The sequence below is a fragment of the Mesorhizobium sp. genome (genome assembly GCF_017306585.1).
Classification (GTDB): Bacteria; Pseudomonadota; Alphaproteobacteria; order Rhizobiales; family Rhizobiaceae; genus Mesorhizobium.
Genome location: NZ_JAFKIC010000133.1, coordinates 1 through 46895, shown reverse-complemented (window position 1 = coordinate 46895; position 46895 = coordinate 1). Strand labels below are relative to the sequence as shown.

Here is a 46895-nt window from a genome sequence, read left to right as displayed (position 1 = left end):
AGGCTGTCGAAGGCCGCCTCACCTTGCGCACGCAGATGCTCGACACCTTCAGCCGCCGCGCGGCGCGCTGTGCCGTAGCCATGTTCGCCGGTCTTGGCCAACTGCTTGGTCAGCTTGTCGATATCGGCCTTCAATTGCCTGATGTCGGCTTCGAGATCGGAATTCGCGCGCGCTTCGTTGGCGGCTTTCCCTGCGGCGGTTGCCATGGCTTAACTCCTTGTGATTGCTCGATTTCAAACGCGCCGTGCGTCTCAAGGTTCCGGCTTCGGGTCAAACTAGAGCAATTTCGGGAAAAGTGTGAAGTGGTTTTCCCCTCGGGAATTGCGCACCCCTGACCGCCTGTCTGAAAAGACGCTCAGATCAGCGGCCGCCGGCCCTCGCCAAGCCCTTCCCAGCCCGCAAGCTGCTTCAGCCCTTCGATGTCCACGACTTCGCAGCCGCCGTCGCGCCAGACGATCAGCTTGCGGTCCATCAGCTTGCGGATCGTCTTGTTGGTATGAACGAGCGACAGGCCAAGCGTGTCGGCGATGTGCTGTTGCGTGATCGGCATGCGGATGGACTGCTTGCCGTTCAGCCCGACGACCTTGGCGCGACTGGCTATGAAGGCGATCAGATAGGCGGCCCGCTCGATCGCGCTACGGCGGCCGACGCTGAGCAGGTTCTCGTCCAGCATGCGCTCCTCGCGCGACGCTATCCAGGTGATATCGTAGGCAAGGCCGGGATGGTTGCGGTAGAGTTCGTGCAGATTGTCGCGCTCGAACACGCAGAGCAGCATCGGCGACAAGGCCTCGACGGAATGCTGCATTTCCCCCATGACGCTGCCCTGCAGGCCGATGAGGTCGCCGGGCATGAGATAATTGAGGATCTGGCGCCGCCCGTCCGTCAGCAGTTTGTAGCGGAACGCCCAGCCCGACAGCACCGTATAGAGATGGGCGCTGTGGCTTCCCTCGACCAGCACCGTGGCTCCCTTGTCGACGGCAAGCTCGCCCTTCTTGAATTTGCTGATGAAGGCCAGTTCCTGCTTTTCGAAATCGCGAAAAACCGGCAATGGCCTCAGTGGACATTTTTCGCACGGATACTGGCGGCTCGCAGCGTGCCCTGTCTGGCCTGACATTTCGACCCCTCTCGAAATCCTGCCGTCCGGCAGGCAGCCTTAAACGTTCTGCGGGGATCGGAGTTCCCGGTGATGGCATGTCTTTTTTAAATGACAACGCGCCCAATAGCGATCATGACTCCGGGCGTTCAAGGAGCGTTTGCCTGTGCCCCCATTGCTTGACGGATTGCGAATCCTTGTCCTCGAGGATGAATTTCTCATCGCCATGGACGTCGAGCAACTGTGCCGCGACCACGGCGCACAGGAAGTGGTGATAGCGCGCGACCTGGTCGAGATCGATGCGCCGCAGGTTGCCGCGCAATTCGACGCGGCCATTGTCGATCTGATGCTGAGCGGCACCTCGACGCTCGACTTCGCCGCGGGTTTGCGTGAAACAGGCGTCCCCTTTGTCTTTGCCTCCGGCTATTCGGATGCGGAAGAGATCAGAACGTCCTTTCCGGGAGTGAGGCTCGTCACCAAACCCTATTCAGGCGAGGACCTCATCGAAGCGCTGGCGCAGGCTCATGGGCGCGCGTCCTCCTCCTGATGCGGTCAGGCGGCGATGCCGTCGCCCAGCCGGCATTTCAGTGGGCCGCCGTCCCCGTCACCTGGGCCGAGATTGCATCGGGACCATATTCGTCCTCGCCCGAGATTTTCAGGATTTCCTGCAGGCGCGTGCGAGCCCTGCTGACCCGGCTCTTGATCGTTCCCACCGCGCAACCGCAGATTTCGGCGGCCTCCTCATAGGAGAAGCCGGATGCTCCGATAAGGATGATGGCTTCGCGCTGGTCCTCGGGCAATTGCTCGAGCGCGCCGCGAAAGTCCTTGAGGTCGAGCTGGCCGTGCTGGGCCGGATGCACGGCGAGCCTGGCCGTCATGATGCCGTCGCTGTCCTGCACCTCGCGACCGCGCTTGCGCATCTGCGAATAGAATTCATTGCGAAGGATCGTGAAAAGCCACGCCTTGAGATTGGTGCCGGGCTGGAAGCTTTCATGCTTGTCCCAGGCCTTGACCAGCGTTTCCTGAACGAGGTCGTCGGCCTTGTCGGCATTCTGCGTCAGCGACACGGCAAAGGCCCGCAAGCTCGGGATTGCCCCAAGCAGATCGGTCTTGAAGCCTTGGGAGACCGCTGCCATGCCTCAGTCCTTCTTCTGCGCGGGTTCGGCCTGCTCCAGCTGGCTGAGCAACTGGGCGAAGCGATCCGGCACATCGTCGGAGACAAGGTCGTCGTAATATTGTTTGAGTTTGCGCCCGATCTCGGAATTCGGCCCAAGCGGGTCGCCGACACCGTTCCGGCGCCTGCCCGCGGCGCCAGCCAGAACATCTTTCGTCATGTCTTTCATTTCGCCCTTATATTCCCAGCACCCAAGCCGCTATTATCCAACTCAACACAAGGCAAGCGGCGCCCTCGTCTGGTTGCCCATCCCGACCTCAAACGCCGTTGCCGCTTATTCGTTCCATTTGCGTCGGAACTTTTTCGGAAAACCGGCGTTCTATCCTCCGGGGCTTGCAATCAGCTTGACCTGCAATCCATGCAATCACGTCATCTGAGGGAGACGTCCATATGAGTTTATCCGCCACCATCGCTCCGCATCTGCCGTTCCTGCGCCGCTTCTCGCGCGCCGTATCGGGATCGCAGGAGAGTGGCGACGCGCTGGTCGCCGCGATGCTCGAGGCCATCATCGCCGATGTCGACATCTTCCCCGAAGCATCGAGTGACCGTATCGCCCTCTACAAGGTGTTCGCCAGGCTCTTCACCTCCGTCGCTATCCGCGTCCCGCAGGAGCAGGCGCAATCGGCGTGGGAGCAGCGCGCTGCCGCCAACCTCAACGCGATCGCACCCCTGCCCCGGCAGGCCTTCCTGCTGGTTGCGGTCGAAGGTTTCAGCGAGGACGAAGCGGCCGAGATCCTCGATGTCGGCGAACAGGAGTTCTCCGAACTGCTTGCCCAGGCAAGCAATGAGATTTCCCGCCAGGTGGCGACCGATGTGCTGATCATCGAAGACGAGCCGCTGATCGCCATGGACATAGAAGAAATGGTCGAGAGCCTTGGCCATCGCGTTGTCGGCACCGCACGCACCCATGCCGAAGCCGTGACGATGTTCGGCAAGACGCGGCCCAAGATGGTGTTGGCCGACATCCAGCTCGCCGATGGCAGTTCAGGCATCGAGGCGGTCAACGAGATCCTGTCGTCGACCTCCGTGCCGGTCATCTTCATCACCGCCTTTCCCGAGCGCCTGCTGACCGGTGAACGCCCCGAGCCGGCATTCCTGGTGACCAAGCCTTTCAACCCCGACATGGTCAAGGCGCTGATCAGCCAGGCATTGTTCTTCGACCGTCAGGCGAAGGCCGCCGCATAGGCTCGCGCCTTCGGCACTGACGGGGTGCATGACAAGGGCCGCCGGATGCGATGCATCCGGCGGCCCTTTGCTGTCCTTGGTGCGCGAGGGCACGGGACCATTGCAAGCATCGTCTTTTTCGGCAAAGGGTGGAACAAACCGCACCCACTCACGTTTTGTCAGCAGCATTCGCAAGGAGATGAACCATGCTTTACTGGGCGCTCGTATTTCTCGTCGTGGCGATCATCGCCGGCGCGCTTGGTTTCGGCGGCATCGCCGGCACATCGGCCGGCATAGCGCAGATTTTGTTCTTCATCTTTCTCGCCTTTCTGGTCATCTCGCTTCTGGCCGGGCTGTTCAAGCGGGCTTGAGGCGGGCGTTTAATCCAGGCGAACACTGGAAGCCGCACCCCTCAAACGGTTTCCAGCCACCGCCGGGCGGTATCCTGAAAGGGACACCGTCCGGCGGACCGCTTTGGGAGATGGGACTTGAGGGAATTTGCGGAACCCATTTGGCAGTGAGCCGTTCAGCCTGAGTTGGGTGGACAGAGTGACCGATGCGCTCCAGGACTGCAGATACGACGGAAAGCGCACCAGGCGACGAGGTCATCGCTCTGCATCCCGCGGAAAACGGCATGCAGCTTGGCCGGGCTCTTCTTCACGCATTGCATAATGCGGGGATTTCCGTCCTCTACCAGGATCGTGAGATGAAGACCGTATGGGCCCGCAACATGCGCGCGCCCTGGGCTTCGGATAACGCCGACGGCAATGGCGTCCTGCCTGCCGCTCAGGCCGATCGCATCAGCGCCGCCAAGCGCGATGTGATCGCCAGCGGCAATCCGGAGCGCCTTGAGATCAGCGTTCCGGCAGAGAATGGCGTGCGCTGGTTTCAGATCTGGGTCGATGCCGACCGGGGTGACGGCGGCGACGTGCAAGGCGTCGTCACCACCATGGTCGAGACGACAGAGCAGAAACGGCGCGAACAGACGCTGACCACCTTGCTTCGCGAGGTCAGCCACCGCTCCAAGAACCTGCTGGCGATCATCCAGAGCATCGCGACGCAGACCGGTCGCCATTCCGACGGCATCGACGATTTCCTGACCCGCTTTCGCGGCCGGCTGCAGTCGCTCGCCTCCTCCCAGGATCTGGTGACATCGTCCAACTGGCGCGGCGCGGCCCTTCACGAACTGGTGGCGAGCCAGGTCGGCCGCTACGGGACGAACACGCCGCACAGCCTTCGCCTGCGTGGCGCCAACCCCTATCTCAATCCCAATGCCGCCCTGCATATCGGCCTGGCGATGCATGAACTCGCCGTCAATTCGGTGAGCTATGGCGCCCTGTCGCGCCCGGATGGTTTCGTGGAGGTGAGCGCCGATCTCGACACCGCCGCCACTGGCGAGGTAGCGCTTTCCCTGACATGGGCTGAGGCTATTGAGCCCGGCGGCAGCCGAGGCAATCGAAAGCGCTTCGGCAGTGTCGCGCTCGAACGGGTGGTGCCGGCATCCCTGAATGGAACCGCCAATCTGGATATCGCCGATAACCATCTCGAATACCGTCTCATCGTTCCGCACAGCAATTTCGAGACGCAGTGAAACCTTTGGCCGGCAAAGATCCTTAACCGGCTGTTCACCATAAGAGCGGATGCTGTCTTACCCAGATACCGCCGGAATCCGCCGGGTTTCGCGGCACGGTTTGGGAGGAATGCTTGACGGTCGCCGACATGAACAGACTGGAACAGGCCGCCCGTGTTTCCATGGGCGAATTCCAGGATCCCGAGACATCCCCGGAACCGCTGCCGCTGCCACATCATCACTTGCTGTGGGCTATCGCCCTGGCGGCGTCCGCGACCATCCTGCTGGTCGTTCTGGCCCAACTGACGTGACCCATTCCATCGAGGACTGCAGATAAGCCCGGCACAGTGCCTGGATTATTCGCCGCCCGTCCCGCCCGCCCAGGAACTTTTAGCCGGCCTCGGCCGTTGTTATGGCGAGAGGGCAATCGCCATGGAACATATCGTTGCATTGCTGCTGGTCATCGGTTGCACCAACACGATGGCCGAATGTCGTGAATTGCAGGTACCGGTCAGCGTTTTTGCAACCGCCGACGAATGCACCGCCGAACGTCCTTTCGCCATGGGTGATGTCCAGGGACAGGCGCAGCATATCGTTGCCAAATGCCTTGCGGTCGACCCCGCGCTCGAGGACGACTATGACCAGATCGTCTGGAAAGTCCGTCCCGATGGTAGCCTCGACGCTTCTCTGGCAATTTCCAGCCTTGTTGTGGCATCCAACGCGGTGCGCCCAGAAAAAGACTACCTTAGCCAACAATAAATTGGAGCAGCAAAGGCCGTTTTTTCATGCTAAATGGCGGCTGGAGCTTATAAGTGTGGACACAAAGTGAGGAGTGACTCTATGCGGAAAATCATTATTGCCATGGTTGCGGTGGTTGCCGTCAGCGGCTGTACCACGACCGAGCAGGATGTCGGCGTCGGTGCCGGTGTCGGCGCTCTGGCCGGCGGCCTGATCGGCGGCGGCAAGGGCGCGCTGATCGGCGCGGCTGTCGGCGCTGGTTCCGGCCTGCTGGTGCGCAACCTGCGCAATGGCTATTGCCAGTATCGCGACCATCGCGGCCGTATCTACACGGCCCGCTGCAACTAATTCGGCGATATCAGTCGATCCGGGGACCGGTCCGCTGGTCTCCGGATTTTCGAGTCCAAATGCTCCACTCGTTCCGTTTGACGGTACGCCGTCAGCTTGTGAGCGGAATGCGTATTTCCACCTTCAAGCCGTCCGCCTGAAAATCGCGCCTGATCGTGCCGCGCAATTCGCGCGTGACGTTGAGATCGATCAGTTTGGTGCCGAACCCGGTCTGCGCCGGCGCTTCCACCTTCTTTTTTCCCGCCTCCCGCCAGTTCAGCGTCAAGGTCCGTTCACGCCCACGCTCTTCCAGGGACCAGTCGACCTTGAGAGCGCCGACGAAATTGCCGGCCTCGCCATATTTCAGCGCGTTGGTCGCCAGCTCATGGAAAGTCAGCCCGAGCGCCTGCGTCGTGGTCTCGTCGAGCAATACCTCCGGTCCTGACAGCAATTCCTCCGGCAGGTCCTTGCCGAACACCTGGCCAAGCTCGATGCGCAGCAGATCGGCGAGATCGGCCTTCTGCCAGCGCGAACGCGTAAGCATGTCCTGGGAGGCCGCCATCGCCTGCAGCCTGGCCGAGAACGACGCGGAGAACTCGTTGACATCGGTCGCGCGCGAAGCGGTCTGCCGCGCGATCGCCAGCACGCGCGTGATGGAGTTCTTGATGCGGTGCTTCATCTCCTGAAGCATCAGGTCCTTTTCGAGCAGGCTCTTCTCCGTCGTCTCGTGCATGGCCGACACCGCGTCATAGGCACGCTCCTGATAGCGCGCCACCAGCGCGATTGCCCCCGCCAAAAGCAGGCCGAACAACCCCAGCATCACCGGGATGGCGCGCGACGAGGGTTGCGAAAAGGCGCTGGTCGGCCTGAACTGGACCGTCCACGGGCGGCCGGCCACGGTGATCTTGCGGGTGACCAGCAGTCGCTCGCCAAAGGAAGAAGCCGGCGGCGCTTCCGAACGGAACAACAGATTGTCGCTCTTTACATCACCATCATAGATCTCGGTGTTGACCGGCAGCAGCGGCGCGCGGCTGAGCGCAATCTGGAACAGGTCCCCGGCCCGGAAGGCCGCGTAGAGGAACCCGGCCGTCGAGGATCGCGACGCGTTGATGACTTCGGGTGCGGTTTCGATATTGAGCCGCACGAAGACCAGGAAACCGGTGAACGTCTGCGCGGCGCCCGTGCCCTGGCCCAGTTGCACCAGCCCGCTCGCATGCTGCTGGTCGTCGTCCATCGCCTTCTCGATCGCCGCACGCCGCACAGGCTCGCTGAACATGTCGTAGCCGATGCTGGCCTGGTTGGACGGATCGAGCGGCTCGAACAGCGAGATCGGCGTGCGCCAGGGCTGCGTGGTTTCCGGATAGACCGGATGGGGAGCGCCGAAATCATGCAGTATGTCGCGCTCGACCGCGGCTTCGTCGCCGGTCTTGACCAGTTGCAGGAAGCCGATACCGCGTAGGCCGGCGAAGTTCTTGTCGACATCCAGCGCGTTGAAAAACGCCTTGAACTCGTTCTGGGAGATGTCGCCGTTGCGGGCGTCGAACAGGGCCTGCGTCGAGCGCAGCAGCGACAGATGCAGGTCGATGCGGCTCTCGATCCGGTTGAGCGCGTCGTCGGCCGCCGCTTCGAACTTGATGCGGGCGGCTTCCTGTGTCGCGAAGTAGGCAAAGCCCGCCATCATCATGCTGATCAGCGCAACGGCGATGAATGCGACAATTGGAAAAAGCTTCTTCAACGGATGCTGCGGTCCATGAGCAATATCGGACCTTTATGGGCAAGTCGTCAGGCCAACACAATGGCCATGCCAAGCCATCGTGATCACTGGCATATCACGTGAGCGGCAATGCAGCGTGCCCGGTCAGCCGCATGCGGGCCTGCCGTACCGGATTCAGGCGGCGATCTTCAACGCACCCGGCCCGGGGATGGCGCCTGGAGGACACTTGCCCAGGATGATCATGCCGAGCACCTCATCCTGGGTGACGTCCGTGGTGCGCGCGGTGCCGACGACCTGGCCGTTCTTCATCACACAGACCCGGTCGGCCAGTTCGAATACGTCATGGATGTCGTGGCTGATCAGGAAGATACCGATGCCGTCGGCCTTGAGCTGTCTGACCAGTTCTCCGACCTGCGCCGTTTCCTGGGGTCCGAGTGCCGCGGTCGGCTCGTCCATGATCAGGATGCGGGCGTTGAACAGGATGGCGCGGGCGATCGCCACCGACTGGCGTTGTCCGCCCGACAGCTTGATGACCGGCTCCTTGAAGCGCTGGAAGCGCGGATTGAGCCGCCCCATCACCTTGCGCGCCTCGGCCTCCATGGCGACATCGTCGAGCGTGCCATAGGCCGTCATCAATTCACGGCCGAGGAACAGATTGGCGGCGGCATCGACATTATCGGCGAGCGCAAGCGTCTGGTAGATCGTCTCGATGCCGTATTTCTTGGCGTCGCGCGGGTTCGAGATCGAGGCCTCCTGGCCGTTGACGAAGATTTGCCCGGCGTCGCGCTTGTAGGCGCCCGACAGGATCTTGATCAGGGTCGACTTGCCGGCGCCGTTGTGGCCGAGCAACGCCACGACCTCGCCGGGGAAAAGATCGATCGAGGCATCGTCGACGGCCCGGATGCCGCCGAAGGCGATCGAGATGTTGCGCATGTCGACTAGCGGCGTGCCCGTGGGGGCGGTCGCGGGAGCAATTTTGTCTGCCATGATCGTTCTCCCCTAAACGCGCTTGCGATAGACGGTGTCGAGCCACACGGCGATGACCAGCACCGCGCCGACGACGATGCTCTGCAGCGGCGAGTCGACGCCGAGCAGCACCATGCCCGACTGCAGCGACTGCATCAGCAGCGCGCCCAGCATCGCCCCGATGATCGTTCCCGAGCCGCCGGCAAGCGACGTGCCGCCGATGACGGCCGCGGCGATGACCAGCAGTTCGTCCAGTGTTCCAAGCACGTTTGTCGAGGAATTCTGCCGCGCCGACGAGATCGCGGCCGCGATCGTGGCCAGCACGCCCATGATCATGAACACCTTCATGGTGATCCAGCGCGTGTTGATGCCGGCGAGGTTGGCGGCTTCCGGATTGCCGCCGATGGCGAAGACATAGCGGCCGAAGCGCGTGCGGTTGGTGATGAAGGTCATGATCAGGCCGACGGCGATCGCCATCAGCACGGGTATGGCGATGCCGTGGGCGATGAACAGGCCACCCTCCGGCACGGTGATGTTGTTGGCGGCGGCGTATCTGTTCACGATGCCGACCGGCCAGGGATAGGAATTGGCCAGCCACACCGCGCCCATGATGACGGCGCAGGTGACGGCGCCCATCAGCGTCTCGGCCCAGATCGGCCGCAGCGGGAAGCGGAAGCGCTTGCGCTGCACTCGCCCGTTGAACAGGGCAAAGACGACGGCCAGACAGGCGACGATGCCGACGATCCAGCTCCATGTCGCGCCGATCGACCCCGCCGGCCCGCCGCCCATGAGCTGGAAGGTAGCGTCCATCGGCGCCACAGTCTGGCCTGACGTGACCCACCAGGCGGCACCGCGCCAGACCAGCAGCCCGCCCAGCGTCACGATGAAGGCCGGCACTTCGAGATAGGCGATGATGAACCCCTGGAAGGCGCCGATCAGAAGGCCGAGCGCCAGCCCGATCACCAGCGCCAGCACCCAGATCCACGGATTGCCGAGCTCAAGCCCGACAAAGCGCACCAGGAAATGCACCTGGGCAAAGCCCATGACCATGCCGATAACACCCTCGGCGGAGCCGACCGACAGGTCGATGTTGCGCATGACGATGACCAGCACCATGCCGCAGGCCATGATGGCGACCGCCGAGGTCTGCACCGACAGGTTCCACAGATTGCGCGGCGTGAGAAAGGTGCGGCTGTCGAAATCGAGCGGGTTGACGCCCAGGCGCAGGCTGGAAATGACATGCAGTCCGACCCAGATCAGCAGCAGGGCGCCGATCATGCCGAGCATTCTTGTATCGATCTCGGTTGCCTTGAGGAACCGGGCGACCGCGCCGAGCTCCGATGCGCGCGCGGTATCGGCCTGCGGGTTGGACGTCGTGTCGGTCATGATTTCCTCCCACCGGCCTGCCCGTCTGCCGCGGATGCCGGACCCAGCCTAGAAGCTATCCCTCTGAGGCGGGAACACAATCTTTTTGAGAAAACGCCGCGGCTTTGTGGGCCGCGGCGCTGGGGTAGAGCGAGGCTGTTGCCTCAGTTGCAGGCCGCGACGGTGCCGGCGGCGACGCCCGCGCAGACTTCGTCCTTCTTGATCCAGCCCGCGTCGATGACGACGTTGAGATTGTCCTTGGTGATCGCAACCGGGGTCAGGAACAGCGACTTGACGGTGTTGCCGCCGGGCGTCGTGAAATCCTTCACGCCAGCAATGTCGGTCATCTTCTTGCCGTCTGCCAGCTGCGAGGCGATCTCGGCGGCGTTCTTGCCGAGTTCGCGCGCGTCCTTCCATACCGACACGGTCTGGGTGCCGAGCGCGATGCGGTTCAGCGCGGCGTGGTCGCCGTCCTGGCCCGACACCGGCACGGTGCCCGCGAGGCCCTGAGCCGTCAGCGCCGCGACGACGCCGCCGGCGGTGCCGTCATTGGCCGCGACAACCGCGTCGACCTTGTTGTCATTGGCGGTCAGGAACTGTTCCATGTTCTTCTGGGCGTTGGCAGGCAGCCAGCCGTCCGTGTAGGCCTCGCCGACATTCTTGATCTTGCCCGAGTCGATGGCCGCCTTCAGCACTTCCATCGAGCCCGAGAACAGGAAATCGGCATTCGGATCGGCACCCGAGCCCTTGATGAAGACATAGTTGCCTTCCGGCTTGACCTTGAACACCGCGCTGGCCTGCATGCGGCCGACTTCCTTGTTGTCGAAGGTCAGGTAGAAGACGTCCTTGTTTTCGATCAGACGGTCATAGCCGACGACAGGAATGCCTTCGTCGAGTGCCTTCTGCACCGCCGGGCCGATGGCCGAGGCATCCTGCGCCAGGATGATCAGGGAGTTGGCGCCCTGCGAAATCAGGCTCTCGACATCGGTGAGCTGCTTGCCGGGATTGGACTGCGCATCGGCGGAGATGTACTTGTCGCCGGCGGCCTCGATCGCCTTCTTCATGGCGGCTTCGTCGGTCTTCCAGCGCTCTTCCTGGAAGTTGGACCACGAAACGCCAATGACCTTGTCCTTCGCCTGCGCGACCGACGCAAGCGTCAGCGACATGGCGACACCCGCCAGGATGGCGGCTGTAAATCTCTTCATGATATCCTCCCTGCGCCGCGTATGGCGCGACCAAACTGGCCCGAAGGCCGGCACAAAGGCTCCATTTTTTCGAGCCTCAAAAAAATTCTGATCCATCGCTGGAGCCCTGTCAACCGCGATTCTGATGGATTTTGAGGTGCCGGGAACTTTTTTTCGAGTCCCGCAATAAATAAATGACAGCACTGGCCGCTTCTGCCAGTATTTGCAGCTGTTGCCGGCGGTGTTCGAGGGGCTGTAAGACCACGGCGACCGGGAGGATGTGGGAAGCATGTCGGTCGGAATCCGCCACGACGATTTGCGCCGGCGCAACCGCGCCATGGTGATCGCGGCCGTGCGCCGGGCCGGCCAGCCTTCGCGCACCGAGATCGCCGCCACCACCGGGCTCAGTCATTCGACCATATCGGCGATATCGGCCGATCTGATCGGCGAAGGCATCCTGGCCGAGGGCAAGCCGAGCGACACCGGGTCGCTGAAACGCGGCAGGCCGCAGGTCGGCCTTGGCCTCAACCCCGAGGCCGCGGCTGTGATGACCGTGGTGCTGTCGCTGAACTTCCTGTCCGTCACCGTCATCGACTATGCGGGACAAGTGATATCGGAGGAACAGCGCCGGCTGGATACGCTGACCATGTCGCGCGAGGCGCTGATCGGCGAATGCGTGGCCATCGTGCGGCGGCGTCTCGATGACCCTGACATCGACGTGCGCAGCGTCGCCCGCATCGCGCTGGCGATCCAGGGCATCACCGACACCGATGCGCGCGCCATGCTATGGTCGCCGATCACGCCGCAGACCGACATCGCCTTCGCCGACATACTCGAGGCCGAGTTCGGCATTCCCGCCACGATGGAAAACGACTGCAACATGATGGCGGTGGCGCTGCGCTGGCGCGATCCCGAGCGCTACCGCGACGACTTCATCGCCATTCTGCTCTCTCACGGCATCGGCATGGGCTTGGTGCTGAAGGGCGAACTGTTCACCGGCACGCACTCCTCGGGCGGCGAGTTCGGCCACATGATCCACAGGCCGGGCGGCGCGCTCTGCCGTTGCGGACGGCGCGGCTGCGTCGAGGCCTATGCCGGCAACTATGCCATCTGGCGCAACGCCAAACAGCTTGGCGAGGACACCGAGCCGGTCGCCGATGTCAGCGACGCGCAGATGCGGGCGCTCGCCGCCACGGCGCGGGAACGGGACGGGCCGGAACGCGAGGCCTATCGCAAGGCCGGCGAGGCATTGGGTTACGGCCTCGGCAGCCTGTTCGCCCTGATCGACCCGGCACCCGTCGCCATGGTCGGCGTCAGCGCCGCCGCCTTCGACCTGATCGAACCGGCGCTGAGGGAGGCGATCGCCCAGACCGCCGGCGGCCAGCACTCCAAATCGATTTCCTTCGACACCGAGCCGAACGAATTGCCGCTGATCCGCGAAGGCTGCGCCATGCGCGCGCTGACTTTCGTCGACCAGGAGATTTTCGCGCCGGGTGTGCCGGCGCGGGCGGGCTCCGGAAAGAACGTGGCTTGATGACGGGCAAGGTGACTGGAGTGAGGCATACCGCAGCTGCGTTGCTTATAGCCCCGCTCTGGGCTCCGGTCTTCGCTGCAATTTATGCTGCATTTTTCTGGGCACCGCCCAGTTTCATGGGAACTGTCGACCGGACCTCGTGGATTGGACTGGCCGCTTGCGCCGGAGCTCTGTTCGGATATGGCGCGATCGTGGCGATAGGATTGCCTGCGCATAAAGCGCTTCAGAGATTAAATCTCCGGTCGGCCGCAGCATACCTCGTCTTGTGGTTTGCGACCGGCATTGTTGCCTGGCTGATCATCTTTGTCGTCAGCTTTGCCCGGCAAGGACTGACCTTTTCAGTCTCGTACCTTGCCGAAACCATCATTCATCGCACTTGGGTCCCAATTTCCTTTGGCATCCTGTGGGCCTTGGTAGGTGCCACCTTCTGGGCTATCGCCAGGCCCGACCGGAGGTCACTGCCGCTTCGTCCTGAGAGTTGAATGGCCTGCTCCCTGGAAGAGCAAAGCAGACCTAATCCTCCCGGATCGCATATCCCGCGCCGCGGATGGTGCGGATAACGTCGGGCATGCGGCCATTGTTGACCGCCTTGCGCAGCCGGCCGACATGCACGTCCACCGTGCGTTCGTCGATATAGATCGTCTCGCCCCAGACATTGTCGAGCAACTGGCTGCGCGAGAAGACGCGGCCAGGATGGCGCATCATGAATTCGAGCAGGCGGAATTCGGTCGGCCCGAGGCGGATCTCGCTCTTCTTGCGATAGACCCGGTGCGATTCCCGGTCGAGCACGATGTCGCCGACCTTGAGCACGCTGGACAGCACTTCCGGCTTGGCGCGGCGCAGCAGCGCCTTGACGCGGGCCATGAACTCCGGCGTTGAGAACGGCTTGACCAGATAATCGTCGGCGCCGGTGGAAAGGCCGCGCACGCGGTCGCTCTCCTCGCCGCGCGCGGTCAGCATGATGATCGGCAGCCGCTCGGTCTCGGGCCGCATCCGCAGGCGCCGGCAAAGCCCGATGCCCGACACCGCCGGCACCATCCAGTCGAGCACCAGGAGATCAGGCACGTTCTCCTGCAGGCGGATCTCGGCCTCGTCGCCGCGCGTCACCACCTCGACCTGGTAGCCCTCGGACTCAAGATTGTAGCGGAGGAGCACGCCAAGCGGCTCCTCGTCCTCCACCACCATGATGCGTGGCGCGATCATCGGCAGGTCACCTTATGCTCAGGCCGCCGGCGCCGACATCGCCGTTTCGTCCTGCTTGGGACGGTTGGCGGGCAGTTGCGTGCCGGTCAGCACATAGTAGGCGTTCTCGGCGATGTTGGTCACATGGTCGCCGATCCGCTCGAGATTCTTGGCGCAGAACAACAGGTGCGTGCAAGCCGTGATGTTGCGTGGGTCTTCCATCATGTAGGTCAGGAGCTCGCGGAACACCGAGGTGTATTTGACGTCGATGCGCTCGTCGTCATTGCGCAGCTTGGCCAGCGCCGCGGCGTCGCCCGCCGCATATTCCTCGACAACGCCCTGCACCTGGATCAGCACCAGCTGCGCCATGGCGTCGATGGAGTGCGAGAGGTCGCGCGGCGTGGCCGAGAGGCCGACCGTGCCGACGCGCTTGGCGATGTTCTTGGCGAGATCGCCGATGCGTTCGAGATCGCCGGCCATGCGGATCGAGCCGACGACATGACGCAGGTCGTCGGCCATCGGCTGGCGCTTGGCGATAAGCGTGATGGCGCGGTCGTCGAGTTCGCGCTGGCGTGCGTCCATGATGGCGTCGTCGGAGACGACGCGCTGGGCGAGTGCGTTGTCGGAGTTCAGCAGCGCCTTGGTGGCGCCGCCGACCATCGAACCGGCGAGGTCGCCCATGTCGCTGATCAGCCGGCTGATCTGCCCGAGATCCTCGTCGAAGGCTGCGACTGTGTGTTCGGCCATGATCCTGGTCCTCGTATGCGTGCGATCAGCCGAAGCGGCCGGTGATGTAGTCCTGCGTGCGCTTCTCGCGAGGCGACGTGAAGATCTTCTCGGTGCGGTCGAACTCGACCAGTTCGCCCAGATACATGAAGGCCGTCTGCTTCGACACGCGCGCTGCCTGCTGCATGTTGTGGGTGACGATGACGATCGTGTAGTCGGCCTGCAGTTCGTCGATCAGTTCCTCGATCTTGGCGGTCGACAGCGGATCGAGCGCCGAGGCCGGTTCGTCGAGCAGGATGACCTCCGGCTTGACCGCTACTGTGCGGGCGATGCAGAGGCGCTGCTGCTGGCCGCCCGACAGGCTGAGGCCGCTGGCGTTCAGCTTGTCCTTGACCTCGGTCCACAGCGCGGCGCGCTTCAGCGCCTGCTCGACGCGGCCGTCCATTTCGGACTTGCTGATCTTTTCATAGAGCCGGACACCGAAAGCGATGTTTTCATAGATCGACATCGGGAACGGCGTCGGCTTCTGGAACACCATGCCGATCTTGGTACGCAGCAGGTTGAGATCCTGCGAGCGGTCAAGAATGTTCTTGCCGTCGAGCAGAACCTGGCCCTCGGCGCTCTGCTTCGGGTAGAGCTCGTAGATGCGGTTCAGGACGCGCAGCAGCGTCGACTTCCCGCAGCCGGACGGCCCGATGAAGGCGGTCACGCTGCGTTCAGGCAGGGACAGGTTGATGTCCTTCAGGGCCTTCGACTGGCCGTAGTAGAAGTTGAGGTTCTTGACCTCGATCTTGGCTTTCTCGACAGCCACTTCGGGCGTGTTCAATTCGGTGGACAACATCGGTTTCATCTGTCCTCTCTGCGTCCGGTAAGGCTGCGGGCGAAAATGCTCAGCCCGAGAACCGTAAGGGTGATTATGAGTGCGCCGGTCCATGCCAGTTGCTGCCATTCCTCATAGGGGCTGAGAGCGAACTGGAAGATGGTGACAGGCAGGCTGGCCATCGGTGCGTTGAGATTGCTGGACCAGAACTGATTGTTGAGCGCGGTGAAAAGCAGCGGCGCCGTCTCGCCCGAAATACGGGCGATGGCCAGCAATATGCCGGTGACGATGCCGGAAAGGGCGGCGCGGTAGGCGACCGAGCGGATCACCACCCAGCGCGGCGCGCCGATCGCGGTGCCGGCCTCGCGCAGGGCGTTCGGCACCAGGTTGAGCATGTCCTCGGTGGTGCGCACGACGACCGGGATGACCAGGATGGCCAGAGCGACGGCGCCGGCGATCGCCGAGAAGTGCCCCATCGGCCGCACCATCAGCTCGTAGACGAACAGGCCGATGATGATCGACGGCGCCGACAGAAGGATGTCGTTGATGAAACGCACCACCGTGGTGAGCTTCGAGAAACGACCGTACTCGGCCATGTAGGTTCCGGCCAGCACACCGATCGGCGTACCGACGATGATGCCAATGATGGTCATCATGATGCTGCCATAGATCGCGTTGAGCAGGCCGCCGGCGTCGCCGGGCGGCGGCGTCATTTCCGTGAAGACCGCCAGGTTCACGCCCGACAGGCCCTTGTAGATCAGGGCGCCGAGAATGAGCGCCAGCCAGGCAAGTCCGATGCCCGCCGCGATGACGCACAGCGTCATCATCACGGCATTCTTCCTCTTGCGGCTCTGGTGAAGCGATGCGGCTGTCGACATCGGTCAGGCTCCGGTGCGGGCGTCGATGCGCATCAGCATGTAGCGGGCGATGGCAAGGATCAGGAAGGTGATGATGAACAGGATCAGGCCGAGCGCCACCAGCGAGGAGGTGTAGAGATCGCCGACGGCCTCGGTGAATTCGTTGGCGATGGTCGCCGAGATCGTCGTGGCGGGAGCAAACAGCGACGTCGAAATGCGGTGCGCATTGCCGATGACGAAAGTCACCGCCATCGTCTCGCCGAGCGCGCGGCCGAGAGCCAGCATGACACCGCCCATGATGCCGATGCGGGTGTAGGGGATGACGACCCGGCGCGTGACTTCCCAGGTCGTGCAGCCGATACCATAAGCCGATTCCTTCAGCACCGACGGCACCGTGTCGAAGACGTCCTTGGTGATTGAGGTGATGAACGGCAGGATCATGATGGCCAGGATCATCGCCGAGGTCAGCAGACCGATACCGTAGGGAGGGCCGGCAAACAGGCTGTTCAGGCCAGGCACGCCATGGAAAATGCTGATGATGACCGGCTGGATGGTCGTCTGCAGGAACGGAGCCAGCACGAACAGGCCCCAGATACCGTAGATGATGGAGGGGATACCGGCGAGGAGTTCGACGGCCATGCCGATCGGGCGCCGCAGCGGGCGCGGGCAGAGCTCGGTGAGGAAGATGGCGATGCCGATGCCGAGCGGCACGGCGATTATGATGGCGATCGCGGAAGTGATGATGGTGCCGTAGATCGGCGCCAGCGCGCCGAATTTCTCCGTAACCGGGTTCCAGCTTTCGGTGGTGACGAAGGACACACCGAAGGTCGACAATGCCGGCCAGGCGCCGACAATGAGCGAGATGGCGACACCGCCAAGCAGCACCAGCACCAGAACGGCGGCGGCGCGGGTCAGCCCGTGGAAGATCGAATCCGTAAGCGCGAACCGTCGGACCGTCGCGTCACGTGAACCACGTATGGCTGGCATGGCTTCCTGGACAGCACTCATCTCAAGCTCGGCTTCTTGTGTTGGGGAAAAAGGAGCGCCGCTGACGCGACGCTCCTTCGCAAGATGTTACTCGCCAGCGTAGACGGGCTTGCCGTCGGCCTTGATGTCGGCCTTCCAGGAAGCCTTGATCAGGTCGACAACGCTGTCGGGGATCGACACGTAGTCGAGCGCCTTGGCGGTTTCCTTGCCGTCCTTGTAGGCCCAGGCGAAGAACTTCAGCGCTTCGCCGGTGGCGGCGGCATCGTCCGGAGCCTTGTGGATCAGAACCCAGGTGGAAGCCGCGATCGGCCAGGTGGTGTCGCCGGGCTCGTTGGTGATGATGACGTTGAAGTTCTTCGAGCCCTTGAAGTCGGCGTTCGAAGCAGCCGCGCCGAACGATTCGAGCGACGGCTCGACAACCTTGCCAGCCGCATTCAGCATCTTGGAATAGGAGAGGCTGTTCTGCTTGGCATAGGCGTATTCGACGTAGCCGATGCCGCCGTCCGTCTGCTTGACGGTGTTGGCAACACCTTCCGAACCCTTGGCGCCAACGCCGGTCGGCCATTCGACGGCCGTGTCCGAGCCGACCTTTTCCTTCCAGTCGGGCGAGAGCTTCACGAGGTAGTCGGTGAAGTTGAAGGTCGTGCCCGAGCCGTCCGAACGATGAACGACGGCGATGGCGGTCGACGGCAGCTTGAGGTCGGGGTTCAACGCCTTGATGGCGGCGTCGTCCCAGGTGGTGATGGCGCCGAGGTAGATCTGGGCAATCGTCTTGCCGTCAAGGACGAGCTCGCCCGGCTTGACGCCCTGGAGGTTGACGATCGGCACGATGCCGCCCATCACCATCGGGAACTGCACGAGGCCGTTCTTTTCGAGGTCGGCATCGGACATCGGCTTGTCGGTGGCGCCGAAGGTCACGGTCTTGGCGATGACCTGCTTGATGCCGCCGCCAGAACCGATCGACTGGTAGTTGAGGCCGATGCCGGTATCCTTCTTGTAGGTGTCGGCCCACTTGGCGAACACCGGGTAGATGAAGGTCGAGCCGGCGCCGGAAAGGTCAGCTGCCATTGCCGCGGAAAGGGTGACGGTAGACGCTGCAGCCATTGCAATCGCAACGGCCGCCGAGCGGATGAAATGTCTCATGTGGCCTGCTCCTGTTCGGAAGATGGTCTCTCGGCGCCATTCCTTACCAGCGCCCGCTGAGGCCAATAGCCTTCGACTATTACAGTCGCATGACAGTTTCATGTCAGCCCGGTAACGCGTTGCCGGAGCCCGAAAAGACGGCCGCTACCGGCGCCCCCGGCATGGTCCGGGTTTAGCCTCTGAATCAGTGAGTTGGGCGGGTTGGGGCTCCCAACCGGGCCCCAATTCGAGAGCATGCCTTCGATGAAGAAAATCCGGACGGGAGCGCGTTGCTCAAGGCCAGAGCGGATCGTGGCCGGGCCATCGCCGAAAACAGGTCCGTTGGGGTAGATTGACGCTGTTCCATACTGGCGGTCGCTGCTCCCGCCCGTAACTGGGAAGGGCGAAATTCGATGGTGCCATTGTCCGGGGTAGGCACAGCCATTGATATGGTGCGATCGCGCCATAGTCTTTGCACGCGGAGGTAGCAGCCGACCCCGACTGATTCCTCCAGCTTTGCCGCTTCAGTCCTGCGAGCCCGGCGGCACGCTATCCCGCGTTGCGCTGGATCTGGCGGCTGGCCCCGACCCAGCGCTCGACCTTTTCAAGGAGAGCCCTTGGGCTGATGGGCTTGGGCAGATAGTCGTCCATGCCCGCCTCAAGACACCGTTCGCGATCGCCCTTGAGCGCATGCGCCGTGACGCCGACGATCGGCACACGGGTGCCGGTCCCCTGCTCCAGCCGTCGGATCGCGGCCGTCGCCTCCAGCCCGCTCATCTCCGGCATCGAGACGTCCATCAGGATCATGCAAGGATTGAGCCGGCCGAAAGCGTCGAGCGCCTTTCGGCCATTGCTGACGATCTCGAACCCGAAGCCGGTTTCACCAAGGATCTGGGTGAAGACCATCTGGTTCACCTCATTGTCCTCGGCCACGAGGATATCCAGCCTCTGCGGATTGCCGGAGGTGGCTGGCAGCCTCGGACGAACCGGCGGCGGCTGCAGTTGCGCGCGCTGTTCGGACGATGCCAATGGCAGCGGCTGGGGAACGTCAGGCGCCTGGCCCGCGGCCGGTTGGACATTGCTCAAGCTGGCATGGCGATGACGCTGGATGGTTGCCACCAGCGTCTCCAGCAGGATGGAAGAACGCGCCGGCTTGATCAGCTGCGCATCGATGCCGAGATCGCGGTAGCTGGTGTTGGCGAGCGACTGGTCGACCGAGGTCAACATGATGATCGGCGTGTCGGCAAGCCCGGCTGTGCTGCGCACGACGCGCGCCATTTCGGCACCCGTCATCCCGGGCATCTGATAGTCGAGCACGACGCAGTCGACCGGCACGCCATAGGCGGCGGCGGCGATCAGCACCTTGAGGCCCTCGGCGCCGCTCTCGGCCGCGCAGGAATCGAATGTCCATGACGTCATCTGCTCGGTCAGGATGGCGCGATTGACGGCGTTGTCGTCGACGATCAGCACGCGCGCGCCGGTCACGTCTATCGGCATGATGCGCTGACCGTTCTGCTGAACGGCGCTGGGCAACGTCACGGTGAACCAGAAGGTCGAACCCTTGCCCTCGGCGCTTTCCACGCCGATGCTGCCGCCCATCAGCTCGACCAGCCTCGACGTGATGGCAAGACCAAGCCCGGTGCCCTCGTGCCGCCTTGTCGAGGAGGTGTCGACCTGGCTGAATTTCTCGAACACCAGTTTCAGTTTTTCCTCGGGAATGCCGATCCCGGTGTCGGTAACCGAGATCGTCAGGGTGGTGCCGTTCGGCACCCGCTCGCCGGTCACGTCGACCAGCACATGACCCTCATCGGTGAACTTGACCGCGTTGCCGAGCAGGTTGGTGACGATCTGCCTGATGCGGCCGACGTCGCCGATGAACAGGCTTTCGAGCCTCGGCTCGATGCGCACGATGAGCTCGAGGTCCTTTTCCTTGGCGCGCGTCGACACCAGCGTCGCGACGTCCTCGATCGCCTCGGCGAGATTGAAGGGCGCCGGATCGAGCACCAGCTGGCCGGCGTCGATCTTGGAGAAATCCAGGATGTCGTTGATGATGGTAAGCAGCGCGTTTCCCGATTTGACGATGATGTCGGTGAACGTCTTCTGCTTCGGATCGAGATTGGATTTGGCCAGCAGTTCGGCCATGCCGAGCACGCCGTTCATCGGCGTGCGGATCTCGTGGCTCATATTGGCGAGGAATTCCGACTTGGCGCGGTCGGCAAGCACGGCGCGCTGGCGCGCCTCGCTGAGTTCGGCCTCGCGCATCTTCAATTCGGTGATGTCGGTGGTTGAACCGATGAGATAGAGCGAGCCGTCGGAAGCGATCATCGCGCCCTTGCGCGCGAACTGGTGCCTGACGCTGCCGTCGGCGAGCCGCACGGTCTCCTCGATTTCCTGTGTCTCGCCGGTGCGCAGCACCGCGAGATCGCCGGCCACGAAGGCCTCGCCATCCGGCCCGAAAATCTCGACGTCGGTCTTGCCTATCGCGTCCTTCTGGCTGAAGCCGGTCAGGTCGCACCAGCCCTTGTTGACATAGAACTGCCTGAGGTCGGAGCGTTTGGCGTAGATCGACACCGGCACGTTGTCGATCAGGCTGCGGAACACCTCGTTCTCGCGCATACTCTCTTCCAGCGCCCGCTCGCGCGCCTTGACATCGGTGATGTCGGTGCTGGAGCCGACCAGATGCACCGATCCGTCCGTCGCCACGAGGCGGCTCTTGCGGGTCATCAGTTGCCGCACCGTGCCGTCGCGGTGCGTGACGGGCTCCTCGACCTCGCGCACGGTGCCGGTCGCCACGACATTGGCGTCGTCGCGGCTGAAGCCTTCCGCCTCCCCCGCGCCGAACAGCTGGCGATCGGTGCGGCCGATGACGTCTTCCTTGGCAAGGCCGGTTATCGCGCACCACGCCTTGTTGACGAATTCGATGCTCAGGTCCTGCGCCTTGATGAAGGCTGCCACCGGCAATTCGTCCATGACATGCCGGAAGAGGTCGATCTGGCGCATGGAATCGCGCAGCGCCGCCTCGCGGCTCTTGATGTCGGTGATGTCGACGCGCACGCCGATGAACGTGCCGTCATCGGTGCGCATGTCATAGACCTGATGCCAGCTACCGTCGGGATTGGCACGCTCGAACGATGCGCTGGGCAGGCGGCATCGCTTCAGGATGCCGTCGGCCCACCGGTCCGGATCCCTGTCGTAAAGCGTATCGAGATCCGCATCGCCGCTCTGGCGGAAATATCCCGCCGCATGTCCGAACGCCAAAGCCTCGCGGAAGGTGCGGCCCGGTTGCCAGACCGGCTTCAGTTCCGGAACCGCGTCCTGCATCTTGTGGTTGGCGAAGACGAAATTGTCGTCGCGGTCGTAGATGATCACGCCGGCCGGCAGCGATTCCAGCACGCTGGCGAGATGCCGGCGTGCATTCTGTGCTTCGGCCTCGCGGTTCTTCATGTCGGTGACGTCGACATAGGAAATCAGCCGCTTGCCGCCGGCGAGCGGCGCCAGCGATGCCACAAGGGTGCGCCCGTCATTGTGCGGCATTTCCCGCGAACCCGCGACGCCGGCCCTGACCTCAGCCTCGCGCACGGCAATATGACGCTGCCAGGCGATGTCATCGGCGCCGAAGGAATCGATCGAGCGGCTGGCTTCCATCAGGTCGCGGAAGGTGGAGCCTACGCTTGCGCGGCGCGGATCGATCTTCCACAGATCGTAGAACGCCCGGTTGATGATTTCGGCGCGCAGATCCGTATCAAGCACGACGACGCCGATCGGCATCGAATCGACCATCGTGCCGACATCGATGAGATTGCCAGCGGATGTCTCTCCACGCTGCCGCACCGCCGGTTCCCCGACGGTGCCCACAGGCGCTGCCGCGCCGCGCGCGCCGATTGCTTCGTCCGCTTCCGCCATGCTGTCCCCACCCCGAAAATCAAGGCCGAACCCTCCCTCCGCGGTCCGTCGGCGGAATGTGCCGCAGAAGCATTAACGATCCGCTAACCTTAACGGCGCAACCGGCTGGTTTCTCCTGCGTTATTCCGTCCGGTTGTCGGACAGGCCAAGGCCGCGTTATAAGCCGCAGGGGGTGTTTTTATGTTTGGACGGATAGGGCCTTTTCTGGTGGGCGTGGCGTTGCTTTTCGGCAGCGGCTGTTCGCGCAGCTATGACGGCACAGTGATCATCCCGCGGCCGCTCGACGCCAGACGCTTCTGGGAGCGGCCACCGCCCAATGTAGACTATCAGCCACAACCCGACGCCGGTGCTTTTCCGGCGTCGCCACAACCGCCCACGCAGCTTTCCGAGCACAGGCCCGTCAAGCCCGCCTCGCGCAGGCGCCACCAGACGAGAATCTCGCCGCCCTCTCCTCCGGCCGCTGCCCCGGAGAAACAACTGGCGTGCAAGAACGTCAGTGCGCCCGGCGAGCGCGTTCGCATGGTCTGTGACTGACCCTGAAGCCGTGGCGCACTTTGGCGCCAACCGGGGGCTACAGCGATGCCGCGCCCTTCCTCGGTTCCTTTGCGCCCAGCCTGTCGAGCGCGAGACGAACCTCGCGCAGGTCGCCCTGCCATCCATCATCGTCGCCCATCGGGCTCTCGGACGCTGCCCGCTGCAGGCCACGCGCCTCGGATTCGATCTCGCGCAGCTCGGCGATCTTCTGATCGCGGGTCAGCGAGTTGTCTTCGACGATCTCCAGAACCCGCATTTCCCTGAAGCTGGCCATGATGTTCCTCCTGGCTGGTGTCGACCACAACGCCGGGGGCAGGTCCCTGTTCCAAGGCCGGACCGACCACGCGGAAAGCAACACGATCCAGGCCGATGCTTGCCGACGCGAGACCCTGGGATCGACAGGGCGCGCTCCCGGGAGGCGAGCGATCAATCAGGCGTTACCGCTGCCTGACACCGAAACCTTTGGCGAGCTGCGGCGTTGAAGAGCGAAGGAGAACGCAGATGTCGATCCATTTCACGGTATCGGAACTGACAAGGAACCTTTTTCATTCCCTCGGGCTTGATCATGGGCGCGCGCCCCGGGCGCTCAATCCCGAAGAGACGCTGTTGCTGGAGTGTTACCTCGCCGGGCAAATCCCAGAATCGGCCTGGAACGATTACGTCTTCGAGACTCCAAGCCTTGCACGCCACGCCGAGGCGCGCCGCTCGAGCCATTGAATTTGGCGATCGCGAAAGGCCGGCCGGCGAGCAGGCAGCTACTGCTTGGGGGAAACAAATTTCAACGTGAAGACGTTGCCGCCGATCCCCTGTGCCAGCGCCGGTGAGAAATTGAGCGGTGTGCAGCTCTTCACGGCCGCGATGGCCGCATCGATAAATGACTTCCGTGCCTTTTCGTCACCGGCCACTTTGGCGGCCGTCGGCCGTGGCGGGCCGATAAGCGTGCCGTCGCGTTTGAGACTGAAACTCAGGGTCACGGTCGAGTTCCCGGCATCGCCGGGTGGTTTCCAGCATGCCAGGATCGCAGCCCCGACATCGTCCATTGTGTTGAGTGTCGCGGCGATCGACGGATAGACGACGGCTATCGACATCAAGCCCGCAATCACCAGTTTGGCGAAGCCTTTCATCACGAACCCTCATCTTCACGGCCGGCCTGCATACGCACCGACCGCCTGGGTAGATGTTAGGGCCGACATCCGCGATGGCAATATGCCTTGCTGGAAGTTGCTACCGTAAAAAACTTTTTCGTCGAGCCTGGCTGCGCCGGGCCGGTTGCAGCCATGCCGGCCTCAGCGTTCTCGGAAACAGGGTGCCATCAAAAACAAGACGTTTCCAAAAACAAAAAGGCCGGCGCTGAGCCGACCTTTCCTTTCACCTCGACGTTTGCGCCAGTACATCCGTGGTCGCGAGCCGAAAGCGAATTGCCCTCAGTAGACAGGCGATTGGTAAACGAAACCCTAACGGGCGGACCAGTTCATGCTGGCTAGTCAAGAAATCTGATCTTCTTGAAAGCCATCATCTCGCCCATGACGTTGTCGCTGCCATCGACCTGCTGGCCTGTTCCGACGGTGACCGTGACGCGCTTTCCCTTGAAGCGCGGCGGCATCGCGGCCTGCTCGTTCCAGTCTTTGCATTCGGGCGCGGCACACAGGCCGACTTGCTCGGCCTTCTTGCGATCGACAATCGTCAGGTAGCAATTGTCACCGCATTCAAAATTCCGAATGGTGCCTGTAATCGTCCGATCCTTGGCAAAGGACGGGCCGCACTGTCCCACGACAAGCACCGAAGCGGTGACGGCCAGGATCAGGAATTGTCGTTTCATCCGGGTAGCCTGCTGCAACAAGCGGAATGATGCAAGTATCGCGTCCTGCGAAAACCCTTGACCGGTACAAGACAGACCTCTGCTCGACCGAGAGCGACAGCCGCTATGCGACGGCTCTCAGCCTGGGCACGGCCAGCATGCCTTCCCCTCCACATTGGGAGCATGCCACGGTCTTTCCCGGGCAAGTGGCTTGATGCGTGCCCTGCGGACAGCAATGCCCCTTCGAGTCGCACCATTTCGAACAATCGAAAACCTGGCCGCCGCCATGGCAATGCGGGCACGATATCTTCACTGTGGTCATTGAACTCTACCCGACCCAAAATCCGCGCTGCCGCGAAACCGCCCCCACACCGCAAGTAGCAGAGATTGCTACGCTTTCAAGCGCCGCGGCCTGACTTAAATTGGGTAGATTCTGCCATTTCCCGCCGCCGGATTTTCACTGACCGTGTCAGGGCTCCCGGTCAAACGCTCCCCCCGCACGGATGCGCATCTCAGTGTCGTTCGATGTTTGGATAGCAACGCCCGTGCGATTGCTTGATGCAGGAAGGGGAACCGGACCCAAGGCACCAAAATATCTTTCCCGGTGCAGTCGAGCCTTCACCAGGACGTGATTTGATCACCGGCAATACGCGACACTTCGCGCTATCCGCAACATCCGCAGGTGGATATCCTCTGGTTGAGCTGCTTTATGCCGCCTCGGTAGGTTATTCTCATGTTTTCCCTCGCGCTCAACCGTATTTTGTCATGGGGTTGGCCGGCCATGGGCATACTGGCCATGGTCAGCGTGGCCCAGATGCTGTTGGGACTTCTGCGGCTGACGGGAGTCGTGGGCTGGGCGGAACACAACCGGCTGTTTCTGACGTGCATCCTGGCCGCGCTGGCGGCGTTGGCATGGCTTCTCGTGTTCCTTGGGAAGGCGCGCCGAAACAACCAGCTTCCAAAATCCCTGACCAAGTGGAGATGGCTGATGGACATTCTGGACCGCCTTACCAACCGCGCCGAACTTGAACGCCGCCTGGCGCAAGAGGTGGAAGCGATCTTCGTCGACGCCGAGGCGCTGGCAACCCAACTCAAGGCGAAGGTGGTGGGCGAAGACCGGATATGTGACGATCTGGCCGCACAAATCCGCCGCCGCCTCGCACTCACACAACGCGGCAAGCCGATAGGCGTCTTTCTCTTTGCCGGCCCCCCAGGCACAGGCAAGACCTGGCTTGGCAAGGTGCTGGCGGAGGCACTGGGCAGGAAACTGATCCATCTCGACATGGCGCAACATTCGGTAGGCACGTTCGGTGCGTCGTCGCTCTTCGGCAGTTCCAAGGGTTACATCGGCTCACGAACTTACGGGAGCCTGACAGCGGCGCTGCAGGACACGCCCGATGCGGTCGTCCTTTTGGACGAGATCGAAAAAGCGCATGGCGATATTCACAAGAAGTTCCTGACCGCCTGGAACGACGGCTTTGTCACCGAAAATTCCGACGGCAAACACATTCCGACGATACGCAACATATTTGTCCTGACCACCAACGCGGCGGTGGATGCCCTCGCGGACCTGTCGAAGCAGTACGCCAACGACCCCGATGCACTGCGCTCCGGCGCCGTCAGCGCTCTGCGCAATGCCGGTTTTGCCCCCGAAGTCCTGAATCGTATCGACCGGATTTTTGTTTTCGAACCACTGTCCGGCCTGGATGTCGCCCGCGTCGCTGCGCTGGAGATCGAACAGATGATCGCCGGCTATGGCCTGACAGTTGCCCAAGGCGGGATCGATCCGCAAGTTCTGTTGGACTTGATGAACAGGCAGAAGAAGATGGGTCACAGCGCGTCGTCGCGTGACCTGACGAGGGCAATTGAAGAATCCCTGGCCGACAGCCTGATCGCCGCAAAGCAGAACGGAGCCAAGGCCGTAGCGATCATTCAGCGCGATCAGGGTATCGTCGCCGAGCCTGCCGAGAGCGGCGAGACCGCTGTCGAGGGATCGCACGCATGAGCGAACCGGGCCTTCTGGTGCAGGCGGAACCGCAAGCTCACGGCGCCGGACAGAGCCTGTGGCACCGCGCTCCGGCATGGCGCAATCTCACTGTAGCCGCCTCGTTGCTGACTTTGGCGGCCGTAGCTGTACCGGTTCTGCTGCCTCAGCCTGCCGATACGGACCTTTCATCGCCGGCCCAACCATCTCGGGCCGCTTCGCTGCCTGCGCGGTCCGGGCCTGACACCGGGCTTGGTGTTCCGCTACAAAACGCGGCTGATCCTGGTTCGCAGGCACAAGCGCCCGCGGCCGGCCAGCCTGTTGGAACGATCGTGGTTTCGCCTGGTGTGCTGGTCAAGATCAACAGGCATAACCGCTTCAACCAGGGACAGGACTGGCCGATTTCGATCACGATCATCTCGCCGCCCAAGCATGGCACGATCTCCATCCAGGACGGGACGGCTCCGATCACATACCATGACGGAGTGATGCGCATGAGCGCCGTGAAGGATCTGTTCTACAAGTCGGACCCCGGCTACACCGGCGTCGATACATTCACATACAAGCGCGTCAGCGAGGATGAGGCGGATCCGCTTAACACCCACACCTATACGATGACCGTCTATGTGAAATAGACCGCATGGGGCCACGCTATTATGGCGCGCGTCGGCCGCCATCGAAAATCATCAGCCATGAAGAATTGGAAAGCCTGGTACGCCCAAGGGGAATCGAACCCCTGTTCCCGCCGTGAGAGGGCGGTGTCCTGACCGCTAGACGATGGGCGCGCTCAAGAACCGGCTACATAGGCTGGCGGCCGGAAAAAAGCAACCGAGCAGACACCGGAAAAGTGTCGTACGGTTTTCCGACAGAAATCCGCGACAGGAACAAAAGACCCGAGCGGGCATTTGTTGGCTTGCCGCTCGGGCTTCGGCGGCTTTGCGGGCTTTGCCCAAAGGCATTGGTCAGCCCTGCCGTTTCGGCTCGATCAGGTCCCAGAGATTGCCATGCAGATCAGCGAAAACCGCGACCGTTCCATAGGCTTCGAAGCGAGGCGCCTCACGGAATTCCACGCCCATTTCCAGCATCGCCTGGTGGTCGCGGGCAAAGTCGTCCGTTTCCAGGAACAGAAAAACCCGGCCGCCGGTCTGGTTGCCGATGCTCTTTCGCTGCGCCTCGTCGGATGCCTCGGCAAGAAGCAGCCTGACGCCCTGCCCGTTGGCGGGGGCCACCGTCACCCAGCGCTTGCCGCCGCCGAGATCGACATCCTCGAGCAGGAGAAACCCCAAGCGGCCGACATACCAGGCGATTGCCTCGTCATAGTCGGCGACGACCAGCGCCACGGTCGCGACACGACGATGTTCGGCGAAACCGGTCATATCAGCGGCAAACCTTTTGCTGCTCAGCGGCGAACCTTTTTGCAGCTCTACCTATTTGTTGCGGATCGCGAACTGGCCGATCAGGCGGCGCGCGGCGATGTCGTAGATGAAGATGGCGCGGCTGCCGTCGACGAGTTCGGCATCGATCGACAGGCGATTGCCTGAAAGCGACTGGCTGATCACCTTGGCGCCCACGGGCAGGACGATGTCGCCACTGACCGGTTCGCCGGCTGGCGCCTGGAAATCGCCTACCGGCGGCGTGGCCGATGGCGCATTGCGCGCTTTGTAGACAAGGGCGCCAATCACCACCATAAGGGCGAGGAACAGAATGCCGAGATTGATGACGATGAAGCGGACGAGTTTCTTCCGCACCTTTTCGACCGCGGGGTCGAGCGGCTTCTCTTCGTCTTCCTCGGCGATTGGCCTGGCCATGCGAAACAGTTCCGGAACGATTTTCGATGAGCGCTCATAGCGAAGAGCCCCGACAATTCATAGAGGCGACGCCAACCCTGCTGGAAACAGGTGCAGATGCGGCCGGCCAGCGCCTCGACCAATGGCTCGCGGGCAAGCTCGGGCCGGACATGTCGCGCAGCCGCGTGCAGATGCTGATCCGGCAAGGAGCGGTGTCGATCAACGGCAGGCCTGTCGACGAAACCAAGCGCAAGATGGCGGCCGGCGAGAGCGTGTCGGTCGTCATGCCCGAACCCGAGCCCGCGGAACCGCAGGGAGAGAACATCGCGCTCGATGTGCTGTACGAGGATGACGCGCTGATCGTCATCAACAAGCCGGCCGGGCTTGTCGTGCATCCCGGCGCCGGCAACTGGACCGGCACCTTGGTCAACGCGCTGATCCATCACTGCGGGGATAGTCTGTCGGGCATAGGCGGCGTGCGCCGGCCGGGCATCGTCCACCGTCTCGACAAGGAAACCAGCGGCGTCATGGTGGTGGCCAAGACCGACCGCGCCCACAAGGCGCTGTCGGAGGCCTTTGCCGACCATGGCCGGACCGGCGACCTCGAACGCGCCTACCTCGCTTTGGTATGGGGCATACCGCAGCGGCCGACCGGTACGGTCGACGCCCCCCTCGGCCGCGCCGCCGACCGGGTGCGTCGTGCCGTGGTCCCGGAAGGGCGCGACGACGCCCGCCATGCCGTGACCCACTTTGCCGTGCGGGAGCAGTTCGGCGAGCACCAGCGGGAATTCGCCACAGCGAGCCTGGTCGAATGCCGGCTGGAAACCGGCCGCACCCACCAGATCCGCGTCCACATGGCCCATATCGGCCATCCTGTTATTGGCGACCCTGACTACGGCCTGGCCTTCCGCACCAAGGCCAATCGGCTTCCGGAACCCCTGAAAAGCCAGGTCAAGGCATTTTCCCGCCAGGCCTTGCATGCCTGGCTCCTTGCATTTCGTCACCCCGATACCCATTTACCTCTGAGGTTCGAGGCGCCGATACCGGGGGACATGGAGGAACTCGTCGGCGGCTTCCGCAATCTCTGACCTGCCATCAACAAGCTCGAAACCAGCCATCAAAAAACCTGACTGGCATTGTTCACTTCAGCGTGACACACTGTTTCGTGTTGAACAAATGCCTGTCTTTTCTGGTTTTGTTCCTGTATAAGATCTGATGTCGCGAGCGAGCCTTTTGGTGCTCGCGTCACATGCCCGCCGCGTTTCGGGGGCATCACTCCAATAGAGAGGGGGCGCTATCATGGCCCAGTCACTACCCAGTATCGTTTCCGGTGAAGGCGGCCTCAGCCGCTATCTGGAAGAAATCCGCCGCTTTCCGATGCTTCAGCCGCAGGAAGAGTACATGCTCGCCAAGCGTTATGCCGAGCATGAAGACACGTCCGCCGCGCACAAACTCGTCACCAGCCACCTTCGGCTCGTCGCCAAGATCGCCATGGGCTATCGCGGCTACGGCCTGCCGATCGGCGAGGTGATCTCGGAAGGCAATGTCGGCCTGATGCAGGCCGTCAAGAAATTCGAACCCGAGCGCGGCTTCCGCCTCGCGACCTATGCCATGTGGTGGATCAAGGCCTCGATCCAGGAATACATCCTGCGCTCGTGGAGCCTGGTCAAGATGGGCACGACCGCCAACCAGAAGCGGCTGTTCTTCAACCTGCGCAAGGTGAAGGGCAAGATCCAGGCTCTGGACGACGGCGACCTCAAGCCCGACCAGATCGCCGAGATCGCCACGCGTCTCAACGTGTCCGAAGCCGAAGTGGTATCGATGAACCGCCGCCTGTCGGGCGACGCCTCGCTGAACGCGCCGATCCGCGCGACGGAAGGCGAGTCCGGCGAATGGCAGGACTGGCTGGTCGACGACCACGAAAGCCAGGAAGAGATGCTCATCGAGCAGGACGAGCTGGAAAACCGGCGCAGCATGCTGTCGGGCGCTCTTGCCGTGCTCAACGAGCGCGAGCGGCGCATCTTCGAGGCCCGTCGCCTCGCCGATGAGCCGTTGACGCTGGAAGAGCTGTCGGCCGAGTTCGACATCAGCCGCGAGCGCGTGCGCCAGATCGAGGTGCGCGCCTTCGAAAAGGTGCAGGACGCGGTCAAGGCCGCCGCCAAGCGCCAGACCCAGGCGCTGCGCACGATCGAGGCCCAGCCGGCGGCGTAAAGCCGGTTCAGCCAGGAAATATCAGGCGGCGTCGGGAAACCGGCGCCGCTTTTTTATTGGCGAAACCGGCGAAACAGCCTCTTTCTCCCCGTCCTTATACGGGGAGAAATGTCCGGCAGGACAATGAGGGGCGGCACTGAGGTTGGGAGATTTTCAGAGCATCGCAGCCGGGCGCGACCATCGTCAACGCTGGCGCCGCCCCTCATCCGGCTGCCGCCACCTTCTCCCCGTATAGGGACGGGGAGAAGGGGCTGACCTCACAACCCATCCAGCGGGAACTTCAGATACCGTCTCCCATTGGCTTCCGGCTCGGGCAGGCGACCGCCATTGATGTTGACCTGAAGCGCATGCAGGATCAGCCGCGGCATCGGCAATGTCCGGTCGCGCGCCTCGCGCAACGCGACGAACTCGGCCTCGCTGTGGGCGGCGACCAGATGAATATTGCCGGCCTTCTGCGCGGCCACGGTGCTTTCCCACAGGGGTTCGCGGCCGCCGGCCTGGTAATCATGGCCGACGAAGACGCGTGTCTCGTCCGGCAAGGCAAGAATATCCTGGATCGAGCGCCACAGCCGCGCCGCGCTGCCGCCGGGAAAATCCGCTCTTGCGGTGCCGCTGTCGGGCATGAACAGCGTGTCGTGCACGAAAGCGGCGTCTCCAACCACATAGGTGATGGAGGCCAGCGTATGCCCCGGCGAAAACAGCACCTTCACCGGGAGCGTGCCGATCCGAAACACTTCGCCCTCGCTGAACAGCCTGTCCCACTGCGAGCCGTCCGCCGGAAAATCCGGCCAGTTGTAGATCACCTTCCACAAGGCCTGAACCTCGATGACCCTGTCGCCGATCGCCGTCGGCGCCCCGGTCTTCTCCCTGAGGTAATGCGCCGCCGAGAAATGGTCGGCATGCGGGTGGGTATCGAGAATCCATTCGAGCACCAGCCCATTCTCACGGATGAAATCGAGCAGCGCATCCGCGCTCCTCGTTGCCGTGGCGCCGGATTTCTCGTCGAAGTCGAGGGTCGGATCGATGATGGCGCATCGCTTCGTCGCCGGGTCGGCGACGACATACTGGATGGCACCGGTCGGCTTGTCGTAAAAGCCGGTGACGCGCGGCTTGGCCAAAGCGATGTCCATGTCCGGTGTCCTTGCCCTTGCTCCGACAGGAATGATTTTCCTTATCGGGACGAAATTAGAGCATGGTCATCTAGCAGAACATAACCGTCAAGCACGCCTTTGCAGAAACGGCGCGTAGATCGAAAAAGTCATGGAAAGCGGAGGCGCCGGCCGCCGGCGTCGAAGCTCATCCGCCCGCCGGCACCTTCTCCCTGTGGAACGGGGAGAAGGGAGAAGCTCAGGCTGAAGGCTGCTTGGTCTTCCTGAGATAAGGCAGGATCGTCTCATAGGCGCCGAAGCGCTTGATCGCATCTTCGTTGGAAACGGCGGCGGTGATGATGACGTCCTCGCCCTGCTTCCAGTTCGCCGGCGTCGCCACCTGATGCTTGGCGGTAAGCTGCATGGAATCGACCGCGCGCAGGATCTCGTCGAAGTTGCGGCCCGTGGTCATCGGGTAGGTCAGCACCAGCTTGATCTTCTTGTCCGGCCCGATGACGTAGACCGAACGCACCGTGGCGTTGTCGGCGGGCGTGCGGCCCTCCGAGGTCTCCCCCGCGCCGGCCGGCAGCATGTCATAGAGCTTGGCGACCTTGAGGTCCTTGTCGCCGATCAGCGGGTAATGCACCGAATGACCGGTCGCCGTCTTGATGTCGGCCTGCCACTTGTCGTGGCTCGCGACCGGATCGACGGAGATGCCGATGATCTTGACGTTGCGCTTCTTGAACTCGCCTTCCAGCCCCGCCATCGTGCCGAGCTCGGTCGTGCAGACCGGCGTGAAATTCTTCGGATGGCTGAAAAGTATCGCCCAGCCGTCGCCGATCCAGTCATGGAACGATATCGTTCCCTGCGTGGTCTCGGCGGAGAAGTCCGGCGCGATATCGTTGATACGAAGGCTCATGGCACATTTCCCCTGTAGCTAATCTGGTCGGCAGTCAGCGCGGCAGGCGGCACACCATGCCGCCATCAAGGCGCCCACGCCCCGCCATCGCCGCATCTTAGCGCAAAAATCACGACCGCAAGATAATATGAAACTCTTGTCGGCGGCGGAATGAGCATATTCATGCCGCCGTTGCCGCCGGCATACAAGAACCTTCCATGCCGCAAAGCGATCCGCGCCGGCTCAGGCCTTGTTGATCGCTAGCGTCGCCGTCAGATCTTCCATGCGCTGCGCCAGCGCGCCAAGCGCGTTGGTCAGCACGCTGTCGTTCTTATCGGCTTTGGTGAGCGCCTCGTCGCGCGTCTTGCGCAGCGTCAGCACTTCGCTCTCCATGCCCTTGACGCGCTTCTGCAGCTCGGAGAGCTCGTCCATCACCATGATGCCGGCCATGACGGTCAGCCGCTGATCGCCGATCTCGCCGAAGGAATCCTTCAGATGCGAGACATAGCGGTCGAAGCGTTCGGCAAGGTCGATCAGATGCTCTTCCTGGCCTTCGTCGCAGGCCATGCGATACTGCTTGCCGTCGATTGAAACCGTGACCTGTGCCATGGGCCAGCTCCTATCTGTCCAACACGGCGCGGATGGTTTCCATCGCGGTCACCAGCCGTCGCGATACTTCCTTGTTGGCGTCTTCCAGCCGCTCGGCGCGCGCCTCGGAATTGTCGAGCTCCTGCGCCAGTCGCGAACGGTCGGCGTTCATCCGCTGCACTTCGGCCTCGGCTTCCGAATAGTCGCGCTCATGCTCCAGCTTGGCCGCGACGGCATTTTCCAGCCCCTCGATGGCCTTGCCCAGCCTGGCGATGACTTCCTTGAGAGTGGTTTCCCCGGTCATGGCTTTCGTCCTGCCCTGCCCATCACCGAATCGTTCGCGTTCAGAACGCGTTATCCCGGAAACATTAGGCACCGGGTGAAGGCGGCGTCAACAAAGCTCTCGCGACTGTCCCCCGCTAACGCTAATGTAGGCTGGCCGACGGCATCACAAGGCCGGCAAATATGCACCCGATTTGTTGACTAAAAGCCCGCGCCTGCTATGTGTCGCGCACCCTTTTCAAGGGCTCTCCCAAGCCCCCAAACCCCCACCCTGGAGGAACCATGACGTCGCGTGAACAACATGACCGGATGGCCAATGCGATCCGTTTTCTCTCCATGGACGCTGTCGAGAAGGCGAATTCCGGCCATCCCGGCCTGCCCATGGGCTGCGCCGATATCGCCACGGTGCTGTTCACCCGCTTCCTGAAATTCGACCCCAAGGCCCCGCACTGGGCCGACCGCGACCGTTTCATCCTGTCGGCCGGTCACGGCTCGATGCTGCTCTACTCGCTCCTCTACCTGACCGGCTATGAGGACATGACGATCGACCAGATCAAGCATTTCCGCCAGCTGGGTTCCAAGACCGCCGGCCATCCCGAATACGGCCATGCCACCGGCATCGAGACGACGACCGGCCCGCTCGGCCAGGGTCTCGCCAACTCGGTCGGTTTCGCGCTCGGCGAGCGCATCATGAACGCCGCCTTCGGCAACGATCTCGTCGACCACTACACCTATGTGCTGGCCGGTGACGGCTGCCTTATGGAAGGCGTTTCCCAGGAAGCCATCGCGCTGGCCGGGCACCTCAAGCTCAACAAGCTGATCGTCTTCTGGGACAACAACAACATTTCGATCGACGGCCCGGTCTCGCTCGCCGACAACACCGACCAGGTCGCCCGCTTCCAGGCATCCGGCTGGAACGCCAGCCATATCGACGGCACCGATCCCGAGGCCATCGCCTATGCCATCGAGGCTGCCCGCCACTCCGACAAGCCGACCATGATCGCCTGCAAGACGACCATCGGCTTCGGCGCCCCGACCAAGGCCGGCACCAACAAGGCGCACGGCTCGCCGCTCGGCGCCGACGAGATCGCCGGCGCGCGCAAGTTCTTCAACTGGGACTCGCCGCCCTTCGAAATCCCGGCCGACATCCTCGACGCCTGGCGCGCGGCCGGCAAGACCGGCGCCAAGCCGCGCGCCGACTGGGAAGGCCGCCTCGCCAAGGCCGACGCCAAGCTGAAGGGTGAATTCGAACGCCGCCTCGCCGGCAAGCTGCCGTCCAATTTCGATGCCGTCATCGCCGACTACAAGAAGAAGCTCTCGGCCGACAAGCCGAAGGTCGCCACCCGCAAATCTTCGGAAATGGCGCTGGAAGTGATCAACGGCGTGGTGCCTGAGACCATCGGCGGCTCCGCCGACCTCACCGGCTCCAACAACACCAAGACCAGCCAGACCAAGAACATCACGCCGGACGATTACGGCCAGCGCTACGTCCATTACGGCATCCGCGAGCATGGCATGGCGGCCGCCATCAACGGCTTGACGCTGCATGGCGGCCTCATCGCCTATGGCGGCACGTTCCTGTGCTTCTCCGACTATGCGCGCCCCTCGATGCGCCTTGCCTCGCTGATGGGCATCCGCTCCATCTTCGTCATGACCCATGATTCCATCGGTCTGGGCGAGGACGGCCCGACACACCAGCCGGTCGAGCACATGGCGGCGCTGCGCGCCATCCCCAACCACAACGTCTTCCGTCCGGCCGACGCGGTGGAAACCGCCGAATGCTGGCAGATCGCGCTCGAATCCGAAAAGACGCCGTCGACGCTGGCTCTCACCCGCCAGAACCTGCCGACGGTGCGCACCGAACATTCGGCCAAGAACCTCTCGAGCCAGGGCGCCTACGAACTGGCCGCGGCCAGCGGCGAGGCGGCCGTCACCATCTTCGCCACCGGTTCCGAGGTCGAGATCGCGCTCGGCGCCCGCGATTTGCTGGAAAAGCACGGCCACCCGACCCGGGTCGTGTCGGTGCCCTGCTTCGAACTGTTCGACAAGCAGAGCGACGACTATCGCGCCAAGACGATCGGCAACGCGCCGATCAAGATGGCGATCGAGGCCGGCATCCGCCAGGGCTGGGATCACCTCATCGGTTCGGACGGCATCTTCATCGGCATGACCGGTTTCGGCGCCTCGGGCACCATCGAACAGCTCTACCCGCATTTCGGCATCACCGCCGAGGCGGCGGCCAAGGCGGCGGAAGCCCGGCTGCACGCCAAGTAAGACTTGGCCAGGCCACAGACGCAGCCGATGGCGGCGTCTGTGGCCTGGACCAACCTAATCGATTTAAATCCACGCCTTCGCGACTGGATTCTTGCGCCGTCCGCCGCTATGAAGCTGCGGACCATCCGTCTGCCTTCCAGCTCCCAGGGAGAGAAAAATGACCGTCAGAGTTGCCATCAATGGATTTGGCCGCATCGGCCGCAACATCCTGCGCGCCATCCACGAATCCGGCCGCAAGGACATCCAGGTCGTCGCCGTCAACGATCTCGGCCCGGTCGAGACCAATGCGCATCTCCTGCGCTACGACAGCGTGCACGGCCGCTTCCCGCATGAGGTTTCGGTCGATGGCGACCAGATCTCCGTCGGCAAGGAGAAGTTCAAGGTCACCGCCATCAAGGATCCGTCCCAGCTGCCGTGGAAGGAACTGGGCATCGACATCGCGCTCGAATGCACCGGCATCTTCACCGCCCGCGACAAGGCCGCCGCGCATCTGACCGCCGGCGCCAAGCGCGTCATCGTCTCGGCGCCCGCCGAAGGCGCCGACCTCACCGTCGTCTACGGCATCAACCACGACAAGCTGACCAAGGACCACATCGTCATCTCGAACGCGTCCTGCACCACCAACTGCCTGGCGCCGCTGGCCGCCGTGCTGCACGAGACGGTCGGCATCGAAAAGGGCATGATGACGACGATCCACTCCTACACCGGCGACCAGCCGACGCTGGACACCATGCATAAGGATCTCTACCGCGCCCGCGCCGCCGCCCTGTCGCAGATCCCGACTTCGACTGGTGCCGCCAAAGCGATCGGCCTCGTCCTGCCCGACCTCAAGGGCAAGCTCGACGGCATCTCGATCCGCGTGCCGACCCCCAATGTCTCGGTCGTCGACTTCAAGTTCATCGCCAAGCGCTCGACCACAGCGCAGGAGATCAACGAGGCAGTCATCGCGGCCTCGAACGGCAAGCTCAAGGGCGTGCTGTCGGTCACCCATCACCCGAACGTCTCGATCGATTTCAACCACGATCCGCATTCCTCGATCGTGGCGCTCGACCAGACCAAGGTCATGGACGGCAACTTCGTTTCCGTTCTGTCCTGGTACGACAATGAATGGGGCTTCTCGAACCGCATGAGCGACACCGCTGTCGCCTTCGGCAAGACCATCGCCTGATTACGGACCGTTCTTTTCAAGACCTGAAACGCCCGGCTTCGTCCGGGCGTTTTTCGTTAGCTGGAGCAGCAATCCTAAAATCGCTGAAAATCAGCGGCATAGGCCAAAAAACCACCCTGCCGCCTTGCACTGGCCATGCCTTCGCCCCACTCTCACGTAAAGCCGGAAACAGAGGACTTCGAGGGGCAAATCACGGATGGAGCATGCGATCTATCTCGTCACGCTGGTCGGCACGGCGCTGGTTGTCGCCGCCGCGTTTTCGAGCCTGATCGCCTTCCGCTTCGGCGCACCCCTTCTTCTTCTGTTTCTCTGCATCGGACTGGCCACCGGCACCGACGGCCTCGGCATCGAATTCGACAATGCCCGCGTCGCCTATTTTTCCGGCTCACTGGCGCTGGCCATCATCCTGTTCGATTCCGGTTTCGGCACGCCGCTCAACGCCTTGCGGCAGGCGGCCGGGCCGGCCCTGTCGCTGGCGACCTTCGGCGTCATCCTCACCACGGGCCTGTTCGGCGCCGCCGCCTATTATCTGCTTGATCTGAGCTGGCTGGAATCCTTCCTGCTCGGCGCCGCCGTCGCCTCCACCGATGCGGCGGCCGTCTTCTTCCTGCTGCGCGCCGGCGAGATCAATCTGCGCGAGCGCGTGCGCTCCACGCTCGAAGTGGAATCCGGCACCAACGATCCGATCGCCATCTTCCTGACCATCACCCTGGTCGAGATCATCGCCGCCCACGCAAATCCCGAGGCCAATGTCCTGGTCACCAACCTTGTCCTCGGCTTCCTGCTCAACATGGGGCTCGGCGCCGTGGTCGGCGTGCTCGGCGGCCTTGGCATCGTGCGCCTCGTCGACCGGCTCAATCTCGACCATGGCCTGCTGCCGATCTTCGTGCTGACCTTGTCGCTGATGGTCTTCGCCGCCGCCGGCGCCATCGGCGGTTCAGGCTTTCTCGCCGTCTATCTGGCCGGGCTGATCGCCGGCAATTCCGACATCCGCGCCGTCACCATCCTGAAGCGTTTCCAGGACGGCATGTCGTGGCTGGCGCAGATCATCATGTTCCTGATCCTAGGCCTGTTCGCGACGCCCTCGCAGTTTCCCGCGATCATGCTGCCGGCGATCGCGCTCGGCCTGTTCCTGATGTTTGTCGCGAGGCCCGTCGCGGTGTGGCTTTGCCTGATCCCGTTCCGCCTGCCGCGCCCGGAGGTCGCCTTCGTCTCCTGGGTCGGTCTGCGCGGCGCCGTGTCGATCCTGCTTGCCATAACCCCGTTGCTCGGCGGGCTGGAGAATGGCCGCACCATCTTCAACGCGGCCTTCATCATCGTGCTGGTGTCGCTGGTGATCCAGGGCTGGACCGTCGGCCCGCTGGCACGGCGCCTCGGCCTGATCGTGCCGGCGCGGCTCGGACCGCTGGACAAGGTCGAGCTTGAGCTCCCCGGCTCGGCCCATCACGAGCTTCTCGCCTACCGTGTCGCGCCCGGCAGCCCGGTGGCGCGCGGCGAGCGCATTCCGCGCTGGGCACGGCCCTCGCTGGTGCTGCGCGACGGTCGCTCCATGCGCTTCCAGGACATGGGCCGGCTCGCCGCCGGCGACCAGGTCTACATCTTCGTGCCGGACCGCTATCCGCGTCTGCTCGACAAGCTGTTCGCCAGCCGCGCCGTGGTCGATCCCGAGGATGCCGATTTCTTCGGCGCTTTCGCTGTCGATCCAGCACGCTCCGCAGCGGAACTGGAAGCGGCTTACGGTCCGGGCCTGACAGATGCCGAGCAGAAGCTCACCATCGGCGCACTGGTCACGGCGCGCCTTGGCGGCCATGCCGAATATGCCGACCGCGTGCTCATCGGTCCTGTCGAGCTGATCGTCAGGGATGTCGACGACAAGGGCAGGATATCGGGCCTGGGCCTGTCCTTCGAACCGACCGCGCCGGTGGCGAGGGTGCCGGTGTTCCTCAGCGCCGGCGAGATGGGCGACCGCCTCGGCGCCTTCATCCGAAACTGGCGCAAGCCGCCCGCGACTCATGAAGCGGCGCAGGAAGGCGAAGTACCCGAGCCGCCGATCGGAAAAGCGACAACGGGGAACTGACGGCGGCTTCGTTAGGCCGCCGCTGCCCGACAGGCGTTCACGGACTATGTCCCCGCCCGCTCCAAAATTTCGCACGGCGCCCCCGTCAAAGCCTTGCATCGTCAGCGATGCGGGGTATGGTCCCGGCGATTTTCCAAGGGAAAGGGACCGGCATGGCTGCCTTCAAGACACTGGACGATATCGGCAACATCAGCGGCAAGCGCGTGCTGGTGCGCGTCGACCTCAACGTTCCCGTCGCCGACGGCAAGGTCACCGACGCCACCCGCATCGAGCGCATCGCGCCGACCATCGCCGAATTGTCCGGCAAGGGCGCCAAGGTCATCCTGCTCGCCCATTTCGGCCGGCCCAAGGATGGCCCCTCGCCCGAATTCTCGCTGGAGCCGATCGCCAGAGCCACAGCTGAGGTGCTCGGCCGACCTGTCGGCTTCACCAGCGACTGCGTCGGCGACGCGGCTGGCAGCGCCGTCGCGGCCATGAACAAGGGCGACGTGCTGCTCTTCGAAAACACCCGCTTCTACAAGGCCGAGGAGAAGAACGACCCGGCTTTCACCGAAAGGCTCGCCGCCAATGGCGACATTTTCGTCAATGATGCCTTTTCCGCCGCCCACCGGGCGCACGCCTCGACCGAAGGCCTGGCGCGCCTGTTGCCGGCCTTTGCCGGCCGCACCATGCAGGCCGAGCTCGAAGCCTTGGAGAAAGGCCTAGGCAACCCGGTCCGTCCGGTCGTCGCCATCGTCGGTGGCGCCAAGGTCTCGACCAAGATCGATTTGCTGATGAACCTTGTGAAGAAGGTCGACGCGCTGGCGATCGGCGGCGGCATGGCCAACACTTTCCTTGCCGCGCGCGGCACCGATGTCGGCAAGTCGCTGTGCGAGCATGATCTGGCCGCGACCGCCAAGCAGATCATGATCGAGGCGGCCGAAGCCGGCTGCGCCATCATCCTGCCGGTCGATGGCGTCGTCGCCAGGGAATTCAAGGCGGGTGCGGCCTGCGAAACCGTCGCCATCGCTGACGTGCCGGCGGACGGCATGATCCTCGACGTCGGCGAAAAGACCGTGAAGACCGTCGGCGAATGGATCGACCGCGCCGCGACGCTGGTCTGGAACGGCCCGCTCGGCGCCTTCGAGATCGAGCCTTTCGACCATGCGACGGTTGCCGCGGCCAGGCACGCTGCCGCGCGCACCAAGGCCGGCAAGCTTGTTTCCGTGGCCGGCGGCGGCGATACGGTGGCGGCGCTCAACCATGCCGGCGTCGCCGACGACTTCACCTATGTCTCGACCGCCGGCGGCGCTTTCCTCGAATGGATGGAAGGCAAGCCTTTACCTGGCGTCGACGTGCTGAAGCGCTAAAGCGCTCGCGGCCCAAGCAACGATCCGATCAACTCGTGGAGCCGGCGGCAATGTCGGCTCCTTTCAATCGATTCGAGCTTTCCCGCGTCATTCCTTTGGCGGTAGTGTTCTGCTAGGCGCAGACCAACCGGTTCAGGAGAAGCATGATGAGCGAACGTCTCGAAGACATTGCCGCCGCGATCGTGGCCAGCGGCAAGGGGCTGCTGGCCGCCGACGAAAGCTCGGGCACCATCAAGAAGCGTTTCGACGTCATCGGCGTCGAATCGACGGCCGACAGCCGCCGCGATTACCGCGAGATGATGTTCCGCGCCACGAACGCGATGACGAAGTACATTTCCGGCGTCATCCTCTATGATGAGACCATCCGTCAGAAGGCGGCCGACGGCACGCCGCTGGTCGACATCATCAAGGCGGCGGGCGCTATCCCCGGCATCAAGGTCGACGCTGGCGCCAAGCCGCTGGCCGGCTTCCCCGGCGACACGATCACGGAAGGGCTGGACGGCCTGCGCGAGCGGCTGGCCGACTATTACAAGCTCGGCGCCCGCTTCGCCAAATGGCGGGCGGTGATCGACATCGACACCGGCAAGGGCGTGCCCTCGGCCACCGCGATCAGCGCGAACACCCATGCGCTCGCCCGCTATGCCGCCCTTTGCCAAGAGGCCGGGATCGTGCCGATCGTCGAGCCGGAAGTGCTGATGGACGGCGCCCACGACATCGACACCTGCTACCAGGTCTCGAAAGCGACGCTGACAAAGCTCTATGACGAACTCTACGCGGCCCGCGTCGTGCTCGAAGGCACGATCCTGAAGCCCAACATGGTGTTGTCGGGAAAGAAATCGGGCACGATGGACAGCCCCGAGCAAGTCGCCGAGAAGACGATAAAGCTGTTCCGAGAGACGGTGCCGGCGGCGGTGCCGGGCATCGCCTTCCTTTCCGGCGGCCAGGAAGACGAGGAGGCGACCGCCAACCTCAACGCCATCAACGCCATCGGCCCGCACCCGTGGAAGCTGACCTTCTCCTATGGCCGCGCACTGCAGGCGGCACCGCAAAAGGCGTGGAGCGGCAAAGCCTCCAACGTCGCCGCCGGCCAGGCCGCCTTCACCCATCGCGCCCACATGAATTATCTGGCCGCGCTTGGAAAATGGCAGCCGGCCCTGGAAAACGCCGCCTGAGCATCAGCGATATCGCCATCGAGACCCGGACCAGGCGCCCGGGTTCTGCTTGTCAGGCCTGAGGATTGGGCCAGAACTTGGGATGGAGCCCGGCCATCCTTATCTCCTCTGCGGCATTTCCGACCGCGATGTCGGATTACGCCCGTCCCGAACGTCCTTGGGATGACCGACAGGGAGAGGCATATGCATCGCAACAAGGCCGTATCGCGCGAGGACTGGTTTCTGGCGCACAAGGCGCATCTGGCGCGCGAGAAAGAACTCACACATCTGCGCGAACGCGTCGCTGCCGAACGGCGGGAATTGCCATGGCTGAAGCTGCGCAAGGACTATGTCTTCGAGACCGAGCAGGGACCCAGGAAACTGGCCGATCTCTTCGGCTGCCGCAGCCAGCTGATCGTCTATCACTTCGTGTTCGCGCCGGGCTCCACCCATCACTGCGAAAGCTGCGCCTTCGTCGCCGACCACATGGACGGCGCCAACCGCCACCTCAGGCATCATGACGTCTCGCTGGTTGCCGTATCCCGGGCGCCGCTTGCCGAACTGTTGCCCTACAAGCAGCGCATGGGTTGGAAATTCGACTGGGTGTCCTGCTACGCCTCGGATTTCAACTTCGACATGCAGGTCTCCTTCACCGACCGGCAGATCGCCTCGGGCGAAGCGGTCTACAATTTCGAGACGCCGGTGCTGACATCGAAGGACCTGCCGGGAACCACCGTCTTCTACAAGGGCGAAGCCGGCGACATCTACCTCACCTTCATGTCGCGCGCCCGGGGCAGCGAGCAGTTCATCGGCGCCTATCAATATCTCGACATGGCCCCAAAAGGCAGGGACGAACCCGGCCCCTACAAGACATCGATGGACTGGGTGCGCCTGCACGACGAGTACGAAACCAGGTCACGACCGGACGACGCATGACGCAGGGACATCTTTCGGGAGCCCAGCGATCCGTTCACCCCGGGCGAAACATGCGCTAAGCCTGTCGCTGTTCATGTGACGGTTCTGCTCATGCCCATCCCGGCCTTCCTCACTTGGCTCGCCTTCCCCGTCTATGTCTGGCAGGGGCTTGGCGTACGCCGCCGCACTTCCCGCATGCTGCCGGCGCAGGGGCCGGTCATGCACGAGCTTGCCGGCAAGGCGCCTGCTATCTCGCTGCTGGTGCTGGGCGATTCCTCGGCCGCGTCGGTCGGCATCGGCAATTCCGAGAACGGGCTCGCGGCGCAACTGGCAATGCTGATCGCCCAGCGCACCGGCCGTTCCGTGCGCTGGCGCGCCGCCGGCTTCAATTCGGCGACCTCGGGCCAGATCCGCGACCACGTCCTGCCGAACCTGTCCGCCGATCTATGGACGCACATCGTGCTTGCCATAGGCACCAACGACACCAAGAATTTTCATTCCGTGCCGCGCTTCAAGAAGGAGTTCGGCGGCCTGCTCTACGGTCTGCGCGCCAAATGGCCGGAGGCGCGCGTGGTGTGGTCGCCAGTGCTGGAATTCACCCGCGCGCCGGCCATGCCGTCGCTGCTTGGCAAAATCCTCGAAGTCCGCGCCACGGCGATGAACCGCATGGGCGAGCGCCTTTGCCGGGAGCGCGGCGCGGTGCCGGCGCCGCGGCTGCCGATCACCAATCCCGAACAGGGCTTTGCCACCGACGGGTTTCATGCCTCCGAGGCCGGCTACCGTGCCTGGGCCGAGCATCTTGTCGGCCAGGTGCTTTGCGACTGACCATCGGCAGCCGAAGGCCCCGTGTCAGAAGGCCTAGGTCAGATGCCCGAGCACGGCCGCCAGCGAGATTGCCGCCATGGCAAGCAGCGCCAGCTTCCAGAAATCGCTGCGGCGCTTCAACCCCGGCCAGCCCAGCGGCTTGATGAGCTGGATGACCATGAAGCCGATGATGACAAGGGCGAGCAGTTTCGTCATGCCGCCTTTGACCAGCAACGTGGTTGGTTGTCAAAATCTGCATCCAATCTGAACGACAATGCGGGCCGGAGACTTCAATGTCTCCTATCAGCCGAGCCCGCTTTCGGCCGTCTAAGGCGCGTTCTGGAGGATGCAGGAGCGCGCACCGCGCAGGTCATAGATCCTCACTGTCGGGGCGACGTAGCCATAATCCCCGTATGGTTTCGAAAATTGTGCCGCGACATGGCTGTCGAGACAGCGAAACATGCCGGCAAGCTCGTATATTTCCTGGTCTTGCCCGCTCAGCCCGCCGCCGCGCAAGTATCGCTGAAACTTCAACGATACAAGGTAATCCGCTGACGAGAGATCCCGGTAGTCCTCGGTTATCGATGCCGGTTCCCCCATGGGATAATCCACCACGAAATGCGTGATGCCTTGCTTTTCAAGAAAGCGCATCGCTTCAAAGCGGGTATCTGTTTGCCGATCCAGGTTCGCGACATAGGCCATGCCGGCATGCGCGCTGGCAACCAAGGCGACAAGTCCAACGCCGATAGCCGCCAGCCGGCTTCGAGGCGTGATCGACCTCGAACAAGCGATACCGGCGGCCAGCAGCAGGTAGACGACAACCGGCAGGATGTAGCGCATCTGGCCGACGAGTTTGAGCGGCGAGAGCTCAAGCATGAAGAGCCAGATGAACGCCCCACCGGCGTAGGCGGCGACATATTTGTTACGGTCGGCGATGATGGCGACCGCGATCGCGCCAAGGGCGATAGCCAGGGTCGGCAAGGTGAGGCTGGGGATGAGATGGTAGCGGAAATGCGTGAGCCCATAGCCCTCCCAGAACCACTCCTTAAGGTCGTGGCCCTTTTCAGCGTGTATCAGTTCGACGCGAAGGCCATTGATCACCGTTGACAGCCCGCTCCCCTTTTCGGTCAACATCGAAGCGCCAAAAATGGCGACCACCGTCAGAGCGTCGGTGCCGGCAACGATAATGCTTTGCCGGAGACTGAGACGGCAGACGACGATCGCCACGACAAAGAGAACGAGGCTGTTGCCGGCGCCAACATATTTCGCCGTCACGGCGAGCCCGAGCGCAAAACCGAAATAGACAAGATTTGCTGTGTTGACCTGCTCCTTCAGCCGCACCAGCGCATGCAGCCCGGCACAGATGGCGAAGACCAGGACCGCGTCTTCCTTGAAGTAATGCGCATGAACGGCGATGGCGGGCGATATCGCGAAAACACACGCCCACAGGAAGGCGTTGCCGCTGTCCGCATGGCGTCGCAAGACGGCATAGAAGAGGATGCTTGCGGCAACGGAGGCTACGGCGCTGACACTGCGGCCGACCAGCAGATAGTCATGGTCAACAGACGCGCCCGAAAGCCACCCAGCGAAGCGGGCCAGTATGATCAGCAACGGCGGGTGCGCATAATTATGGTGCTGCCCTGCTGCAAAGGCCACCTTGATTGGCTCGTCCGGGTGGATTCCGTACGGAAAGTCGAGATTGTAGAAAGCCAGTAAGGCCGAGATCACCGCCAGCACCAGGATAGCCAGCACCTGGGAATCGCTTCGCCGCGCCAGATCCGCCCATCCGGTTTGCCTGATCGATTGGCTGACGGTCATGGCTTGGCAGCAGGGGAGAGGCGTTTCGACATTCGGCTTTTTGATCAGCAACACGCCAGCCTGTCAAAGCCTCTCATTCGTCGCCGTCTGATGACAATAGTGCATTCGTTGTCGCTCTATTGATGAATAACAGTCGTCCTTGGACTTGCTGCGGTGAGACACGACGACAGCGAGATACGAGGCTGTCCGTCAGGAGCGGCATCAATCGAAGCTATCGCCGGGAGCCCTGACAGCCTCCTGACAGACTGCTGTCAGGAGGGGTGTGCGATAGTGCCTCCATCAGAGAGAGCGAGAGAGAGGAGACAGGGTCATGAACGGTTTTACCATTCTGCGCGGCGTGCAGCATTATGTCGGCAAGGTTCGCACCATGCGCAACGAGATCCGTACGCAGCGTTTCATGGACAATTTGCCCGCGGATATCCGCAAGGATATCGGCTGGCCGGACATGTATGCCGAGCGCCGCCGCCACGGCAACTGAGACTATTTTTTCAGCACCAATATTGGATGTGACCGGATCAGCGCCCAGATAAGGGGTCCGGCACGCGTGGGATGGAGCGAGCTTATGCCCGAACAGAAGACGATCGGCTTCCTTTTCATCGAAGGCTTTGCCGACTGGGAGTATGGGCTTCTGGCTGCATCGGCGACGGAATGGTTCGGCGCGCGCGCCGTCTCCCTGACGCCGGATGGCAAGCCCGTGAAGGGGATAAGCGGCTTTCGGCTATCGCCCGACCGCTCCACCAGTGCCGATGAGAATGGCGACCTCGATGCCGTCGCCGTCATCGGATCCGACACCTGGGCGGGCGACGCGCCTCCCGACGTGACTGAACTGCTTGGCGCCGTCGCCTCGCGCGGCGGCGTGGTCGGCGGCATATGCGCGGGCACACTGGCGCTGGCCCGGGCCGGCATGTTCGAAAAGGCCAGGCACACGAGCAACGGCCGCGACTGGATCAATGGTCATGAAGCCGGCTATGCCGGCGACGGCAATTACCAGGACGTGCCGCATGCGGTGGCCGATGGCAGGATCGTCTCCGCGCCGGGATCGGCGCCGGGCACCTTCGCACTGGCTTTCCTGAAAACGCTTTATCCCGAGAGAAGCGGCGATATCGCTCATATGCGGACCCTTTTCGCCAAGGAGTATGGTGAAGCCTCCTGACAGAATGCTGTCAGGAGGGGCGTGCGATGGTGACACAATGCGCAGGGGCGAGGGCCGAAAGGGCTGTCGATGAAAAGCTGGAACGACAGGCTGAACACGCCGGACATAAACGGCATCAAACCGACGCCGCGCACCATGAGTGACGTCGTCGAGGGTCAGCCGATGCTGGTGCCGACCGCACGTCAGGTCGACGATTTCATCCGCTCCATACCCGAAGGCGTCGAGATGGACGTGCGCGCGCTGCGCACGGCTCTTGCCATCGAACATGGCGCGGAAGTGACATGCCCTGTCACGATCGGCTATCATCTGCGCACCGTCGCCGAAGCCGCCCACGAGGATCTCGAGCGCGGTTTGACCCTGAGCGACATCGCGCCGTTCTGGCGTGTGCTCGACGCGAGGACGCCGACAACGGGTAAACTGTCCTTCGGCGCGGAATTCGTTGCCGCGCAGCGCCGGCGCTAAGGATTGAAGCCATAATGCATGCCGCCCGAAAGCGGGACCGGTTCCGGGACCGCGGCAGGCATGAGAATGACACCGGGAGACCATACGATGCGACGCGCCGACAGGCTTTTCCAGATCGTGCAGCATCT

49 protein-coding genes, 1 tRNA gene and 1 pseudogene are annotated in these 46895 nt (G+C 63.0%); 24 read left to right on the top strand and 27 right to left on the bottom strand.

Annotated features, from left to right (window positions below):
* Positions 1-206 (bottom strand): annotated as a pseudogene (locus J0I79_RS13325) (hypothetical protein); the annotation flags it as partial.
* 149 nt (positions 207-355) lie between these two features.
* Positions 356-1114, bottom strand: coding sequence for a Crp/Fnr family transcriptional regulator (locus tag J0I79_RS13320; RefSeq protein WP_292858884.1), 759 nt, complete (start codon positions 1112-1114; stop codon positions 356-358).
* Positions 1115-1259: 145 nt separating this feature from the next.
* On the opposite strand from J0I79_RS13320, the gene J0I79_RS13315 reads away from it, so the two are divergent.
* On the top strand, positions 1260-1640 hold the full coding sequence (locus J0I79_RS13315; RefSeq protein WP_292858882.1) for a response regulator: 381 nt from the start codon (positions 1260-1262) through the stop codon (positions 1638-1640).
* A gap of 37 nt (positions 1641-1677) precedes the next feature.
* On the opposite strand, the gene J0I79_RS13310 is transcribed toward J0I79_RS13315, so the two are convergent.
* Positions 1678-2229, bottom strand: a complete 552-nt coding sequence (locus J0I79_RS13310) for an RNA polymerase sigma factor (protein ID WP_010911883.1) — start codon at positions 2227-2229, stop codon at positions 1678-1680.
* A 3-nt stretch (positions 2230-2232) separates the two neighbouring features.
* Complete coding sequence (locus J0I79_RS13305; protein ID WP_292858880.1) at positions 2233-2436, bottom strand: NepR family anti-sigma factor; 204 nt, start codon at positions 2434-2436, stop codon at positions 2233-2235.
* A gap of 221 nt (positions 2437-2657) precedes the next feature.
* Here J0I79_RS13305 and J0I79_RS13300 point away from each other — a divergent pair, with 221 nt between their 5' ends.
* The 6 genes from J0I79_RS13300 (at position 2658) to J0I79_RS13275 (ending at position 6087) form a co-directional block, all read left to right on the top strand.
* Positions 2658-3452 (top strand): response regulator, encoded by a 795-nt coding sequence (locus J0I79_RS13300; protein ID WP_292858877.1) that lies wholly within the window; start codon positions 2658-2660, stop codon positions 3450-3452.
* A gap of 185 nt (positions 3453-3637) precedes the next feature.
* On the top strand, positions 3638-3802 hold the full coding sequence (locus tag J0I79_RS13295; protein ID WP_027031438.1) for a DUF1328 domain-containing protein: 165 nt from the start codon (positions 3638-3640) through the stop codon (positions 3800-3802).
* Positions 3803-3987: 185 nt separating this feature from the next.
* On the top strand, positions 3988-5022 hold the full coding sequence (locus J0I79_RS13290) for a sensor histidine kinase (RefSeq protein WP_292858874.1): 1035 nt from the start codon (positions 3988-3990) through the stop codon (positions 5020-5022).
* Between the two features lie 113 nt (positions 5023-5135).
* Entirely contained in the window at positions 5136-5312 is a 177-nt protein-coding gene (locus J0I79_RS13285) for a hypothetical protein (protein WP_292858871.1), read from the top strand.
* Positions 5313-5433: 121 nt separating this feature from the next.
* Entirely contained in the window at positions 5434-5760 is a 327-nt protein-coding gene (locus tag J0I79_RS13280) for a hypothetical protein (protein WP_292858868.1), read from the top strand.
* 81 nt (positions 5761-5841) lie between these two features.
* Complete coding sequence (locus J0I79_RS13275; protein WP_292858866.1) at positions 5842-6087, top strand: YMGG-like glycine zipper-containing protein; 246 nt, start codon at positions 5842-5844, stop codon at positions 6085-6087.
* Between the two features lie 91 nt (positions 6088-6178).
* Here J0I79_RS13275 and J0I79_RS13270 read toward each other — a convergent pair whose 3' ends face one another.
* The 4 genes from J0I79_RS13270 to xylF form a co-directional block, all read right to left on the bottom strand.
* Positions 6179-7801 (bottom strand): CHASE domain-containing protein, encoded by a 1623-nt coding sequence (locus J0I79_RS13270; RefSeq protein WP_292858863.1) that lies wholly within the window; start codon positions 7799-7801, stop codon positions 6179-6181.
* Positions 7802-7954: 153 nt separating this feature from the next.
* Entirely contained in the window at positions 7955-8767 is an 813-nt protein-coding gene (locus J0I79_RS13265) for an ATP-binding cassette domain-containing protein (RefSeq protein ID WP_292858860.1), read from the bottom strand.
* 12 nt (positions 8768-8779) lie between these two features.
* A complete protein-coding gene (locus J0I79_RS13260) occupies positions 8780-10132 on the bottom strand; it encodes a sugar ABC transporter permease (RefSeq protein WP_292858858.1) in 1353 nt (450 codons plus the stop codon).
* Positions 10133-10275: 143 nt separating this feature from the next.
* Positions 10276-11316, bottom strand: a complete 1041-nt coding sequence (gene xylF / locus J0I79_RS13255; protein WP_137930774.1) for a D-xylose ABC transporter substrate-binding protein — start codon at positions 11314-11316, stop codon at positions 10276-10278.
* Positions 11317-11584: 268 nt separating this feature from the next.
* Between xylF and J0I79_RS13250 the strand changes: the two genes are divergently transcribed.
* Both J0I79_RS13250 and J0I79_RS13245 read left to right on the top strand, forming a co-directional pair.
* Entirely contained in the window at positions 11585-12829 is a 1245-nt protein-coding gene (locus tag J0I79_RS13250) for an ROK family protein (RefSeq protein ID WP_292858854.1), read from the top strand.
* Complete coding sequence (locus tag J0I79_RS13245) at positions 12829-13311, top strand: hypothetical protein (protein ID WP_292858851.1); 483 nt, start codon at positions 12829-12831, stop codon at positions 13309-13311. The genes J0I79_RS13250 and J0I79_RS13245 overlap by 1 nt, the downstream gene beginning before the upstream one ends.
* A 31-nt stretch (positions 13312-13342) precedes the next feature.
* On the opposite strand, the gene phoB is transcribed toward J0I79_RS13245, so the two are convergent.
* The 8 genes from phoB to J0I79_RS13205 all read right to left on the bottom strand — a co-directional run bounded on the left by phoB (position 13343) and on the right by J0I79_RS13205 (position 23234).
* Complete coding sequence (gene phoB / locus J0I79_RS13240; protein WP_292858848.1) at positions 13343-14032, bottom strand: phosphate regulon transcriptional regulator PhoB; 690 nt, start codon at positions 14030-14032, stop codon at positions 13343-13345.
* Between the two features lie 18 nt (positions 14033-14050).
* On the bottom strand, positions 14051-14758 hold the full coding sequence (gene phoU / locus J0I79_RS13235; protein WP_137930777.1) for a phosphate signaling complex protein PhoU: 708 nt from the start codon (positions 14756-14758) through the stop codon (positions 14051-14053).
* Between the two features lie 25 nt (positions 14759-14783).
* Positions 14784-15587 carry a phosphate ABC transporter ATP-binding protein PstB gene (pstB, locus tag J0I79_RS13230; RefSeq protein ID WP_292858842.1) on the bottom strand — a complete coding sequence of 268 codons (804 nt, stop codon included), beginning with the start codon at positions 15585-15587 and terminating at the stop codon, positions 14784-14786.
* Positions 15584-16435 (bottom strand): phosphate ABC transporter permease PstA, encoded by an 852-nt coding sequence (pstA, locus tag J0I79_RS13225; protein ID WP_292858839.1) that lies wholly within the window; start codon positions 16433-16435, stop codon positions 15584-15586. The genes pstB and pstA overlap by 4 nt, the downstream gene beginning before the upstream one ends.
* A 3-nt stretch (positions 16436-16438) precedes the next feature.
* On the bottom strand, positions 16439-17422 hold the full coding sequence (gene pstC, locus J0I79_RS13220; protein WP_292858836.1) for a phosphate ABC transporter permease subunit PstC: 984 nt from the start codon (positions 17420-17422) through the stop codon (positions 16439-16441).
* Positions 17423-17488: 66 nt separating this feature from the next.
* Positions 17489-18544, bottom strand: a complete 1056-nt coding sequence (gene pstS, locus J0I79_RS13215; RefSeq protein WP_292858833.1) for a phosphate ABC transporter substrate-binding protein PstS — start codon at positions 18542-18544, stop codon at positions 17489-17491.
* A 528-nt stretch (positions 18545-19072) separates the two neighbouring features.
* The gene (locus J0I79_RS13210; RefSeq protein WP_292858831.1) at positions 19073-22426 is read right to left on the bottom strand and encodes a response regulator; all 3354 of its coding nucleotides are present in this window, start codon (positions 22424-22426) and stop codon (positions 19073-19075) included.
* A 571-nt stretch (positions 22427-22997) separates the two neighbouring features.
* On the bottom strand, positions 22998-23234 hold the full coding sequence (locus J0I79_RS13205; RefSeq protein ID WP_292858829.1) for a hypothetical protein: 237 nt from the start codon (positions 23232-23234) through the stop codon (positions 22998-23000).
* Between the two features lie 227 nt (positions 23235-23461).
* On the opposite strand from J0I79_RS13205, the gene J0I79_RS13200 reads away from it, so the two are divergent.
* Positions 23462-23677, top strand: coding sequence for a hypothetical protein (locus tag J0I79_RS13200; protein ID WP_292858827.1), 216 nt, complete (start codon positions 23462-23464; stop codon positions 23675-23677).
* Positions 23678-23715: 38 nt separating this feature from the next.
* Here the strand turns inward: J0I79_RS13200 and J0I79_RS13195 are convergent, their stop codons facing one another.
* Both J0I79_RS13195 and J0I79_RS13190 read right to left on the bottom strand, forming a co-directional pair.
* Positions 23716-24084 carry a hypothetical protein gene (locus J0I79_RS13195; protein ID WP_292858824.1) on the bottom strand — a complete coding sequence of 123 codons (369 nt, stop codon included), beginning with the start codon at positions 24082-24084 and terminating at the stop codon, positions 23716-23718.
* Between the two features lie 356 nt (positions 24085-24440).
* Positions 24441-24800, bottom strand: a complete 360-nt coding sequence (locus tag J0I79_RS13190; protein ID WP_292858821.1) for a hypothetical protein — start codon at positions 24798-24800, stop codon at positions 24441-24443.
* 691 nt (positions 24801-25491) lie between these two features.
* Between J0I79_RS13190 and J0I79_RS13185 the strand changes: the two genes are divergently transcribed.
* Both J0I79_RS13185 and J0I79_RS13180 read left to right on the top strand, forming a co-directional pair.
* A complete protein-coding gene (locus J0I79_RS13185) occupies positions 25492-26763 on the top strand; it encodes an AAA family ATPase (RefSeq protein ID WP_292858818.1) in 1272 nt (423 codons plus the stop codon).
* A gap of 311 nt (positions 26764-27074) precedes the next feature.
* Entirely contained in the window at positions 27075-27377 is a 303-nt protein-coding gene (locus J0I79_RS13180; RefSeq protein WP_292858815.1) for a hypothetical protein, read from the top strand.
* Between the two features lie 75 nt (positions 27378-27452).
* Here the strand turns inward: J0I79_RS13180 and J0I79_RS13175 are convergent.
* From J0I79_RS13175 to J0I79_RS13165, 3 genes are all read right to left on the bottom strand, one after another.
* Positions 27453-27527 (bottom strand) — tRNA-Glu (locus J0I79_RS13175).
* 177 nt (positions 27528-27704) lie between these two features.
* Complete coding sequence (locus J0I79_RS13170; RefSeq protein WP_292858813.1) at positions 27705-28118, bottom strand: VOC family protein; 414 nt, start codon at positions 28116-28118, stop codon at positions 27705-27707.
* Between the two features lie 51 nt (positions 28119-28169).
* Positions 28170-28550 carry a fimbrial protein gene (locus J0I79_RS13165; protein ID WP_292858811.1) on the bottom strand — a complete coding sequence of 127 codons (381 nt, stop codon included), beginning with the start codon at positions 28548-28550 and terminating at the stop codon, positions 28170-28172.
* A 26-nt stretch (positions 28551-28576) separates the two neighbouring features.
* On the opposite strand from J0I79_RS13165, the gene J0I79_RS13160 reads away from it, so the two are divergent.
* Both J0I79_RS13160 and rpoH read left to right on the top strand, forming a co-directional pair.
* Positions 28577-29617, top strand: coding sequence for an RluA family pseudouridine synthase (locus J0I79_RS13160; RefSeq protein WP_292858809.1), 1041 nt, complete (start codon positions 28577-28579; stop codon positions 29615-29617).
* A 211-nt stretch (positions 29618-29828) separates the two neighbouring features.
* Positions 29829-30740 carry an RNA polymerase sigma factor RpoH gene (gene rpoH / locus J0I79_RS13155; RefSeq protein WP_292858807.1) on the top strand — a complete coding sequence of 304 codons (912 nt, stop codon included), beginning with the start codon at positions 29829-29831 and terminating at the stop codon, positions 30738-30740.
* A gap of 257 nt (positions 30741-30997) precedes the next feature.
* Here the strand turns inward: rpoH and J0I79_RS13150 are convergent, their stop codons facing one another.
* The 4 genes from J0I79_RS13150 to J0I79_RS13135 form a co-directional block, all read right to left on the bottom strand.
* A complete protein-coding gene (locus tag J0I79_RS13150; RefSeq protein WP_292858804.1) occupies positions 30998-31870 on the bottom strand; it encodes an MBL fold metallo-hydrolase in 873 nt (290 codons plus the stop codon).
* Between the two features lie 217 nt (positions 31871-32087).
* On the bottom strand, positions 32088-32747 hold the full coding sequence (locus J0I79_RS13145; protein ID WP_292858802.1) for a peroxiredoxin: 660 nt from the start codon (positions 32745-32747) through the stop codon (positions 32088-32090).
* A gap of 222 nt (positions 32748-32969) precedes the next feature.
* Positions 32970-33335 carry a cell division protein ZapA gene (locus J0I79_RS13140; RefSeq protein ID WP_292858799.1) on the bottom strand — a complete coding sequence of 122 codons (366 nt, stop codon included), beginning with the start codon at positions 33333-33335 and terminating at the stop codon, positions 32970-32972.
* A gap of 10 nt (positions 33336-33345) precedes the next feature.
* Complete coding sequence (locus J0I79_RS13135; RefSeq protein ID WP_006200774.1) at positions 33346-33618, bottom strand: DUF4164 domain-containing protein; 273 nt, start codon at positions 33616-33618, stop codon at positions 33346-33348.
* Between the two features lie 260 nt (positions 33619-33878).
* Between J0I79_RS13135 and tkt the strand changes: the two genes are divergently transcribed.
* The 7 genes from tkt to J0I79_RS13100 all read left to right on the top strand — a co-directional run bounded on the left by tkt (position 33879) and on the right by J0I79_RS13100 (position 43355).
* Positions 33879-35870: a transketolase gene (gene tkt, locus J0I79_RS13130; RefSeq protein ID WP_292858796.1), complete on the top strand. Its 1992-nt coding sequence runs from the start codon at positions 33879-33881 to the stop codon at positions 35868-35870.
* Between the two features lie 157 nt (positions 35871-36027).
* Positions 36028-37038: a type I glyceraldehyde-3-phosphate dehydrogenase gene (gene gap, locus J0I79_RS13125; RefSeq protein WP_292858793.1), complete on the top strand. Its 1011-nt coding sequence runs from the start codon at positions 36028-36030 to the stop codon at positions 37036-37038.
* A gap of 196 nt (positions 37039-37234) precedes the next feature.
* Entirely contained in the window at positions 37235-39115 is a 1881-nt protein-coding gene (locus J0I79_RS13120) for a potassium/proton antiporter (RefSeq protein WP_292858790.1), read from the top strand.
* 152 nt (positions 39116-39267) lie between these two features.
* A complete protein-coding gene (locus J0I79_RS13115; protein ID WP_292858788.1) occupies positions 39268-40464 on the top strand; it encodes a phosphoglycerate kinase in 1197 nt (398 codons plus the stop codon).
* 146 nt (positions 40465-40610) lie between these two features.
* Complete coding sequence (locus J0I79_RS13110; protein ID WP_292858785.1) at positions 40611-41636, top strand: class I fructose-bisphosphate aldolase; 1026 nt, start codon at positions 40611-40613, stop codon at positions 41634-41636.
* Between the two features lie 183 nt (positions 41637-41819).
* The gene (locus J0I79_RS13105; protein WP_292858783.1) at positions 41820-42551 is read left to right on the top strand and encodes a thioredoxin family protein; all 732 of its coding nucleotides are present in this window, start codon (positions 41820-41822) and stop codon (positions 42549-42551) included.
* 90 nt (positions 42552-42641) lie between these two features.
* A complete protein-coding gene (locus J0I79_RS13100; protein ID WP_292858886.1) occupies positions 42642-43355 on the top strand; it encodes an SGNH/GDSL hydrolase family protein in 714 nt (237 codons plus the stop codon).
* A gap of 33 nt (positions 43356-43388) precedes the next feature.
* Here the strand turns inward: J0I79_RS13100 and J0I79_RS13095 are convergent, their stop codons facing one another.
* Positions 43389-43550 (bottom strand): hypothetical protein, encoded by a 162-nt coding sequence (locus J0I79_RS13095; protein ID WP_292858782.1) that lies wholly within the window; start codon positions 43548-43550, stop codon positions 43389-43391.
* Positions 43551-43661: 111 nt separating this feature from the next.
* Entirely contained in the window at positions 43662-45203 is a 1542-nt protein-coding gene (locus tag J0I79_RS13090; RefSeq protein ID WP_292858781.1) for a glycosyltransferase family 39 protein, read from the bottom strand.
* Between the two features lie 259 nt (positions 45204-45462).
* On the opposite strand from J0I79_RS13090, the gene J0I79_RS13085 reads away from it, so the two are divergent.
* The 3 genes from J0I79_RS13085 (at position 45463) to J0I79_RS13075 (ending at position 46767) form a co-directional block, all read left to right on the top strand.
* Entirely contained in the window at positions 45463-45630 is a 168-nt protein-coding gene (locus tag J0I79_RS13085; protein WP_292858779.1) for a hypothetical protein, read from the top strand.
* Between the two features lie 84 nt (positions 45631-45714).
* Positions 45715-46305 carry a DJ-1/PfpI family protein gene (locus tag J0I79_RS13080; RefSeq protein ID WP_292858777.1) on the top strand — a complete coding sequence of 197 codons (591 nt, stop codon included), beginning with the start codon at positions 45715-45717 and terminating at the stop codon, positions 46303-46305.
* Positions 46306-46374: 69 nt separating this feature from the next.
* Positions 46375-46767 (top strand): hypothetical protein, encoded by a 393-nt coding sequence (locus J0I79_RS13075; RefSeq protein ID WP_292858773.1) that lies wholly within the window; start codon positions 46375-46377, stop codon positions 46765-46767.
* Positions 46768-46895 lie beyond the last annotated feature (128 nt).

Bases quoted from the DNA above. Each gene is read 5' to 3' on its own strand.
- J0I79_RS13320 (WP_292858884.1), bottom strand. From the start codon at position 1,114: ATGTCAGGCCAGACAGGGCACGCTGCGAGCCGCCAGTATCCGTGCGAA.
- J0I79_RS13310 (WP_010911883.1), bottom strand. From the start codon at position 2,229: ATGGCAGCGGTCTCCCAAGGCTTCAAGACCGATCTGCTTGGGGCAATC.
- J0I79_RS13305 (WP_292858880.1), bottom strand. From the start codon at position 2,436: ATGAAAGACATGACGAAAGATGTTCTGGCTGGCGCCGCGGGCAGGCGC.
- J0I79_RS13300 (WP_292858877.1), top strand. From the start codon at position 2,658: ATGAGTTTATCCGCCACCATCGCTCCGCATCTGCCGTTCCTGCGCCGC.
- J0I79_RS13295 (WP_027031438.1), top strand. From the start codon at position 3,638: ATGCTTTACTGGGCGCTCGTATTTCTCGTCGTGGCGATCATCGCCGGC.
- J0I79_RS13290 (WP_292858874.1), top strand. From the start codon at position 3,988: ATGCGCTCCAGGACTGCAGATACGACGGAAAGCGCACCAGGCGACGAG.
- J0I79_RS13280 (WP_292858868.1), top strand. From the start codon at position 5,434: ATGGAACATATCGTTGCATTGCTGCTGGTCATCGGTTGCACCAACACG.
- J0I79_RS13275 (WP_292858866.1), top strand. From the start codon at position 5,842: ATGCGGAAAATCATTATTGCCATGGTTGCGGTGGTTGCCGTCAGCGGC.
- J0I79_RS13265 (WP_292858860.1), bottom strand. From the start codon at position 8,767: ATGGCAGACAAAATTGCTCCCGCGACCGCCCCCACGGGCACGCCGCTA.
- J0I79_RS13260 (WP_292858858.1), bottom strand. From the start codon at position 10,132: ATGACCGACACGACGTCCAACCCGCAGGCCGATACCGCGCGCGCATCG.
- xylF (WP_137930774.1), bottom strand. From the start codon at position 11,316: ATGAAGAGATTTACAGCCGCCATCCTGGCGGGTGTCGCCATGTCGCTG.
- J0I79_RS13250 (WP_292858854.1), top strand. From the start codon at position 11,585: ATGTCGGTCGGAATCCGCCACGACGATTTGCGCCGGCGCAACCGCGCC.
- J0I79_RS13245 (WP_292858851.1), top strand. From the start codon at position 12,829: ATGACGGGCAAGGTGACTGGAGTGAGGCATACCGCAGCTGCGTTGCTT.
- phoB (WP_292858848.1), bottom strand. From the start codon at position 14,032: ATGATCGCGCCACGCATCATGGTGGTGGAGGACGAGGAGCCGCTTGGC.
- phoU (WP_137930777.1), bottom strand. From the start codon at position 14,758: ATGGCCGAACACACAGTCGCAGCCTTCGACGAGGATCTCGGGCAGATC.
- pstB (WP_292858842.1), bottom strand. From the start codon at position 15,587: ATGAAACCGATGTTGTCCACCGAATTGAACACGCCCGAAGTGGCTGTC.
- pstA (WP_292858839.1), bottom strand. From the start codon at position 16,435: ATGTCGACAGCCGCATCGCTTCACCAGAGCCGCAAGAGGAAGAATGCC.
- pstC (WP_292858836.1), bottom strand. From the start codon at position 17,422: ATGAGTGCTGTCCAGGAAGCCATGCCAGCCATACGTGGTTCACGTGAC.
- pstS (WP_292858833.1), bottom strand. From the start codon at position 18,544: ATGAGACATTTCATCCGCTCGGCGGCCGTTGCGATTGCAATGGCTGCA.
- J0I79_RS13210 (WP_292858831.1), bottom strand. From the start codon at position 22,426: ATGGCGGAAGCGGACGAAGCAATCGGCGCGCGCGGCGCGGCAGCGCCT.
- J0I79_RS13205 (WP_292858829.1), bottom strand. From the start codon at position 23,234: ATGGCCAGCTTCAGGGAAATGCGGGTTCTGGAGATCGTCGAAGACAAC.
- J0I79_RS13200 (WP_292858827.1), top strand. From the start codon at position 23,462: ATGTCGATCCATTTCACGGTATCGGAACTGACAAGGAACCTTTTTCAT.
- J0I79_RS13195 (WP_292858824.1), bottom strand. From the start codon at position 24,084: ATGAAAGGCTTCGCCAAACTGGTGATTGCGGGCTTGATGTCGATAGCC.
- J0I79_RS13185 (WP_292858818.1), top strand. From the start codon at position 25,492: ATGTTTTCCCTCGCGCTCAACCGTATTTTGTCATGGGGTTGGCCGGCC.
- J0I79_RS13170 (WP_292858813.1), bottom strand. From the start codon at position 28,118: ATGACCGGTTTCGCCGAACATCGTCGTGTCGCGACCGTGGCGCTGGTC.
- J0I79_RS13165 (WP_292858811.1), bottom strand. From the start codon at position 28,550: ATGGCCAGGCCAATCGCCGAGGAAGACGAAGAGAAGCCGCTCGACCCC.
- J0I79_RS13160 (WP_292858809.1), top strand. From the start codon at position 28,577: ATGAGCGCTCATAGCGAAGAGCCCCGACAATTCATAGAGGCGACGCCA.
- rpoH (WP_292858807.1), top strand. From the start codon at position 29,829: ATGGCCCAGTCACTACCCAGTATCGTTTCCGGTGAAGGCGGCCTCAGC.
- J0I79_RS13150 (WP_292858804.1), bottom strand. From the start codon at position 31,870: ATGGACATCGCTTTGGCCAAGCCGCGCGTCACCGGCTTTTACGACAAG.
- J0I79_RS13145 (WP_292858802.1), bottom strand. From the start codon at position 32,747: ATGAGCCTTCGTATCAACGATATCGCGCCGGACTTCTCCGCCGAGACC.
- J0I79_RS13140 (WP_292858799.1), bottom strand. From the start codon at position 33,335: ATGGCACAGGTCACGGTTTCAATCGACGGCAAGCAGTATCGCATGGCC.
- J0I79_RS13135 (WP_006200774.1), bottom strand. From the start codon at position 33,618: ATGACCGGGGAAACCACTCTCAAGGAAGTCATCGCCAGGCTGGGCAAG.
- tkt (WP_292858796.1), top strand. From the start codon at position 33,879: ATGACGTCGCGTGAACAACATGACCGGATGGCCAATGCGATCCGTTTT.
- gap (WP_292858793.1), top strand. From the start codon at position 36,028: ATGACCGTCAGAGTTGCCATCAATGGATTTGGCCGCATCGGCCGCAAC.
- J0I79_RS13120 (WP_292858790.1), top strand. From the start codon at position 37,235: ATGGAGCATGCGATCTATCTCGTCACGCTGGTCGGCACGGCGCTGGTT.
- J0I79_RS13115 (WP_292858788.1), top strand. From the start codon at position 39,268: ATGGCTGCCTTCAAGACACTGGACGATATCGGCAACATCAGCGGCAAG.
- J0I79_RS13110 (WP_292858785.1), top strand. From the start codon at position 40,611: ATGAGCGAACGTCTCGAAGACATTGCCGCCGCGATCGTGGCCAGCGGC.
- J0I79_RS13105 (WP_292858783.1), top strand. From the start codon at position 41,820: ATGCATCGCAACAAGGCCGTATCGCGCGAGGACTGGTTTCTGGCGCAC.
- J0I79_RS13100 (WP_292858886.1), top strand. From the start codon at position 42,642: ATGCCCATCCCGGCCTTCCTCACTTGGCTCGCCTTCCCCGTCTATGTC.
- J0I79_RS13095 (WP_292858782.1), bottom strand. From the start codon at position 43,550: ATGACGAAACTGCTCGCCCTTGTCATCATCGGCTTCATGGTCATCCAG.
- J0I79_RS13085 (WP_292858779.1), top strand. From the start codon at position 45,463: ATGAACGGTTTTACCATTCTGCGCGGCGTGCAGCATTATGTCGGCAAG.
- J0I79_RS13080 (WP_292858777.1), top strand. From the start codon at position 45,715: ATGCCCGAACAGAAGACGATCGGCTTCCTTTTCATCGAAGGCTTTGCC.
- J0I79_RS13075 (WP_292858773.1), top strand. From the start codon at position 46,375: ATGAAAAGCTGGAACGACAGGCTGAACACGCCGGACATAAACGGCATC.